This window comes from Streptomyces sp. NPDC127092 (assembly GCF_042722475.1).
Lineage (GTDB): Bacteria > Actinomycetota > Actinomycetes > Streptomycetales > Streptomycetaceae > Streptomyces.
In genome coordinates, this window is record NZ_JBHXFE010000013.1 from 75,725 (window position 1) to 130,091 (window position 54,367).

Annotated in this window: 46 protein-coding genes; 23 read left to right on the plus strand and 23 right to left on the minus strand. The window is 71.4% G+C overall.

Translation table 11 applies throughout. The annotated features are described in order from the left end of the window. Window positions 1-70 precede the first annotated feature (70 nt). The 9 genes from ACFWJO_RS13520 to ACFWJO_RS13560 are packed head-to-tail and all read right to left on the minus strand — an operon-like array spanning window position 71 to window position 9,875. On the minus strand, window positions 71-1,546 hold the full coding sequence (locus ACFWJO_RS13520) for a non-reducing end alpha-L-arabinofuranosidase family hydrolase (RefSeq protein ID WP_386864861.1): 1,476 nt from the start codon (window positions 1,544-1,546) through the stop codon (window positions 71-73). Further along, complete coding sequence (locus ACFWJO_RS13525) at window positions 1,546-2,289, minus strand: cupin domain-containing protein (protein WP_386864862.1); 744 nt, start codon at window positions 2,287-2,289, stop codon at window positions 1,546-1,548. The genes ACFWJO_RS13520 and ACFWJO_RS13525 overlap by 1 nt, the downstream gene beginning before the upstream one ends. Beyond that, window positions 2,286-3,146: a PmoA family protein gene (locus ACFWJO_RS13530; protein WP_386864863.1), complete on the minus strand. Its 861-nt coding sequence runs from the start codon at window positions 3,144-3,146 to the stop codon at window positions 2,286-2,288. The genes ACFWJO_RS13525 and ACFWJO_RS13530 overlap by 4 nt, the downstream gene beginning before the upstream one ends. Then, window positions 3,143-4,189: a Gfo/Idh/MocA family protein gene (locus tag ACFWJO_RS13535; protein WP_386864864.1), complete on the minus strand. Its 1,047-nt coding sequence runs from the start codon at window positions 4,187-4,189 to the stop codon at window positions 3,143-3,145. The genes ACFWJO_RS13530 and ACFWJO_RS13535 overlap by 4 nt, the downstream gene beginning before the upstream one ends. Next, window positions 4,186-5,226 (minus strand): endo-1,4-beta-xylanase, encoded by a 1,041-nt coding sequence (locus tag ACFWJO_RS13540; protein ID WP_386864865.1) that lies wholly within the window; start codon window positions 5,224-5,226, stop codon window positions 4,186-4,188. The genes ACFWJO_RS13535 and ACFWJO_RS13540 overlap by 4 nt, the downstream gene beginning before the upstream one ends. A 26-nt stretch (window positions 5,227-5,252) precedes the next feature. Then, complete coding sequence (locus ACFWJO_RS13545; protein WP_386864866.1) at window positions 5,253-6,689, minus strand: glycoside hydrolase; 1,437 nt, start codon at window positions 6,687-6,689, stop codon at window positions 5,253-5,255. 36 nt (window positions 6,690-6,725) lie between these two features. Next, a complete protein-coding gene (locus tag ACFWJO_RS13550; RefSeq protein WP_386864867.1) occupies window positions 6,726-7,556 on the minus strand; it encodes a carbohydrate ABC transporter permease in 831 nt (276 codons plus the stop codon). Then, entirely contained in the window at window positions 7,553-8,578 is a 1,026-nt protein-coding gene (locus tag ACFWJO_RS13555) for a carbohydrate ABC transporter permease (RefSeq protein WP_386864868.1), read from the minus strand. Before ACFWJO_RS13555 ends, ACFWJO_RS13550 begins: the two co-directional genes overlap by 4 nt. Before the next feature lie 4 nt (window positions 8,579-8,582). Beyond that, window positions 8,583-9,875, minus strand: a complete 1,293-nt coding sequence (locus ACFWJO_RS13560; protein WP_386864869.1) for an extracellular solute-binding protein — start codon at window positions 9,873-9,875, stop codon at window positions 8,583-8,585. 243 nt (window positions 9,876-10,118) lie between these two features. On the opposite strand from ACFWJO_RS13560, the gene ACFWJO_RS13565 reads away from it, so the two are divergent. From ACFWJO_RS13565 to ACFWJO_RS13575, 3 genes are all read left to right on the plus strand, one after another. Further along, window positions 10,119-11,132, plus strand: a complete 1,014-nt coding sequence (locus ACFWJO_RS13565; protein WP_386864870.1) for a LacI family DNA-binding transcriptional regulator — start codon at window positions 10,119-10,121, stop codon at window positions 11,130-11,132. A 381-nt stretch (window positions 11,133-11,513) separates the two neighbouring features. Beyond that, window positions 11,514-12,956, plus strand: a complete 1,443-nt coding sequence (locus ACFWJO_RS13570; RefSeq protein ID WP_386864871.1) for an endo-1,4-beta-xylanase — start codon at window positions 11,514-11,516, stop codon at window positions 12,954-12,956. A 194-nt stretch (window positions 12,957-13,150) separates the two neighbouring features. Beyond that, complete coding sequence (locus tag ACFWJO_RS13575; protein WP_386864872.1) at window positions 13,151-15,529, plus strand: beta-glucosidase; 2,379 nt, start codon at window positions 13,151-13,153, stop codon at window positions 15,527-15,529. Here ACFWJO_RS13575 and ACFWJO_RS13580 read toward each other — a convergent pair. From ACFWJO_RS13580 to ACFWJO_RS13600, 5 genes are all read right to left on the minus strand, one after another. Continuing rightward, entirely contained in the window at window positions 15,526-16,971 is a 1,446-nt protein-coding gene (locus ACFWJO_RS13580) for a GH1 family beta-glucosidase (protein WP_386864873.1), read from the minus strand. The two genes, ACFWJO_RS13575 and ACFWJO_RS13580, sit on opposite strands and share 4 nt — an antisense overlap. 53 nt (window positions 16,972-17,024) lie before the next feature. Further along, window positions 17,025-17,945 carry a carbohydrate ABC transporter permease gene (locus ACFWJO_RS13585; RefSeq protein ID WP_386864874.1) on the minus strand — a complete coding sequence of 307 codons (921 nt, stop codon included), beginning with the start codon at window positions 17,943-17,945 and terminating at the stop codon, window positions 17,025-17,027. Window positions 17,946-17,958: 13 nt separating this feature from the next. Continuing rightward, a complete protein-coding gene (locus tag ACFWJO_RS13590) occupies window positions 17,959-18,963 on the minus strand; it encodes a carbohydrate ABC transporter permease (RefSeq protein WP_386864875.1) in 1,005 nt (334 codons plus the stop codon). A gap of 129 nt (window positions 18,964-19,092) precedes the next feature. Then, a complete protein-coding gene (locus ACFWJO_RS13595; RefSeq protein ID WP_386864876.1) occupies window positions 19,093-20,409 on the minus strand; it encodes an extracellular solute-binding protein in 1,317 nt (438 codons plus the stop codon). A gap of 192 nt (window positions 20,410-20,601) precedes the next feature. Then, a complete protein-coding gene (locus tag ACFWJO_RS13600; protein ID WP_386864877.1) occupies window positions 20,602-21,615 on the minus strand; it encodes a LacI family DNA-binding transcriptional regulator in 1,014 nt (337 codons plus the stop codon). A gap of 300 nt (window positions 21,616-21,915) precedes the next feature. Between ACFWJO_RS13600 and ACFWJO_RS13605 the strand changes: the two genes are divergently transcribed. From ACFWJO_RS13605 to ACFWJO_RS13640, 8 genes are all read left to right on the plus strand, one after another. Continuing rightward, window positions 21,916-22,881, plus strand: coding sequence for a glycoside hydrolase family 6 protein (locus ACFWJO_RS13605; RefSeq protein WP_386864878.1), 966 nt, complete (start codon window positions 21,916-21,918; stop codon window positions 22,879-22,881). A gap of 92 nt (window positions 22,882-22,973) precedes the next feature. Next, window positions 22,974-24,254: a glycoside hydrolase family 6 protein gene (locus ACFWJO_RS13610; RefSeq protein WP_386864879.1), complete on the plus strand. Its 1,281-nt coding sequence runs from the start codon at window positions 22,974-22,976 to the stop codon at window positions 24,252-24,254. A 70-nt stretch (window positions 24,255-24,324) separates the two neighbouring features. Further along, window positions 24,325-25,671 (plus strand): jacalin-like lectin, encoded by a 1,347-nt coding sequence (locus tag ACFWJO_RS13615; protein ID WP_386864880.1) that lies wholly within the window; start codon window positions 24,325-24,327, stop codon window positions 25,669-25,671. A gap of 259 nt (window positions 25,672-25,930) precedes the next feature. Then, window positions 25,931-27,619: a GMC oxidoreductase gene (locus ACFWJO_RS13620; protein ID WP_386864881.1), complete on the plus strand. Its 1,689-nt coding sequence runs from the start codon at window positions 25,931-25,933 to the stop codon at window positions 27,617-27,619. Beyond that, the gene (locus ACFWJO_RS13625) at window positions 27,616-29,163 is read left to right on the plus strand and encodes a patatin-like phospholipase family protein (protein WP_386864882.1); all 1,548 of its coding nucleotides are present in this window, start codon (window positions 27,616-27,618) and stop codon (window positions 29,161-29,163) included. Before ACFWJO_RS13620 ends, ACFWJO_RS13625 begins: the two co-directional genes overlap by 4 nt. A 16-nt stretch (window positions 29,164-29,179) precedes the next feature. Further along, entirely contained in the window at window positions 29,180-31,018 is a 1,839-nt protein-coding gene (locus tag ACFWJO_RS13630; protein WP_386864883.1) for a hypothetical protein, read from the plus strand. A gap of 124 nt (window positions 31,019-31,142) precedes the next feature. Continuing rightward, window positions 31,143-32,270: a mechanosensitive ion channel family protein gene (locus tag ACFWJO_RS13635; RefSeq protein ID WP_386864884.1), complete on the plus strand. Its 1,128-nt coding sequence runs from the start codon at window positions 31,143-31,145 to the stop codon at window positions 32,268-32,270. A 40-nt stretch (window positions 32,271-32,310) separates the two neighbouring features. Beyond that, window positions 32,311-32,733 carry a VOC family protein gene (locus ACFWJO_RS13640; protein ID WP_386864885.1) on the plus strand — a complete coding sequence of 141 codons (423 nt, stop codon included), beginning with the start codon at window positions 32,311-32,313 and terminating at the stop codon, window positions 32,731-32,733. 27 nt (window positions 32,734-32,760) lie between these two features. On the opposite strand, the gene ACFWJO_RS13645 is transcribed toward ACFWJO_RS13640, so the two are convergent. Beyond that, window positions 32,761-33,279, minus strand: a complete 519-nt coding sequence (locus tag ACFWJO_RS13645) for a hypothetical protein (protein ID WP_386864886.1) — start codon at window positions 33,277-33,279, stop codon at window positions 32,761-32,763. 191 nt (window positions 33,280-33,470) lie between these two features. Here ACFWJO_RS13645 and ACFWJO_RS13650 point away from each other — a divergent pair, with 191 nt between their 5' ends. Next, window positions 33,471-34,031: a hemerythrin domain-containing protein gene (locus ACFWJO_RS13650; protein WP_386864887.1), complete on the plus strand. Its 561-nt coding sequence runs from the start codon at window positions 33,471-33,473 to the stop codon at window positions 34,029-34,031. A gap of 109 nt (window positions 34,032-34,140) precedes the next feature. Here the strand turns inward: ACFWJO_RS13650 and ACFWJO_RS13655 are convergent, their stop codons facing one another. Further along, window positions 34,141-35,052, minus strand: coding sequence for a UbiA family prenyltransferase (locus tag ACFWJO_RS13655; protein ID WP_386864888.1), 912 nt, complete (start codon window positions 35,050-35,052; stop codon window positions 34,141-34,143). A gap of 78 nt (window positions 35,053-35,130) precedes the next feature. Between ACFWJO_RS13655 and ACFWJO_RS13660 the strand changes: the two genes are divergently transcribed. The 3 genes from ACFWJO_RS13660 to ACFWJO_RS13670 are packed head-to-tail and all read left to right on the plus strand — an operon-like array spanning window position 35,131 to window position 37,791. Further along, a complete protein-coding gene (locus ACFWJO_RS13660; protein ID WP_386864889.1) occupies window positions 35,131-36,213 on the plus strand; it encodes a type III polyketide synthase in 1,083 nt (360 codons plus the stop codon). A 7-nt stretch (window positions 36,214-36,220) separates the two neighbouring features. Next, complete coding sequence (locus ACFWJO_RS13665) at window positions 36,221-36,763, plus strand: isoprenylcysteine carboxyl methyltransferase family protein (protein ID WP_386864890.1); 543 nt, start codon at window positions 36,221-36,223, stop codon at window positions 36,761-36,763. Next, window positions 36,760-37,791, plus strand: a complete 1,032-nt coding sequence (locus tag ACFWJO_RS13670) for an NAD(P)/FAD-dependent oxidoreductase (RefSeq protein WP_386864891.1) — start codon at window positions 36,760-36,762, stop codon at window positions 37,789-37,791. The genes ACFWJO_RS13665 and ACFWJO_RS13670 overlap by 4 nt, the downstream gene beginning before the upstream one ends. Window positions 37,792-37,799: 8 nt before the next feature. Here the strand turns inward: ACFWJO_RS13670 and ACFWJO_RS13675 are convergent, their stop codons facing one another. Beyond that, a complete protein-coding gene (locus ACFWJO_RS13675) occupies window positions 37,800-38,558 on the minus strand; it encodes a YqjF family protein (RefSeq protein WP_386864892.1) in 759 nt (252 codons plus the stop codon). 85 nt (window positions 38,559-38,643) lie between these two features. On the opposite strand from ACFWJO_RS13675, the gene ACFWJO_RS13680 reads away from it, so the two are divergent. Then, window positions 38,644-39,126: an SRPBCC family protein gene (locus tag ACFWJO_RS13680; RefSeq protein ID WP_386864893.1), complete on the plus strand. Its 483-nt coding sequence runs from the start codon at window positions 38,644-38,646 to the stop codon at window positions 39,124-39,126. 21 nt (window positions 39,127-39,147) lie between these two features. On the opposite strand, the gene ACFWJO_RS13685 is transcribed toward ACFWJO_RS13680, so the two are convergent. Both ACFWJO_RS13685 and ACFWJO_RS13690 read right to left on the minus strand, forming a co-directional pair. Next, window positions 39,148-39,477 carry a TfoX/Sxy family protein gene (locus tag ACFWJO_RS13685; RefSeq protein ID WP_386864894.1) on the minus strand — a complete coding sequence of 110 codons (330 nt, stop codon included), beginning with the start codon at window positions 39,475-39,477 and terminating at the stop codon, window positions 39,148-39,150. 52 nt (window positions 39,478-39,529) lie between these two features. After that, window positions 39,530-40,594: a LacI family DNA-binding transcriptional regulator gene (locus ACFWJO_RS13690; protein ID WP_386864895.1), complete on the minus strand. Its 1,065-nt coding sequence runs from the start codon at window positions 40,592-40,594 to the stop codon at window positions 39,530-39,532. A gap of 207 nt (window positions 40,595-40,801) precedes the next feature. On the opposite strand from ACFWJO_RS13690, the gene ACFWJO_RS13695 reads away from it, so the two are divergent. Further along, entirely contained in the window at window positions 40,802-43,243 is a 2,442-nt protein-coding gene (locus ACFWJO_RS13695) for a polysaccharide lyase 8 family protein (protein WP_386864896.1), read from the plus strand. Window positions 43,244-43,254: 11 nt separating this feature from the next. Here ACFWJO_RS13695 and ACFWJO_RS13700 read toward each other — a convergent pair whose 3' ends face one another. Together ACFWJO_RS13700 and ACFWJO_RS13705 are read right to left on the minus strand one after the other, a co-directional pair. Beyond that, window positions 43,255-44,151 carry an AraC family transcriptional regulator N-terminal domain-containing protein gene (locus ACFWJO_RS13700; protein ID WP_386864897.1) on the minus strand — a complete coding sequence of 299 codons (897 nt, stop codon included), beginning with the start codon at window positions 44,149-44,151 and terminating at the stop codon, window positions 43,255-43,257. Window positions 44,152-44,261: 110 nt separating this feature from the next. Beyond that, window positions 44,262-44,801: a YbhB/YbcL family Raf kinase inhibitor-like protein gene (locus ACFWJO_RS13705; protein WP_386864898.1), complete on the minus strand. Its 540-nt coding sequence runs from the start codon at window positions 44,799-44,801 to the stop codon at window positions 44,262-44,264. A 214-nt stretch (window positions 44,802-45,015) separates the two neighbouring features. Between ACFWJO_RS13705 and ACFWJO_RS13710 the strand changes: the two genes are divergently transcribed. The 4 genes from ACFWJO_RS13710 (at window position 45,016) to ACFWJO_RS13725 (ending at window position 48,434) form a co-directional block, all read left to right on the plus strand. After that, complete coding sequence (locus ACFWJO_RS13710; RefSeq protein ID WP_386864899.1) at window positions 45,016-45,420, plus strand: FKBP-type peptidyl-prolyl cis-trans isomerase; 405 nt, start codon at window positions 45,016-45,018, stop codon at window positions 45,418-45,420. 150 nt (window positions 45,421-45,570) lie between these two features. Then, the gene (locus tag ACFWJO_RS13715; RefSeq protein ID WP_386864900.1) at window positions 45,571-45,960 is read left to right on the plus strand and encodes a VOC family protein; all 390 of its coding nucleotides are present in this window, start codon (window positions 45,571-45,573) and stop codon (window positions 45,958-45,960) included. Window positions 45,961-46,116: 156 nt separating this feature from the next. Continuing rightward, the gene (locus ACFWJO_RS13720; protein WP_386864901.1) at window positions 46,117-46,791 is read left to right on the plus strand and encodes a hypothetical protein; all 675 of its coding nucleotides are present in this window, start codon (window positions 46,117-46,119) and stop codon (window positions 46,789-46,791) included. Between the two features lie 134 nt (window positions 46,792-46,925). Further along, complete coding sequence (locus tag ACFWJO_RS13725; protein WP_386864902.1) at window positions 46,926-48,434, plus strand: DUF4246 domain-containing protein; 1,509 nt, start codon at window positions 46,926-46,928, stop codon at window positions 48,432-48,434. Window positions 48,435-48,500: 66 nt separating this feature from the next. Here ACFWJO_RS13725 and ACFWJO_RS13730 read toward each other — a convergent pair whose 3' ends face one another. Together ACFWJO_RS13730 and ACFWJO_RS13735 are read right to left on the minus strand one after the other, a co-directional pair. Continuing rightward, the gene (locus tag ACFWJO_RS13730) at window positions 48,501-50,411 is read right to left on the minus strand and encodes an FHA domain-containing protein (protein ID WP_386864903.1); all 1,911 of its coding nucleotides are present in this window, start codon (window positions 50,409-50,411) and stop codon (window positions 48,501-48,503) included. A 257-nt stretch (window positions 50,412-50,668) separates the two neighbouring features. Beyond that, entirely contained in the window at window positions 50,669-52,480 is a 1,812-nt protein-coding gene (locus ACFWJO_RS13735) for an FAD-dependent oxidoreductase (protein ID WP_386864939.1), read from the minus strand. Between the two features lie 265 nt (window positions 52,481-52,745). Between ACFWJO_RS13735 and ACFWJO_RS13740 the strand changes: the two genes are divergently transcribed. Both ACFWJO_RS13740 and ACFWJO_RS13745 read left to right on the plus strand, forming a co-directional pair. Beyond that, window positions 52,746-53,141 carry a hypothetical protein gene (locus ACFWJO_RS13740; protein WP_386864904.1) on the plus strand — a complete coding sequence of 132 codons (396 nt, stop codon included), beginning with the start codon at window positions 52,746-52,748 and terminating at the stop codon, window positions 53,139-53,141. Window positions 53,142-53,350: 209 nt separating this feature from the next. Beyond that, on the plus strand, window positions 53,351-54,256 hold the full coding sequence (locus ACFWJO_RS13745; RefSeq protein ID WP_386864905.1) for a DUF4436 family protein: 906 nt from the start codon (window positions 53,351-53,353) through the stop codon (window positions 54,254-54,256). Window positions 54,257-54,367 lie beyond the last annotated feature (111 nt).

Below are 54,367 nucleotides of genomic sequence, written 5' to 3' on the forward strand. Positions count from 1 at the left end.
CGGGTGTATGTTCTTCTACTACCCACGCCCCCCCCACTGCGGCTCCGCAGCGGAGCCGGTCCTTACCTTGTCAGCGCTGCAGCGTCAGCAGGCCCGGCCGGTAGGGCCACAGGCCGTAGTCGCCGCCGGAGTTGGGATCGCGTCCCTGGTAGAGGAAGCGCAGGTTGCACGGGTCGACGGTCATGGTCTGGTCGGCGCTGGTGCGCAGGAGTTCGCCGTGGCTGATGTCGTTGGTCCAGGTGGCGCCGCTGTTGGCCTTGCCGGCGAACGGGTTGGTCTCGGTCGCGGCCTGGGGCGTCCACGAGCCGTTCAGGCTGGTGGCCGTGAACGAGCGGAAGTACCGGCCCTGCGAGCCGATCGCCTCGACGATCATGAGGTAGCGGTCCTGGCCCTGGAGCTTGTAGACCTGCGGGGCCTCGAACAGGTTGTTCGTCGTGTCGCTCATGACCGTCGTGTACGACGAGCCGAAGCTGCCCGGGAAGTTCCCGATCGGCATGCTGGCCCGGTAGATCTTTCCGTTGTCGCCGGCGAAGAACAGGTACATGTTCGTGCCGTCGGCGATGAGCGTCTGGTCGATGGGCCCGGTTCCGGATCCGGAGATGCTCCCGGAGAACAGTTCCTGCTCCGCCGACCAGCCGTTCGGGTTCGTGGGGTCGGTCGACGTGCGGTAGGAGAAGGCGGTCCTGCCCCACTGGTAGGCGAGCACCCAGATGTTCTTCGGCGCGAAGTAGAAGAGCGTGGGCGCGACCGTGGAGGTCGACATCGTGTTCTGGCCGGCCGAGGCCATCTCCGACCAGTTGGTGAACGGGGTGAAGTTCATCGAACCCCAGCCCGCTCCGGTGCCCGCGGCGCCGTGCGTCGTCGCGTAGACGAGCTGCCGGCCGTTGTGGGGGGCGACGGTGAAGTCCTTGAGCGAGGCCCATCCCGCCTTGGGCTGCGCCAGCGCGCCCGTCGACGACCAGCGGTACGTCGAGGGCAGGGCGCACGTGCCGGGGGTGCCGGCGCCGACCTTGACGAGCTGCCACTGCTGGTTGGCGCCGCCCCAGTCGTCGTACTGGACGACGTTCGCGCCGTCGGCGGTGGAGGCGCCCTGCACTTCGAGGGCCTTGCCGCTGTGGCGCGCGACGAGCCTCACGTGGCCGTCCGAGCTGTCGGCCAGCCGCCACTGCTGGTTGGTGCCGTTGACGTCGGTCCACTGGACGATCCCGGCGCCGTTGGCGGTGGACGCGCCGGAGACGTCCAGCACCTTGCCGGAGTGGCGGGACTTGATGCGGTAGTAGCCGCCGCCGGAGTCGACGAACTGCCATTGCTGCTGGTTCTGGTCGTTCCTGGTCCACTGGGTGATGCGGGCGCCGTCGCCGGTCGCCAGGTTGTAGACGTCCAGGGCCTTGCCGCTGTTGCGGTTGACCAGCACGTACCAGGCGTTGGTGTCGACGGTGGCCGCGGCGGCCGGCTGCGCGCCGAAGAAGGTGGCCAGGAGCAGCAGGGGCGCGAGGACGGCGAGCAGGCGTTTCCATGGGATCGGTGAGCGATGACGCAACCGCATCAGGCGTGCTCCTTCGAGGTGTGAGGGTGGGGTGGACCCGAGGGGCCGCGGGGCGGCCGCGTCGGGGAGTCGTGGACGGGATAGGTGTGCAGCCGGCCGCACATGCCGAAGAGCGGGTGCTCCGGGCATTCCCTTCGCGACACTGCGCCGTGGCCGAGGTGGGAGAGGTCTCCGGCCTTCAGCCGTTCCAGTTGCCGGCCGGTTTCGAGGGCGGCGGCCAGGGCGCCGTCCCGCCAGCGGATCCGCCAGTCGTCCAGGAGCCCGCTCTTCAGGCGCCGGGCCGCGGCGTGGAACTCCGCAAGTCCGCCTTCGCGCAAGGCCAGGAATCCCTCGAGCGCCAGGTCGCGGCGGCGGCGTGCCGCGGCGGCATGGTCGCCGGTCAGGGTGGCTGCCGCGTCGTAGGCGTTTGGATCGGCCAGTACGGGAGCGGGGAAGGTGAAGACCGCGTCGCCGGCCTCGGGGAGACCGCTGTTCTGCATGAGGACCAGGAGACGCAGGCCGCCGGCGTTGACGAGGCGGTGGATCGTGCCGGGGGTGAACCAGACGACGTCGCCGGGGTGCAGCGGGGTGTCGGCGAAGCCGGTGGTGGTGAGGGTCTGGACGCTGCCCGTGCCGCTGACGACGACGTACGCCTCGGAGCAGACGAGGTGCATGTGGGGCGTGCCTCCGCACAGCCCGTCGGCGGCCTCCCAGTCGTAGACGGTCAGGCCGGAGATGCCCACGCCGCCGGGAAGCCGGCTCACCACGGGTGTTCCGCGACGTACCGGGACACCCGTGCGGGCGTCCACGCTCCGTCGGCCACGACGATCCGGTAGCGACGCGCCAGGGTGTCGCCGGGGGCCAGCGGCAGTTCCTCGTCGAACGCCAGGGACGGGTTGACGGCGGGGATGGGCTCACCGCGGACGAACCAGTGGCAGGGGGCGTCCGGATCGTCCAGGAACAGGAGCGTGGAGGAGCGGTCGACCTCGTCGTGGCTGCCGACGAAGGCGAGCCATTCGCCCTTCTCGCCCATGCCGGGGCCGATCACGTGCCCGCCGGTGAAGGAGCGCGGGCCGCGCCAGAACAGGCCGGAGTATCCGGCGAGCTCCCTGCCCTGCGTGCCCGGGCTGCCGAAGACCAGGGCGGTGTCGTGGACGTTCGTGAGTGCGGTTCTGAACTCCAGGGTCCAGGAGTCGGCCTCGACGTCACGTGCGATGAGCATGCGGCGCTCGTCGATCCAGTGCTCCCCCGCCATGGTGTGCCAGGCCAGGTCCTCGGTGACCACGGCGCGTCCGTGGCCCGTCCAGGCGGACAGGGTGAGGCTGCGCATGGTGCCGAGGTTCGGCAGGTCGACGTAGCCCTGCCCGCGCAGGTAGGTGCCGCCGCCCCAGAAGTTCTGCCCCGACACCCACGACGCCGTCATCTGGACGCCCTTGTGCCAGCGGTGGTCGTGCGGGCGGTACCCGGTGACCACGTCGCCGGCGAGCGTGCGCACCGGATGCAGGTACGGCTTCGGCGCCTCGAAGGGGTCCATGACCGGCCGGTGCACGTAGCGGAAGAGGTCGACGTCACGGGCGCGGACGGTCAGCGCGTCCTCGTCCTCCAGGAGTTCGAAGGTCACCGGAACACCTCCGGGCGTCCCCCGTGGAGCGAGCCGTAGAACGGGTCGGCCGCGTCGATCTCCCCGCGCCGGACCGGCAGGCCGGTGATCGCGGCCTTGTACAGGGCGGTGACCAGCTCCATGGTGGTCCTGCCGAGATCGGGCCGGGTGCCCGCCTCGTAGCCGTCCAGGAAGGCGGCGAGCTGGGCGGTGTGCGAGCTGGGCAGGTCGTCCGGCGGCTCCCACGTCGCGCGGGGCGACCTGGCGGTGAACGTCCAGTCCGCGTTGGAGTAGCCGTACAGGTGCCGCAGCTCGACGGTGGCGTCGGTGAGGTCGAAGCGCAGATAGCTTTCCTCGCGTGGGGACAGGACGCTGTTGACGACCGTCGCGATGGCTCCGTTCTCGAACCGGACCAGTGCCGCGGACACGTCCTCGGTCTGGACGGGGCGATCGAGGCGGCCGGCCATCGCGCGCACCTCGGCCCAGGGGCCGAGCACGTCGAGCATCAGGTCCATCTGGTGGATGCCGTGGCCCAGCGTCGGGCCACCGCCCTCGCTCCGCCAGGTGCCGCGCCAGGGCACCTCGTAGTAGGCGTCGTCGCGGTACCAGGCCGTGACGCACTGCGCGACCAGCGGTCGTCCCAGCGTGCCGGCCGCGATCCGTTCGCGCAGGTGCCGGGCTCCGGAGCCGTACCGGTGCTGGAACACCGCGCCCGCTGCGGCGGGGCCCTCGGCCTCCTGGATGCGGTCGAGCTCGGCCAGCGACAGGGCCACCGGCTTCTCGCACCACACCCACGCCCCGGCCTCCAGGCAGGCCACGGCCTGTTCGGCGTGCAGGTACGGCGGCGTGCACAGGTGCACGACGTCCGGGGCCTGCTCCTTCAGCATCGTGCGCAGGTCGCTGTGGACCGCGGGGATGCCGTGCTCGGCCGCGAAGGCCTCGGCGCGCGCTGCGTCCACGTCGACGGCGGCCACGATCTCGGCCCGGTGTGCCTGCGCCCGGAGGGCCGGGACGTGGCAGATGCCGGCGATTCCGCCCGTTCCGACGATCGCCGTCCTGATCATCCGCCCAGCACCTCCCTGATCGCGTGGTAGGCGGGCTTGGGCCGCAGGTTCTCGTCGTAGGGCAGCGCGGCGCCCTCGCCGGGGAAGACGGAGGGGATCCACGAGTACTTGTCCGTGTAGTCCCAGATGGTGACGCCGACGCAGCGCGTCACCGCCAGGCAGGCCTTGACGTAGTCGGCGTACCAGGTGGCCTGGGTGGCGAGCTTGTCCGGGGTCGCCGGGAGGTTCATCCGGATGTCGAGCTCGGTGACGGCGACCTCCACGCCGAGGTCGGCGAAGCGCTGCATGTTCTGCCGGACGTCGGCGGGGAAGCCGTACTGGAGCGCCAGATGGCCCTGGATGCCGAAGCCCTCCACCGGGACGCCGTCGGCCTTCAGCTGCTTGATCAGGGTGTGGTAGGCGTCGCTCTTGGGATTGATCCCGTCGACGTTGTAGTCGTTGAGGTACAGCTTGGCGTGCGGGTCGATCTCGTGGGCCCAGCGCAGGGCGTCGGCGATGTAGCCGGGGCCGAGGGTCTTGTAGAAGAGCGTCTCGCGGTAGGTGCCGTCCTCGTTGAAGGCCTCGTTGACGACGTCCCAGTGGATCACCCGGCCCTTGAAGTGCCGGACGACGGTCTGGATGTGGTTCTTGAGGACGGGGCGAAGTTCGTCGGCGGTCCAGCTGCGCTCGGTGAGCCAGGCGGGGAGCTGGTTGTGCCAGATGAGGGTGTGGCCGCGGACCTTCTGGTGGTGGTCCTTGGCGAAGGCCATGACCTCTTCGGCGGCGGTGAAGTCGAAGACGCCGCGCTCGGGTTCGGTGGCGTACCACTTCATGGCGTTGCCGGGGGTGGTCTGTCCGAACTCGCTGCCGAGGAGCTTCAGGTAGGCGGCGTCGGTGAACTCGGGGTTGTCGGTGGCGGAGCCGAAGTACTTGTGGTGCTTCGCGGCCAGTTCGGCGAGCGTCCTGGGGCGTGGCTCGGCGGTGGCGGGCGTGGCGGCGAGGCCGGCCGCGAGGCATGCGGCGGCGGACAGGGCGATGAGACTCCGGGACATGAACATGACGGACTCCTCGGGTGCCGGACGGTTCAGTCGAGGACGATGGTGGTCAGCGCGCGGGGGGCGAGCTTCGCCGTGAGGGTCGTGCCGTGCGTGGAGACGATGTCGGCCGGGGTGATCGAGCGGGTCTGGTCGGTGACGTAGCCCTGGGGGTGCCGGTCGTGGCCGCCGCGGAGGGAGAAGGCGGCGGAGCGCTCGGTGGCGGCGGTGTTGAGGATCTCGATGACGCGGCTGCCGTCGCCGTTGCGGAAGGCCGTCACCTGGAGCGCCGGGTCGGCGTTCGTGACCGGCACGCGTACGGCGCCGGGGCGGATGAACCGGCTGAAGGCGGCCAGTGCCCAGTACCGCTTGGACACGCGGTAGTCGTCCCCGGGGTTGGCGAGCTGGATGAGCCCCCGGGTCGTGCCGAGGGACGCGCCGGTCCAGTAGACGTAGGCGTTGGCGTTGCCGGTGGTCAGGGTGTTCTGGATGTCGGCCGCGACGGTGAGGCCGTCGTAGCCGCTGCCGTCGTCCCAGTTCTCGTTCCAGGTGGTGCCGTCCGGCGACCATTCCGACATCCAGACGTGCTTGTCGGTGGGCTGCCGTACCGAGGTCGGACCGCTGTAGCGGTGGCCGCTGATGGTCCGCACCGCCTTGTCGGCCGCGGGGTCCGCCTCGATGGCCTCGGTGTAGGCGACCTGCCGGTCCCAGCCTGCGGCGTCGCAGCAGACCAGCTGCGTCTTCAGGCCGGACGCGCGGACGGTCGGCCCGAGCACCTTGAGGAGGTCGACGGCCTGCTGCGGGGTGAACCGCATCGAGGCGTAGGTCGCCTTCCAGTCGGGTTCGTTGGTGAATCCGAGGTCGGTGATCCCGATGCCTTCGCGCTGGTAGAACTTCACGTACTGGACGAGGTAGTTCGCGTAGGCCTGCCGCCATGCGGGCAGCAGCTCGCCGCCGTCGTTCTCGCTGCCGTTGGTCTTCATGAAGGCCGGGGCGCTCCAGGCGTCGGCGTAGAACCGTTCGACGCCGTACGCCTTGGCCTCCTTGGCGAGCCACACCTGGCCGCCGTCCCAGCCGTCCCACACGTACGCCGGCGGGGCGTCCGGCCCGCCGGGATCGGCCGGCAGGATCGTCGGCATGTGGTCGTAGACCCGGTCGGTCGACGACCCGATGCCCAGGCGCAGGATCGACAGGCCCGCGCCCTTGTCCTTGCTGAACAGCAGGTCGAGCACCTCGCGCCGCTTGGCCGGGCCGAGGCCGCGCGCGCCGTGCAGCAGGTCGGCCCGCTGGAAGGCCATCGAGAAGCCGAATCCGTCGATGGGCTGGAGTGCGGCGCGGAAGTCGATGACGGACGGCGCTGACGCGACGGCGGAAGGGGCGGTGGGCGCGGGTCGGGCGGGGTCGGCGGCGGGTGGGGCGAGGCCGGCGGCGGCCTGTGACGGTAACGCGGCTGTCAGCGCGAGTATCAGTGCGGTCAGTCGTTTCACAACGTCTCCTCGGGGGTGGAGGTGGCGCGGAACGGGTCAGCCCTTGGTGGCGCCCGCGGTGAGGCCGCCGATCAGCTGCCGCTCGGCGACGGCGTAGAAGGCGAGCGCGGGGACCATGGCGAGCACGATGTAGGCCAGGACGAGTGCGTAGTCGGTCGAGTACTGGCCCTGGAACTGCTGGACGCCGACCGGGATCGTCTGCCATTTCGGGTCGTTGAACACCAGCAGCGGCAGGAAGAAGTTGTTCCAGCTCGCGACGATCGCCAGCACCGAGACGGTGCCGAGCGCCGGGCGCGCCATCGGCAGCAGGATCTTCCAGAAGAAGCGGAACTTGCCGCAGCCGTCCATGACGGCCGCCTCCTCGATCTCCGCCGGGATGGTCCGGAAGAAGCCGCGCAGGATGATGATCGTCATGGGGAGCCCGAAGGCCGCCTGCGGGAGGATCACCCCGAGCGGGTTGTCGAGCAGGCCGAAGGTGCGCAGCATGAGGAACAGCGGCAGGACGGCCACCGCGAACGGGAACATCAGCCCGATCGTGAACAGCGTGTAGAACAACTCCCTGCCCCGGAAGGCGTAGCGGGCCAGCACGAACGCCGCCATCGCGGAGGCCGCCACCGTGCAGAGCGTCGTACCGACGGCGATGCCGGCGCTGTTGGCGATCTGCCGCCAGAAAATCGCGTCGCCGAGGATGCCCGTGTAGTTGGCGGCCCTCCACCGCTCCGGCAGCCCGAACGGGTTGCTCGTCAGCTCGCCGGTGCTCTTGAACCCGGAGATCACCGCGTAGATCAGCGGCACGACGACGAACGCGCCGATCAGCCAGACCACGGCGTGCAGCGATATTCCCCGTGCGGCTCTGCGGGCGTTCATCGGCCACCGCCCGTGGTGACGGCGCCGCTCAGGTCACGGCGGAGCACGTAGCGCTGGTAGAAGAGGGAGAAGACCAGGCTGATCATGAACAGCACCACGCTGATCGCGCTGGCGTAGCCGACCTGGTACCGCTTGAACCCGAACTGGAACATCGAGATCGCCATCGTCTCGGAGGAGTGGTTGGGGCCGCCCGCGGTCATGACCCAGACGAGGTCGAAGAGCTGGATGGACCCGATGATCGAGAGGAAGACACTGATCCGGATCGTCGGGCCGAGCAGCGGCAGCGTCACGTGCCGGAAGCGCTGCCAGGCGCCGGCACCGTCGAGGGACGCGGCCTCGAGGACCTCGGCCGGGATGCCCTGCAGGCCGGCGAGGAAGAGCATCATGTGGAAGCCGAAGTACTTCCAGATCATGACGACGAACAGGGTCGGCATGACCGTCGAGGGATCGGCGAGCCACCTGCCCTGCAGTCCCTCCAGGCCCAGGACGCCGGCGAGGTGGTCGGCCATGCCGTCGCCGGGCAGGAAGATCATCGCGAAGAGGACCGCCGTGACCACCTCGGAGAGGATGTACGGCGCGAAGAACAGCATCCGGTAGACGGCCCGGCCGCGCAGCCGCTGGTTGAGCAGGACCGCGGTGAACAGTGCGAACGGCAGCTGCACCGTGATCGACAGGACGATCAGGTACAGCCCCCGCCCCAGATCTCCGAGGAAGACCTGGTCGTCGAACAGCCTGGTGTAGTTCGCCAGGCCGACGAAGTCGTCCATGGGGCCGACCCCGCCCCACTTGAAGAAGCCGGTGTAGACGGCGACGACGATCGGGGCGAGGACGAAGACGAGGAAGAGGACGAGGGCCGGGACGAGGAACCAGGCGACCGACGCCCAGCTGCCCCATCTCCGCAGGAGCGTCCGGGACCGGACGGGCGGACGCACCGGTGCGGCGTCCTCCGTCCGCTCCCCGATCGGGTCCTCGGCCGGGCCCCCGGCCGGGCCCTCGGCCGGGTCCTTGGTGAGGGTGGACACGGAGCTAGGCACCCTTCGCAGCCTCGGTGATCGACGTGGTGACCTGCTCGGGCGTCTTCTTGCCCGCGATGAGGTCGGCGACGCTGTCGTTGACCTCCTGGCCGACCGCCGGCGGGTAGGCCTGGTCGAGGAACAGCTGGAAGCCCGTCGCATTGGAGAGGCTTTCGGCCACCACCTTCTTGTTGGCGTCGGTGAGCTCGCTCTCCGCGCCCTTGACCACCGGCAGGTAGCCGTTGGAGGCCAGCAGCTTGGACTCGTTCTCCAGAACGAAGAACTTCAGGAAGTCCAGCGCCTCCTTCGGAGCGCCCTTGCGCAGGGCGAAGCCGCCGCCACCGCCGAACACCTCGGTGACCCGGCCGACGCCGCCGTCGACCGTCGGGAACGGGAAGAAGCCCAGGTCCGCTCCGAGGTCGGCGCCCGCGTCCTTCTGCACCGACGGCGCCCACTGCCCCATCAGCTCCATGGCGGCCTTGCCGTTGCCCATGGTCGCCGCCTGGCCGCCGGGGGTGGCGTAGCCGGCGCCGAGGAAGGCCGTCTGGAACGGCTGGAGGTCGACCAGCTCCTTGAGGTGGGTGCCTGCCCGGACGAAGCCGGCGCCGGTGAAGTCCTTGGTGGAGGCGGCCTGTTGCAGGGCGGGCAGACCGGCGACGCGCATCGCGAGGTAGGCCCAGTAGTAGTGGCCCGGCCATTTCTCCTTGCCGGCGAGGGCGATCGGGGTGATGCCCGCCGCCTTGAGCTTCCGGACGTCTTCGAGGAACTCGGCCCAGGTGGCCGGCGGCGCGGTGATCCCGGCCCTGGCGAAGAGCTTCTTGTTGTACCAGAAGCCGACCATGCCGATGTCGTAGGGCACCGCGTAGGTCCGGCCGCCGAACTGGTAGGCCTGCAGCGAGACCGGGGTGAGGTCGGACGACCAGTCCAGCGCGTCGGTGAGGTCCTCGACCAGCCCGGCGTCGACCTGCTGCTGGAGCACGCCGCCACCCCAGGTCTGGAAGATGTCGGGGAGTTTGCCGGAGGAAGTGGTGGCGGTCAGCTTGGACTTGAACGCCTCGTTCTCCAACGAGGTGGTGTCGATGCGGATGTCCGGGTGAGCGGACGTGAACGCGGTGGAGATCTGCGGGAAGAGGGACTTGCCCGGTTCCGTCGTGGCGATGTTCCACCACTCCAGGGCGACCTTGCCGTCGGCCGTCCGCCCGGCGCCGGATCCACCGGATCCGCAGGCCGCGGCCATGGAGACGGACAGTGCGGTCAGGCCCGAAAGCGCCAGGAAGTTTCGTCGGCTCGGGAGGGTGCTGCTCATGGGACCTCCGGGGTGGGGATGCCGGTGATGTGCCCGAAAACATTTCGAAATACTCTCGAATTCTGTGCCGCCATAAGCTAGGAACGCGGGGCCGCCGGGTCAAGAGGTGTTGCTGATTTACCTGAAAATAAGCGGCTGTTGACGGGCTTGACAGGCAGGTTGAGCCGCCCGGAAACTCTTCGAAAGTTTGCGATACCTGTCGCCGGCCGAGGCCTTCGCGTACAGGGGAGCAGAGGAGTGAAGTTGAGCGAGCAGCGTCCGACCCTGGCCCTCATCGCCGCCGAGGCCGGGGTCTCCCAGGCCACCGTGTCCAAGGTGATCAACGGCCGATCCGATGTCGCGCCCTCGACGCGCAAACGGATCGAGGGCCTGTTGCGCTCTCACCACTACCACCCGCCCGGCCGGCAGGGCAGGGCCCGCAGATCGGGTCTCGTCGACCTGATCATCGGCGGTCTGGACAGCGCGTGGGCGGTGGAGATCCTGCGTGGCGTCGAGGCCGAGTGCGCCCTGCGGAGCGTCGGCACCGTCGTGTCCCTCGTCCCGCCGGGCGAGGCCACGCCGTCCAGTTGGGCCGCACTGCCGGTCCTGCACCACAGCGACGGGGTCATCCTCGTGACCGCCTCGGTCACGAAGGCCCAGCGCGCCCAGGTCGAACGGGCCGGGGTGGCCCTGGTCGTCATCGACCCCATCGACCTGCCCGGCAACGGCGTGCCCAGCATCGGTGCGACCAACTGGGCGGGCGGTCTCGCCGCCACCGAGCACCTGCTGGAGCTCGGGCACCGACGGATCGCCACGATCGGCGGACGCAGGGAGATGCTCTGCAGCCAGGCCCGCATCGACGGGTACCGGACCGCCCTGGAACGGGCCGGGATCGAGATCGACCGCGACCTGATCCGGTTCGGTGACTTCCAGCACGAGGGCGGGTTCCGGTGCGCCCAGGAGCTGCTCGCCCTTCCCGACCCGCCGACCGCCGTGTTCGCGGGCAGCGACCAGCAGGCGATGGGCGTCTACGAAGCCGCCCGGCAGCTCGGGCTGAGCATCCCGCAGGACCTCAGCGTGGTCGGCTTCGACGACCTGCCGATGTGCGAATGGCTGTCGCCGCCGCTGACGACGGTGCGTCAGCCGCTGGAGGAGATGGGCCGGGTCGCCGCCCGCACCCTGTTCCAGGTCATGGAGGACCAGCCTCTGGTCACACCGCGAATGGAGCTGTCGACCGAGCTCAAGGTCCGGCTCTCCACGGCCCCGCCCCGCAGCTAGGAGCACCCGGGGCGGGGGCCGCACAGGAGTGGCACCACCCGGGTGGGACGATGCCCGCCGAAAGTTTTTCGATGCCTTTCGGCATCTTTCGATGGCGATCGCGCCCTAGGGCGAGCATTTCTGAGACTCCTTGAGCAAAAACCTCGGGCCCGGAACGTCGAAAGATTTCGAAAGTCTTGACTTGTTTCCCCGAGGTTTCCACACTGAGTCCCGAGTCGGCGGCGCCCCTCCATCCGAGTTCCGGGTGCCGGCCTTGAACCGTGCCACTCGCCCCTGAACGCGGATCGCCCTGCGGACGTCGCCCGTGCGGGACGTCGCCGACGCGGATCCCACTCCGCCGCGCTCAACTCCTTCCGTGATGTCCGTCCTGGAGGTTCAGTCATGCGCTCACCTGCCGTTCCCCCCTCCACCGCCCGCCGCAAGATCAGCGGGCTGTGCGCGGCGCTGATCGTCGGCGTCCTCGGTTCGACCGCCGCCCTGGTGGCGCCACCCGCCTCCCACGCCGCCGAGAGCACGCTCGGCAGCGCGGCGGCGCAGTCCGGGCGCTACTTCGGCACCGCCATCGCATCGGGCAGGCTGGGCGACTCGGCGTACACGACGATCGCGAGCCGCGAGTTCAACTCGGTGACGCCCGAGAACGAGATGAAGATCGACGCCACCGAACCCCAGCAGGGCCGGTTCGACTTCACCGCCGGAGACCGCGTCTACAACTGGGCGGTGCAGAACGGCAAGCAGGTACGCGGACACACGCTGGCCTGGCACTCCCAGCAGCCCGGCTGGATGCAGAGCCTCAGCGGCAGCGCGCTGCGCCAGGCCATGGTCAACCACATCAACGGCGTGATGGCCCACTACAAGGGCAAGATCGCCCAGTGGGACGTGGTGAACGAGGCGTTCGCCGACGGCAGTTCGGGAGCACGGCGCGACTCCAACCTGCAGCGCACCGGCAACGACTGGATCGAGGTCGCGTTCCGCACCGCGCGCGCCGCCGACCCGGCCGCCAAGCTCTGCTACAACGACTACAACGTCGAGAACTGGACCTGGGCCAAGACCCAGGCCATGTACGCCATGGTCCGGGACTTCAAGCAGCGCGGCGTGCCCATCGACTGCGTCGGCTTCCAGTCGCACTTCAACAGCGACAGTCCGTACAACAGCAACTTCCGCACCACGCTGCAGAACTTCGCCGCCCTCGGCGTCGACGTGGCCGTCACCGAGCTCGACATCCAGGGCGCCTCGGCCACGACCTACGCCAACGTGACCAACGACTGTCTGGCCGTACCGCGCTGCCTCGGCATCACCGTCTGGGGCGTCCGCGACACCGACTCCTGGCGGGCGGAGCAGACGCCGCTGCTGTTCAACGGCGACGGCAGCAAGAAGCCCGCCTACTCCTCCGTCCTCAACGCGCTCAACGCCTCCTCCCCCACGCCCACTCCGACCCCCACGCCCGGTTCCGGGCAGATCAAGGGCGTCGCTTCGGGCCGCTGCCTCGACGTGCCCGGCGCCGGCACCGCCGACGGCACCCAGCTCCAGCTGTGGGACTGCCACGGCGGCACCAACCAGCAGTGGACGTACACCGCCGCCGGCGAGCTCAGGGTCTACGGCAGCAAGTGCCTGGACGCCGCCGGCACCGGCAACGGCGCCAAGGTGCAGATCTACGGCTGCTGGGGCGGCGACAACCAGAAGTGGCGCCTCAACTCCGACGGATCCATCGTCGGCGTCCAGTCCGGCCTCTGCCTCGACGCCGTCGGGGCCGGCACCGCCAACGGCACCCTGATCCAGCTCTACTCCTGCTCGAGCGGCAGCAACCAGCGCTGGACCCGCACCTGACACCCTGCGGCTCGCCTCACGCCGCGCCGAACAGCTCGCCGGTCGTCGCCGCCGCGCCCGCCGTGGCAGCGGCGGCGACCCCGACGACCGGCCCGCTCGTCGTGGCGGGCCGCCGTCCTCTCCACGCTCCCCGTCCCGTCCGCCCGTCTTTCGCCCGTCACCCTGGTCCAGGGCCTGACGGGAGTCGGAGGAAAATGACCGACACCGTGGTCACCCAGCCCCGAGCCCCGTACCGCGCCTGGCGCGACCCCTCGCTGAGCGCGGAGGTCCGCGTCGACGCGCTGATGCGCGAGATGACCCTGGAGGAGAAGACCGCCCAGTTGTACGGCGTGTGGGTCGGGGCCTCCGACGAGGGCGGCGAGGTCGCCCCGTACCAGCACGACATGGAGGAGCCGGTCGACCTCGACGACCTGCTGCCCGCCGGTCTCGGGCAGCTCACCCGGCCCTTCGGCAGCGCCCCGGTCGACCCCGCCCTCGGCGCCCTCTCCCTGATGCGGACGCAGGAGCGGATCACGGCCGCGAACCGCTTCGGCATCCCGGCCGTCGCCCACGAGGAGTGCCTCGCGGGCTTCGCGGCCTGGGGCGCCACCGCCTACCCCGTACCCCTCTCGTGGGGCGCCACCTTCGACCCCGCGCTGATACGGGAGATGGCCGCCGCCATCGGCCGGGACCTGCGCGCGGTCGGCGTCCACCAGGGCCTCGCGCCCGTCCTCGACGTCGTCCGTGACGCCCGTTGGGGGCGCGTCGAGGAGACCATCGGCGAGGACCCGTACCTCGTCGGGACCATCGCCACCGCGTACGTCCAGGGCCTCGAGTCCTCCGGGGTCGTCGCCACGCTCAAGCACTTCGCCGGCTACTCCGCCTCCCGGGCCGGGCGCAACCTCGCCCCCGTCGGCGTGGGCGCGAGGGAGCTGGCCGACGTGATCCTGCCGCCCTTCGAGATGGCCGTCCGCGAGAGCGGCGTCCGGTCGGTGATGCACGCCTACACCGACACCGACGGCCTTCCCTCGGCCGCCGACGACCGCCTGCTCACCGGACTCCTCCGGGACACCTGGGGCTTCACCGGCACCGTCGTGGCCGACTACTTCGGCATCGCGTTCCTGAAGACCCTGCACGGCGTCGCCGGCACGTTCGGCGAGGCGGCCGGGGCGGCCCTCGCCGCCGGTGTCGACGTGGAACTGCCCACCGTCAAGACCTTCGGCGCGCCGCTCCTCGACGCGGTCCGGCAGGGACACGTGTCCGAAGAGCTGGTGGACCGGGCGGTCCGGCGGGTCCTGCTGCAGAAGACCCGGCTCGGGCTGCTCGACCCCGACTGGAGCCCGGTCCCCCCGGCGCTGCGCGGCGCCGACCTCACGGCCGACCCGGACCGCCTCCGCGGCACGGTCGGCCTGGATCCGGCCGCCAACCGCGAGCTGGCCGGCCGCATCGCCGAACGGGCCGTCGTCCTGCTCCGCAACGACGGCACCCTGCCGCTCGACCCGCGCGTCCCGCGCCGGATCGCCCTGATCGGCCCCCTCGCCGAGACCCCCACCGCCGTCCTCGGCTGCTACTCCTTCCCCGTCCACGTGGGCAGCCGGCACCCCGGCACGCCCCTCGGCATCGAGCTGCCCACCCTCCGCGAGGCCCTCGCCGCCGAGTTCCCCGGCGCCGAGATCGTGGTGGCCCCCGGCACCGGCGTCGACGACGACGCCACCGAGGGCTTCGCCGTGGCCCTCGAACTCGCCCGCGGCGCGGACGTCGTCGTGGCGGCCCTCGGCGACCGCGCGGGGCTCTTCGGGCGGGGCACCAGCGGCGAGGGCTGCGACGCGGAGTCCCTCGTCCTGCCCGGGGCACAGCAGCGGCTGCTCGACGCGCTCCTCGACACGGGGACACCGGTCGTGACGACGCTGCTGTCGGGCCGGCCGTACGCGCTCGGGCGGGCGGCCGACGAGTCCGCCGCCGTCGTCCAGACCTTCTTCCCCGGCGAGGCCGGAACGGCGGCCATCGCCGCCGTCCTCAGCGGGCGGACCGACCCGAGCGGCCGGCTGCCCGTGAGCGTGCCCCGCCACCCCGGCGCCCAGCCGTCCACCTATCTGGCCTCCCGGCTGGGCCACCGCAGCGAGGTCTCCAGCATCGACCCGACGCCGGCCTTCGGCTTCGGACACGGCCTCACCTACACCACCTTCGCCTGGAGCGACCTGGACGTCGAGACCTCCGAGACCTCCACCGACGGCGAGCTGCGGCTCGCCCTCACCGTGGCGAACACCGGCGGCCGCACCGGCACCGAAGTCGTGCAGCTGTACCTGCACGACCCGGTGGCCTCCGTGGTCCAGCCCGTGCGGCGACTCGTCGGGTACGTACGGGTCGACCTGGCTCCCGGTGAGAGCAGGCGCGTCCACGTGACCGTACCCGCGGACCTGGCGTCGTTCACGGGCAGGGAAGGGACGCGCGTGGTGGAGCCGGGAGCACTGGAGCTGCTGTTCGGTTCCTCCAGCACGGAACCGCGGCTGACCGCGCGGGTCACCCTGACGGGACCGGTGCGCCGGGTGGACCACCACCGGCGGCTGCACGCCACCTGGAGCATCCGGTCCTAGCGTGGCGGGATCCCGTTCGTGCGGATCGCGCGGGAGTACCAGCGGGCGCTGGCCTTCGGGGTGCGCAGCTGGGTGGTGTAGTCGACGTGGACGGCGCCGAAGCGCTTCTCGTATCCGTAGGCCCACTCGAAGTTGTCGAGCAGGGACCAGAGGAAGTAGCCGCGCACGTCGGCGCCGTCGGCGATGGCCCGGTGGACGGCCGCGAGGTGCTGGTGGACGTAGTCGATCCGGTCGTGGTCCCGGATCCGGCCGTCGGCCGTCGGGATGTCGGGGAAGGCGGCGCCGTTCTCGGTGATCGCCAGCGGGAGGCCCGGGTGGGCGCGGGACGTGGCCATGAGGAGGTCGTAGAGACCAGTGGGGTCGATGGTCCAGCCCATGTCGGTGGTGTCGCCGGGCGGGAGGTGGAAGGTGACGTGCTCGGAGCCGGGCCACGGGGAGTGGTCGCTCTCGCCGTGGGCGTGGTTGACCACGGCTGCTCCGGGCATCGGGGCGGAGACGACGGCCGGGGTGTAGTAGTTGATGCCCAGGAGGTCGATGGGGGCGCCTATGGCGGCCTCGTCGCCGGGCTTGACGAGGGTGTCCCAGTCGACGACGTGGGCGGTGTCGGCGAGGAGGTCGTCCGGGTATCCGCCGGAGAGCATCGGGCCGGTGAAGACGCGGTTGGCGACGGCGTCGATGCGGCGGGCCGCGTCGAGGTCGGCCGCGTCGGCGGTGAGCGGTCGGACGTGGTGCAGGTTGAGGGAGACCGCGATCTGGGCGTGGGCGGGAAGGGCCGCGCGCAGGGCGGCGGTGGCGCGGCCGTGGCCGAGATTGAGGTGGTGGGCGGCGCGCAGGGCGAGGGCGGGGTCGGTGCGGCCGGGCGCGTGGACGCCGGAGCCGTAGCCGAGGAAGGCCGAGCACCAGGGTTCGTTGAGGGTGGTCCACAGCGCGATCCGGTCGCCGAGGGCGTCGGCGGCCAGGGCCGCGTACTCGCCGAAGCGCTCGGCGGTCTCGCGCTCGGTCCAGCCTCCCCCGTCTTCCAGCGCCTGGGGCAGGTCCCAGTGGTACAGGGTGGCGACGGGCTGGACGCCGGCGTCGAGGAGTTCGTCGACGAGCCGGCTGTAGAAGTCGAGGCCCTTGGCGTTGACGGGTCCCCGGCCTCCGGGCTGGATGCGGGGCCACGCCAGCGAGAAGCGGTAGGCCTGGAGGCCGAGGTGGGACATCAGGGTGACGTCGGTGCGGTAGCGGTGGTAGTGGTCACAGGCGATGTCGCCGGTGTCGCCGCCGGCGACCTTGCCGGGGGTGTGGGAGAAGGTGTCCCAGATCGAGGGGGTGCGGCCGTCCTCGGCGACGGCTCCCTCGATCTGGTAGGCGGCCGTGGCCGCGCCCCACAGGAAGCCGGGCGGGAAGTGCAGTCGGTCGACGGCCGCGGAAGCGGGGGCGGTGGCGGGGGTTGCGGACATGGCGGGGCCTCCCTTTGACAGAGGGTGTGGGACGAGAGGAGAGGGGGCGGAGGTCAGCCCTTGACGGCGCCCTGGGTGATGCCGCCGACGATGTGACGGCCGAAGAGGACGAAGACGAGGAGGAGGGGCAGGGTGCCCGTCAGCGCGCCGGCCGTGATGACGGACCAGTCGGTCGACCAGCCGGTGCCCAGTCCGGCGAGGGCGACCTGGACGGTCGGGTTGGTGGAGCCGTTCATGACGATGACGGGCCAGAGGAAGTCGTTCCAGGACTGGACGAAGGTGAGCATGCCCAGGACCGCCATCGCCGGGCGGGCGACGGGGAAGACGACGTGCCAGATGACGCGCAGCGAGTTGGCGCCGTCGACGCGGGCGGCCTCCAGGAGTTCCGTGGGCAGTGCCTGCGAGAGGAACTGACGCATGAAGAAGACGCCGAAGGCGGTGACCAGTACGGGCAGGATCAGCGCCCCGAGGTGATTGCTCAGCCCCAGGTTCTTGGTCAGGATGAACAGGGGTACGACGCTGAGCTGCGCGGGCACGGCGAGGGTGGACAGCACCAGGCCGAGCATGACCTTCTTCCCGCGGAACCGGAGCTTGGCGAAGGCGAAGCCCGCGAGGACGGAGAAGGTCACCGTGCTGACGGTGACGGCCCCGGCCACGAGCGTGGAGTTGAGCAGGGCCACGCCCATGCCGCGCCCGCCCGCGTTGTGCCACACGTAGGAGAGGTTCTCGAACAGGTTGCCGCCGGGCAGCATCGGCGGCGGGCTGGAGACGACCGCGTGGCCGTCGGTGGACGCCGCGACCAGCGTCCAGTACAGCGGGAACAAGGAGGCCAGGGCGGCGAGTCCGAGGACGACGCGCGCGAGCGGCCCGGCCTTGTGCTGGCCGCCGGCCCTGCCGGCCCTGACGGCCCGGGCAGGGGTGCGCACGGGCGTCCGCTGGGCGCGGCCGGGAGCGGATGGGGTGGTGGTGGTCATGTCGTACTCCACGTCACTGGGAGGCGCGCAGGCGGCGGGTGATCAGCGCGTTGACGAGCCCGATGAGCAGCAGCAGGCCGAACATGATCCAGGCGACCGCGCTGGCGCGCCCGAGCATGCTGGAGTGGAAGCCCTGGTCGTACATGAGGATGCCGAGCGTCTCGTACTGGTGGTCGGCGCCGCCCTGGTGGCCGCTCTGGCCGCCGAAGAGGTAGGGCTCGCCGAAGAGCTGGGTGGCGCCGATGGTCGAGACGATCACCGTGAAGAGGATCGTGGGGCGCAGGGCGGGGACCGTGACGTGCAGGAACTGCTGCCAGCGGTTCGCGCCGTCCAGCGCGGCGGCCTCGTACAGCTCGCGCGGCACGGCCTGCATGGCCGCGAGGTAGATCAGGGCGTTGTAGCCGGTCCAGCGCCAGGTGACGATCACGGAGATGGCGAACTGTGAGCTCCAGCGGCCGGCCTCCCAGTGCACGGGCCCGGCGCCGAACAGGCCGAGGAACCAGTTGGCCATGCCGCCCTCGGGGCTGAAGATCAGGGCGAAGACGAGGGTGGCGGCGGCGACGGAGGTCGCGTACGGGGCGAGGAGCGCCGTACGCAGGAATCCGCGGGCGCGCAGCCGGTAGTTGAGCAGGTGGGCGAGGCCCAGCGCCATCAGCAGTTGCGGGACGGTGGACAGGACGCCGAGGGTGAAGGTGTTGAGGAGGGCGTTCCAGAAGTAGTGGCTGACCTGGCCGGTGAACAGGTCCGTGTAGTTGCGCAGGCCGACCCATTCGGCGCGGTCGACGTTGTAGAGGCTCACCCGGTGGAAGGAGAGCCATCCCGTGTAGAGCAGCGGGAAGAGCCCGAAGGCGGCGAAGACGAGGAAGAAGGGCGCGACGAGGGCGTACGGCGTGCCCTTGGTGTCCCAGCGGTGGAGGCGGCTGCGCCAGGCCGAGGGTCCGGAGGCGCGGGCCGGAGGTGGCTGGGTGTCCTGCCGGCCTGCGGGGCCGTCGAGGCTGGGTGCGGTCGTGGAGGCCACGGGCGGGTTCCTTCGGTGGTGGTCGCGGCCGGTCGCGCCGGTACGGGGAGGGGGCGGCCGGTTCCCCGGTGACCGGCCGCCCTGTCCCCTGCGGCGGCGGCCGGGCAGAGGCGGGGGAAGCGGGGAGCGTTACTGGATGGTGCTGTCGATCTGGCGGACGGTGGCGCTCCAGGCCTCTTCCGGGCTCTTGCCGTTCTGTTCCATGAGCAGGACGCCGGTGCCGAACGCCCCGGTCAGGTCGCCCGCGCGCGGGCCGTTCTCGGCGGGCTTGATGGCCTGGGCGGCGGCGGAGAAGATCCGGCCGGTGGCGGCGTCGGGCCCGATGTAGGGGTTCTTGTAGTCGACGACGCCGGGCAGGTCGTAGGCGGCCTGGTTGGCGGGGATGTTGCCGACCTTCTGGAAGACCTTCGCCTGCTGCTCGGGCGCGGTGAGCCAGGCGACGAGCTTCTTGGCCTCGTCGACGTGCTTGCCGGAGGCGGGCACGGCCAGGAAGGAGCCGCCCCAGTTGCCGGCGGCCGGGGGCTGGGCGACGTTCCACTTGCCCTTGTTGCCGGGACCCGAGAACTGCTGGATGTTGGCCTGCTGCCAGGAGGGGCAGACGGTGGTGGCGAAGCTGGACTTGGAGAACGCCGTCTGCCAGGGGGTGTCGAACATCTTCAGGCCCTGGCTGGTCCTGCCCTGGACGGCCTTGACGGCCAGGTCCCAGGCGGTCTTCACGCCGGCCGAGTCCTTGTAGGCGAGCTTGCCGTCCTTGTAGTACTGGACGGGGCTGCTGGAGACGACGGCGTTGAACAACCCGGTGGCGCTGTCCATGAAGTAGGTGCCCTTGGGCGCCTTGGCCTGGTACCGCTCGCCCGTCTCGACGAACTTCGCCCAGTCGCCGGCCCACAGCTTGCCGACCGACTCGGGGTCGGAGGGCAGGCCGGCGGCCTTGAACAGGTCCTGGCGGTAGCAGATGGCCATGGGGCCGACGTCGGTGCCGAGTCCGATCGTCCTGCCGTCGGAGGTGGTGGCCTGGTCCCACTTCCAGGGCAGGTAGTTCTTCTTCTCGACGCCAGGGGCGTCGGAGAGGTCGGCGAAGGCGTCGGCGAGGTCCTCGGAGGTGGCCAGGGATATCCGGCCGACTTCGAGGGCCTGGACGTCGTCGAGGCCGCCTCCGGACAGCCGGGTCTGCAGGGCGGTCCAGTAATTGCCCTCGACGGTCGTCGGGTTCTCCTTGATGACGATCCCGGGGTTCTGCTTCATGTACGCGTCGTACAGGCCGGCCTCCTTGTAGCCGAAGGTCCCGAAGGTGCCGACGGTGAGGGTGATCTTCCCGTCGGCGGAGACGGAACCGTCTCCGGAGGACGAGCAGCCGGTGAGGGCGAGCGCGAGGGCCACGGCCGCGGCCGCCGGAGCGAGGACGGCGGAACGGATGCGGGCGGCTGGTGCGGACGAACGGGGCATGGCATCTCCTCGATGCGTCAAGGGGTTCGGGTGGTGCGCCGGGCAGGGCCTCGCCTCGTCGGCGGTCGGCGGTCGGCGCGGGCGGGGGGACATCTCCGCTCTGAAAGCGCTCCCAGAGGCAGGTTTTTGGGAGCGCTCCCAAAGGCAGGGCGACGGAACCTCGCCGCGGAGGTGGGCGGCGAGGGTGGCCCGTCAGGCGCTGGCGCGGGTGACCAGGCGCGTGGGGAGGATGAGCGGGGTGGGGTCCTGTCCGTTGATGAGCGCGACGAGCATGCGCGCCATCTCCCGGCCGAGACCCTCTATGGGTTGGTGCACCGTGGTCAGCGGCGGGTCGGCGATCCGGGCCACGGCCAGGTCGTCGAAGCCGATCACGGCGACGTCGGAGGGGACCGCACGGCCGGCCTTCCGCAGCGTGCGCAGGGCCCCGGCCCCCATGTTGTCGCTGGCGGCGAACACCCCGTCCAGGCCGGGATGGTCCGCCAGGAGCGCGGCCATGGCGGCGGCCCCGCTGGGCTCGGTGAAGTCCCCGGCTTCCGGCGGGTACGGTTCGAGGCCCGCCGCCAGCATGGCGTCCTGGTAGCCGCGGTACCGGGCGCGCCCGACCTCGGTGTCCAGGCGCCCGCAGATCGTGGCCACCCGGGTCCGGCCGGCCGCGATCAGGTACTCGGTCGCCGCGCGCGCTCCGCCGACGTTGTCGACGTCCACGTACCACCGGGGGTCCAGACCCACCGGCCGGCCGCCGAACACGACGGGCAGCTCCGCCTCCTCGGCCATGTGGGCCAGCGGATCGTCCTCGCGCAGCGCCATCAGCATCACGCCGTCGGCGCCCTTGGACCTCAGGAGCTGCTCCACGCGCCTGCGGCCCCGGTCCGAGGCGGCCAGGCAGAGCATGAGGTGCAGATCGGCGTCCTCCAGGGCGGCCGAGGCACCCACGATCACCTGGGCGAAGAACGGGTCCGCGAAGATCGACGGATCCTCCCCCGAGACGACCAGGGCGGCCGCGCCGGTCTGACGGGTCGCCAGCGCGCGGGCGGTCGGATTGGGCACGTAACCGAGCTGGCGGACGGCCCGTTCGACCGCCTCACGCTTGGCGCGACTGACGTGCGGGGCGTTGTTGAGCGCCCGCGAGGCCACCGACCGTGAGACGCCCGCCAGTTCGGCCACCTCGTCGAGTGTCGACTGCCGGCGTGGCACACCTTCGGCCATGATCCGCCTCTCCTGTCGGGACCGGAACGCACGGAAGACTGGGAGCGCTTCCAGTTGCATGACTGTAAAGCCTTCTCGCCGCCATGTGAAGTGTTGGTTAACCAGGCCCACTTGACAGGCCGAACAGGGCGTCACACGATACCGGCCACACCCCGGGGCAGCCGAAGTCCGGGCTGGGATCGCTTCCAGTGGGAGCGCTTCCACGACCCAGGGGTGTCGTACCACCGCACTTCCTCAGTGCGCCGCCCGCTCCGGACGAGAGCATGCGGCGCGTCCCCCGTCAGGAATCGAGGTACCGTCATGCGCCGCCGACTCCGCGCCCTCGCGGCAGCCTTCTTCGCGCTGCCGTTGGCGCTCGCCGTCGCACCATCCGCCCACGCGGCCGACCCGACCACCATGACCAGCGGGTTCTACGTGGACCCGAACTCCAGCGCCAAGCAGTGGGTCGCCGCCAACCCCGGTGACGGCCGGACGCCCGCGATCAACACGTCCCTCGCCAACACCCCCATGGCCCGCTGGTTCGGCGCCTGGAGCGGCACCATCGGCACGGCGACCGGCGCGTACGTCGGGGCGGCGGACCAGTCGGACAAGCTGCCCATCCTGGTCGCGTACAACATCTACCTCCGCGACTCGTGCGGCGGGCACTCCGGAGGCGGAGCCACCTCGCCCTCCGCCTACGCGACCTGGATCGCGCAGTTCGCCGGCGGGGTTGCCAACCGCCCGGCGGTCGTCCTCCTCGAACCCGACTCCCTCGCGGACTACGGCTGCCTGAACCCGACGCAGATCCGCGAACGCCAGGGCATGATCAGCGGCGCCGTCGCCGAGTTCAACCGCCAGGCCCCCAACACCTGGGTGTACCTCGACGCCGGCAACCCCGGCTGGATCAGCGCGGCGACGATGGCCCAGCGCCTCCACGACGCCGGCCTCCGGCAGGCGCACGGCTTCTCCCTCAACATCTCGAACTACTACACCACCGCCCAGAACACCGCCTACGGCAATGCCGTCAACAGCGAACTGGCCGCCCGCTACGGGTACACCAAGCCGTTCGTCGTCGACACCAGCCGCAACGGCAACGGCTCCAACGGCGAGTGGTGCAACGCGGCAGGCCGCCGCATCGGCACGCCCACCCGGCTGGGAGGCGGCGCCGAGATGCTCCTGTGGATCAAGGCCCCGGGCGAGTCCGACGGCAACTGCGGCGTCGGGACCGGTTCCACGGCCGGCCAGTTCCTCCCCGAGGTCGCCTACAAGATGATCTACGGCTACTGACCTCGGACCGCTGTGGCCCGGTGTCCGCCGCCCCGCGACCGGGCCACAGCCACCGGACCCGTCTCACCCCACCCCTTCGACCAGGAGCCCTCATGAAGCCACGCAGCCTACGGCGCCGTGCGACCGCCGCCCTCGCGGCGCTCGCGGCCTGCGCCGCCCTCACCGCGACGCAGGGGCAGGCACAGGCCGCAACCGCCGGGGACACGCTCACCCCGACCACGAAGTTCTACGTGGACCCGGACAGCAAGGCCGCCCGGCAGGCGCTCACCGACCTCAGGAACGGCGACCTCACGAACGCCGTGAACATGGCCAAGCTCGCGAGCTGGCCGCAGGCGGAGTGGTTCACCGAGGGCACGCCCGACGAGGTCAGGGGCAAGGTGAAGCGTCTGGTCCGTGAGGCCCGGGCGGTCGACCGGACCCCCGTCCTGGTCGCCTACAACGTCCCGGGCCGCGACTGCTCGCAGTACTCCAGCGGCGGCGCGGCGTCCTCGGCCGCGTACCGGCAGTGGATCGACGCCTTCGCCGCCGGCATCGGCGACAGCAAGGCCGTCGTCGTGGTGGAGCCCGACGGCCTGGCGCTCCTCCCGAACGACTGCGGGCCGGACGTGGACCCGACGGGCGAACTCACGGCGACCCGCGTCGCCGACCTCGAATACGCCGTCAGGACCATCAAGTCCAGGGCCCGCACCGCGGTCTACCTCGACGCGGGCAACGTCCTGTGGCGGCCCGTCGGCGACATGGCGCGGCGACTGCTCGACGCCGGTGTCCGGTACAGCGACGGCTTCGCCCTCAACGTGTCCAACACCCACCCCACCGACCACAACGCGCGCTACGGCACCTGGATCTCCAAGTGCATGTGGTTCGCCACCGAAGGGCCCGAGTACGCCCGCGGCCACACCGACTGGTGCGCCACCCAGTACTACTCGCCCGCCGCGCCCAACGACGGCGCCCCCGGCAACGCGGTCGACTCCGCCGACCCCGCCACCTGGCGCTGGACCGACGCATGGTTCGACCAGACCGTGGGCACCCCGCCGAACGACGCGCTGCACCACTTCGTCATCGACACCAGCCGCAACGGCCTGGGGGCCTGGACCCCCGAGCCCGGCAAGTACACCGGCGACCCGGAGATCTGGTGCAACGCGCCCGGCCGCGGCCTCGGCCCGCGCCCGACCGCCGACACCGGCGTCCCGCTCGTCGACGCCTACCTGTGGGTCAAGATCCCCGGCGAGTCCGACGGCAGCTGCACCCGCAACACCGGCGGCACGATCGATCCCGAGTACGGCATCGTCGATCCGCCCGCGGGCACCTGGTGGCCCGACCAGGCCCACACCTTGGCCCGCAACGCGGCACCGCGGCTGACCTTCTCTCGCTAAGCTCCCAGGAACCGTACGGGCCGCCCGTCGTCACACCACCACGCAACCTCCTCGCCACCAGGAGACACCCATGCGCAGACTCCTCGCCTGCCTGACGACGGCGGCCGCACTGGCCGGGCTCACCGCGACGGCGCCGTCGGCGACGGCGACGCCGATCGCCGACTCGGGCGCCTTCAGCGTGCTCACCTACAACGTGGCCGGCCTGCCCGAGAGCATCTCCAGCGCCCCGACACCGCGTGAGTCCAGCACGACGGAGATCGGCCGGCGGATCGCTCCCTACGACATCGTCCACGTGCAGGAGGACTTCAACTACCACGCCCGCCTGTACGCCGCCGACACCGCCCACCCGTACCGCACGCCCACGAGCGGCGGGGCGGGCATCGGCAGCGGACTCAACACCCTGTCGAAGACCGCGTACGACGAGGACGACTTCGAGCGGGTGCGCTGGAGGTCGTGCCGGTACGACTCCGGCGACTGCCTGACCCCCAAGGGCTTCACCTTCGCCCGTCACCGCCTCGCCGAAGGCGTCTACGTGGACTTCTACAACCTCCACACCAACGCCGGTACGAGCGCCGGGGACCTGGCGGCACGGGCCGACAACCTCGACCAGCTCACCGCCTTCATCGCGAGCCGCTCGGCGGGCAACGCGGTCGTCGTCATGGGCGACACCAACACCCGCTACACCCGCACCGGTGACACCATCGCCGAGTTCGCCGCCGCCAACGGCCTCACCGACCCCTGGGTCGAGCTGGTCCGCGGCGGCACCCCGCCCGCCAAAGGCAGCGACCCCCTGCTCTGCGACCAGACCGGGCCGACCGTGCCCAACACCTGCGAGGTCGTCGACAAACTCCTCTACCGCGGGAGCCGACTCGTCTCGCTCCACGCCACCTCCTACGCCAACGAGCACGCCGCGTTCCTCACCGGCGACGGACGCATGCTGTCCGACCACGACCCGATCTCCGTCGGCTTCTCCTGGTCGCGCAACCCGGACTTCCGGCTGAGCGAGCAGTTCGGCGGACCGCACGGCGACCACTTCAACGACATCGACCGCGTCCCCGCCGGCGCCCGCGCCACCACCGTCTCGCTGAGCGCCGGATCCCGGGTCGACCGGCTGAGCCTCACCCTCGGCAACGGCACCACGCTCACCCACGGCGGCACCGGAGGCACCGCGGCCTCCCTCACGCTCGGCGGCGAGGAGTATGTCACCGGCGCGTACCTCTGTCGGGGCCAGAAGGACGGCCACACGCGGATCTTCCGCACCAGGTTCACCACGAACCTGGGCCGCAGCCTCGCCGGCGGCACGCCGACTTCCGACTGTGTGAGCCACACGGCTCCCCCGGGCTGGCAGATCACCGGTTTCCACGGTCGCTCGGGCGACGAGATCGACAAGATCGGCTTCATTCACACCCGCCGCTGACTGCAAGCTTCCTTTCCTTCGTGGTCCGCCGCGCACCTCGCGCACGGCGTCGTGCCCCAGCCTGGAAGCCCGGGCGTTCGGCCGGCCATCCGCCGACCGACGGGCGCACCCCCGCCAGGTGGCTGGAGCCGGTCCGAACGCCTCGACATGCGCTTCACCACACGCGGGTGAACCATGGAGAGAGGTCGCGCGTGCGGCAGCCGCAGCGAGGGGGAAGTCGAGGCAGCTGTTCCGGCTCCGATCTCCAGAGGTGGCGAGCGTGGACGTTTTCGATGCCGTCGTCGTCGGCTCGGGTTTCGGCGGATCCGTGACGGCGTATCGCCTGGCCGACGCCGACCTGAGCGTATGCGTCCTCGAACGAGGCAAGCCGTTCCCGCCCGGGTCCTTTCCCCGCAGCCCCCACGACGCGGCCAGGAACTTCTGGGACCCGGATTCCGGGCTGTACGGGATGTACGACATGTGGAGCTTCTCGACGATGGACGCGCTCGTGTCCAGCGGTCTGGGCGGCGGATCGTTGATCTACGCGAACGTGCTGATCCGCAAGCCGGAGAGCTGGTTCGTGCACGAGTCGTTCGACGGCGGCTACGAGGACTGGCCCGTCACCCGTCAGGACCTCGATCAGCACTACGGGAACGTCGAGACCATGCTGGGCGCACGGCGTTACCCCTTCGACGTGGAGCCCTACCGGAGCACGCCCAAGACCCAGGCCATGCGCCAGGCGGCCGAGCGGCTGGGGCTTCCGTGGGAACTCCCGCTGCTGGCGGTCTCCTTCGGGGAACCTGCGGTGCCCGGTGCTCCCCTCGACGGCGGCGAGGACAACCTGCACCACAGCCCGCGCTACGCCTGCAGGCTCGTCGGCGAGTGCGACCTGGGCTGCAACTTCGGCAGCAAGAACAGTCTGGACTTCACCTACCTCAGCGCCGCGCAACGGCTCGGGGCCGACATCCGCACCCGCTGCGAGGTCCGCTCGTTCGAACCGGTCCGCGAGGGCTTCCAGGTCTCGTACGTCGAGCACCGCGCGGCCGGGGACGAGGATCCGTCGGCTCCTCCCGTACGGCGGACGGTGCGGGCCAGGCGGCTCGTGCTGTCCGCCGGTACGCTCGGCACGACCTATCTGCTGTTGCGCAACCGCAGCGCCTTCCCCGCGCTCAGCCCGGCGCTGGGTACCCGCTTCTCCGGGAACGGGGACTTCCTCGGGCTGGTGTTCAAGGCCAAGCAGAGGCGCAGGGACCGGCCGGGGGAAACGGTGCCACGGCTGATGGAGCCGAGCTTCGGACCGGTCATCACGAGTGCGATGCGGGTGGACCGCAAGGGAAGCGGCGCGAGGGACCGGGGGTTCTACATCGAGGACGCCGGGTACCCGGAGTTCCTCAACTGGCTCGTCGAGCACAACGTCCTCACCATGTCCAACCGGGTCGGACGGTTCCTGCTGCGCCGCGGCTGGTCGCAGCTGACCGGGACCGCACGCAGCCGTGTGGGTCGACAGCTCGGTGACGCGATGGGCAAGGGCCTGTTCACCGCGACGTCCCTGCCGCTGCTCGGCATGGGAAGGGACGTCCCCGACGGCCGGATGTTCCTCCGTGACGGACATCTGGACCTCGACTGGAAACCGGCCGCGTCCAACCCGTACTTCGAGCAGATGAACGCGGCCATGGAGCGCGTGTCCCACAGCCTCGGCGGACGCTACGCGGCGAATCCCCTGTGGCTGCTCAACCGCCTCATCACCGTGCATCCCCTGGGCGGCGCCCCCATGGGGCACAGCGTGCGGGACGGCGTGGTGGATCCCTTCGGCCGCGTGTACGGCTACCCGGGACTGTCGGTCGCCGACGGCTCGGTGCTGCCCGGCCCCGTCGGCCCGAACCCCTCGCTGACCATCGCGGCGCTGGCCGACCGCTCGGCGACCCGCATCCTCGAGGACCACCGGCAGAACTCCGAGGGACGCTCATGACGACCGGACAGGACACCACGCCCCGCGGCGGATCCCCGCGCAGATCCCTCCTCCTCGCCGGCGGCGGGCTGAAGGTGGCCTACCAGGCCGGCGTCCTCCAGGTCCTGCTCGACGAGGCGGAGCTGACGTTCGACCACGTCGACGGTGCCAGTGGCGGAGTGTTCAACCTCGCCATGTACTGCCAGGGGATGTCCGGTCGCCAGATCGCGGACAACTGGCGCGGGCTCTCCCCGCTGAAGGGCGTCACCCCGAACTGGCGCGAGCTGCCGAAGGGACCGTACGCCCGTTCCCTGTTCACCCTGGACGGATACCGGCGCCACGTGTTTCCCGCATGGGGACTGGACTGGGAGCGGATCCGGGCCACCGACGTCGAGGCCACCTTCAACCTCTACAACTTCAGCGCCAACGAGCTGGAGCCGGTGACCGCCGACCGCATGGACGAGGACCGGTTCTGCGCCGGGGTGGCGCTGCCCATGTGGTTCCCTCCGGTCGTCATCGACGGGCAGACGTACATCGACCCGGTCTATCTGACCGACGCGAACGTCGAGGAGGCGATCCGGCGGGGCTGCGACGAACTGTGGATCATCTGGACGGTGAGCCGGAGGCACCGCTGGCGCAACGGCTTCGTGGCCAACTACTTCCACGTCATCGAGACGACGGCCAACGGCCGGCTGCAGGACTGGCTGCGCCGGATCGAGGCCAGCAACGCCGCCATCCGCGACGGTCAGGGGGGAGAGTTCGGGCGCCCGATCGAGGTCCGGATGTTGAGCGGCGAGGTCCCGTTGAATTACCTGGTCAACTTCAGCCGGGACCGTTTCGCCCAGGCCGTGGAACTGGGAGTGCGGCATGCGCGCCGCTGGTGCACGGACCAGGGAATCGCCTGCAAGCCCGGTGAACCTCCCGGCCCCCCCGACGACCGGACCGGCCTGCGCTTCACCGAGCGCATGGTCGGCCGTGTCGTCTTCGGGGAGGACGACCCCCGGAAGGCGGACTCGTCGGCGGGCGGAGCCACCGCCGACCTCGCCCTGCACGTGACCGTCGACATCAGGGGAATGGACCGCTTCCTCTTCGGTCCCGAGCACGAGGCCGAGCTGCGCGGGGAGATCCTCTGCCAGGAGCTGGGCGGGCGCCTTCCGGTCGAGCGCGGCACCTTCCAGCTGTTCGTGGAGCACTCCGACCCGCAGCACCTGCGGATGCGCTACCGCCTGTTCTTCAGCGACCGGGCCGGTCACCCGCTCACCCTCAGCGGGTACAAGGACGTCAGCGAGGACTCGCGCCGGGGCGTCTGGAAGGACACGTCCGTCCTCTACACGCGCGTCCTCCGTGGTCACGTCGACGCCGACGAGGAGTCCGGGGCCGAGCCGGTGGCGGCGGGAACCGTGCGCATCCGCCCCGCCGACTTCCTGAAGCAACTCACCACCTTCCGGGTCGAGGCGCCGACGCTGCCCGCCAGGGTGACCACCCTGGGACGGTTCGGGCGGTTCTTCCTCGGCAAGCTGTGGGACGTGTACGCGCAGCACGTCCTGCCCTGGTCCCCGCTCTGACCGAGGAGGAGCCGAAGTGGACTTCCGTGAGCTGCGCAGACACGCGGACGAGCTCCGGTTCACTCCGCAGGAGCCGGTGCGCTGGCTGGCGCCGAAGGAGCTGGCGCGCACGGCGGTCAAGGTCTGCCTGGCCGCCGTCTTCGCCGGCTACTCGGACAAGCGGGAGATCCAGGGCGCGCTGGAGGCCGGTCTCCTGCGGGCGCCTCTGGCGGATCCCGACGCCGAGGAGATCTGGATCGACTTCGTCGCGGACCTCGGCGACGGATTCGAGGCGACGGCGTCGGTGGCGGCCGCCCTGGGGGCGGACCGGCTCGCCGTGGACGGGCCCGGCCCGCTCCCCCGTGGCTCGCTGCTGGTCCTCGGCGGGGACCAGGTGTACCCGGTGGCGTCGGCGACCGCGTACGAGGACCGGATGAAGGGGCCCTACCGCGCGGCGCTCCCGTCGGCGCCGGACGAGCCGCTCATGGTCGCGCTGCCGGGCAACCACGACTGGTACGACGGACTCACCGCGTTCCTGCGGCTGTTCGCCCAGGAGAGCGTGATCGGCGGCTGGCAGACCCGTCAGACCCGGAGCTACTTCGCCGTCGAACTCCCCCAGCGCTGGTGGCTCGTCGGTCTCGACAGCCAGCTCGGCACGTACTTCGACGATCCGCAGCGGCGCTACTTCGAGACGTACTTCTCGCCGCGGCTGCGTCCCGGTGACAGCGTCATCGTCTGCTCGGCCGAGCCCACCTGGGTGAGGAGCGACGAGCGGCCCGACGCCTTCAACTCCCTGCACTGGTTCGACCGCAACATCGTGCGGTCCCGCTTCGACCGGACGACCCGCAAGCACGAGGAGACGGGCGCCTCGATCCGGTTGTGGCTGACCGGCGACAAGCACCACTACGCCCGCTACGCGGAGCGGCTGGCCGGCGACGCGGCCGGGGCCGGCGACGTCCTGCCCCCGGACCCGCGGCGGCGCCAGATGGTGACGTGCGGTCTGGGCGGTGCGTTCCTCGCGTCCACGCACCGGCTCCCGAAGGCCCTGCCCCTGCCGCCGGCCACCTCGCGCATGCAGAAGAAGGACCATCCGCCGACGGCGTTCGCCCTCGCCCAGCACACGTACCCGGACGCGGCGGAGTCCCGCTCGCTCGTCCGCGCGATCGCCAAGCCCTGGTCGCGGTTCTGGCTGCCGCGGCGCAACCCCGGATTCGCCGTCCTGGCCGGGGCGGTGCAGATGGTGCTCGTGCTGGTCGCGAGCGGCGCGTTCGCGCTGGCCGAAGGCCGGCACAACCCCGTCGGTGCCCTGCGGAGCGCCGGCGCCGACGACCTGCTCGGCCTGCTCTGCGCGAGCGCCGCCCTGTTCGTCCTGCCCTTCGTGATCGGCTGGTGGAGGGGGCTGATGCGGGAACGGCGGCCCAGGGCGCCGTCCGGTCCGGTCGTGGCCGTGCTGTTCCAGGCGGCGGTCGCCGCCGCGGCCCTGACCGTCACCGTCGCCATCGCGCGGGCGGTCCCGTCCTCCTGGAACGGTCTCGCGTTGCTGGCGATCCTGCTGGCGGTCGCCGCCGTGACGGGCGCCTTCCTCGGCTCCGAGCTCTTCGCCCTGTGGGTGCTGTGGACGGACCGGGGCCCGGTCGCCGAATGGCAGATGTCCGGGCAGTCCGTCGACGACCACAAGGGCTTCCTCCGGATGCACCTCGCCCGGGACGGCACGCTCACCCTCTACCCGCTGGCACTGGAAGCGACCTGCCGGAACTGGGAGTTCGACGAGGTCGCGGGCGCGGAGGGCGCGTGGAAGCGCCCGGTGCCGAAGCCGGCCCCGACCGTGCGGCTCATCGAGGACCCCGTCGTGATCGCGCGGCACGGCCGGGGATGACCGCGACGAGGCACCGGGCCGGCGCTTCCCACGGCGACCGGTGCCGAAGGCGGCCGAGGTTTTGCGTGCTCGACGGCGGTGAGGCGTAGGGACGAGCCTGTTCGACTCATCGACTGGGGAGCACATGGAGAGCCTCATCCGGCTGGCGATCTCCGTCGGCGGCTCGGCCCTGGCCGCGTTCGCCGTCTGCCGCGCGGCGGACATGCTGGCGCGGTTCGCCGACGCGCGGCATCCGGAAACCCCGCTGTGGGGGCTGCTGCGCCGCTGCCGTACGCCGCTGTACGTCGTGGTGCTGGCCGCCCTGCTCAGATGGGCCTATTCGGTGGCGGCGCCCGGACAGGAGCCGCTCGAAGAGCACGCGGGGGCGGTGAGCCGCGTCCTGCTGTTGTGCCTGATCGGCGGCGGGGCCTGGCTGGCGGTACGGACGGTCTCGGCCGTCGTCGAGTCCTCGTACGCGCGGTACGCCGGACGTTCGCGCGACGCGGCACGGCTCCGCCGCGTCCGTACGCAGGTCACGCTGATCATGCGGGTGGTGTCCGTCGCCGTCGGCGTGCTCGCCGCCGCCGCGGCCCTGGTCACCTTCCCCTCCTTCCGTACGCTCGGCACGTCCCTGCTCGCCTCGGCGGGCATCGTCGGCATCGTGGCCGGCGTGGCGGCCCAGTCGACGCTGAGCAACCTCTTCGCCGGCTTCCAGATCGCGTTCGGTGACATGGTCCGCATCGGTGACACCGTCGTGGTGGACGGCGAATGGGGCGTCGTGGAGGAGGTGACGCTCACCTTCCTCACGGTCCGGACGTGGGACGAGCGTCGCGTCACGCTCCCCGTCTCGTACTTCACGTCACGTCCGTTCGAGAACTGGTCGCGGGGCGGCGCGGAGATGACGGGTTCGGTGTTCGTGCACTGCGACCACACGACGCCGGTCGCGCTCGTACGGGAGCACCTGCGGGAGTTCCTCGGCACGTGCGACACCTGGGACGGGCGGGGCTGGGACCTCGCCGTCACCGACACCTCGCCGACCGGCATCACCGTGCGGGCGATCGTGACCGCCAAGGACGCCGACGACCTGTGGACGACCCGTTGCGCGGTACGGGAGGAACTCGTCGGCTGGCTCGCGCGGGAGCACCCGGGCGCCCTCCCCAAGGTGGTCACCGCTCCCGCGGCCGATGCCGTCGACCAGCCGTGGCTTACCGCCCGGGCACCGCGGCAGCGGCGTCCCCGCCGGCCCTCCCGGAACTCCACCCGGGGCTGCTGAGCCCTGGCTTGGACGCGGCGGCGCGGGGCACACGGGAGACATGACTGTTCCCAAGACCAGCGTGCTGGTACTCGACTCCACCGATCCGGATCCCCTGGCGCGGTTCTACGCGGCCCTGCTGGGCGGGACCGTCGAGCCCGCCGGGGGCGACCACGACCTGCTGCTCGTCTCCGGCCATTCCGGTGTGGTGCTGGGGATCCGACGTGACCTGGGGCACGCGCCGCCGAGCTGGCCCCGGCCCGAGGACTCGCAGCAGGCCCACCTGCAGATCTTCGTGGCGCCGACCGCCCTCGACGAGGCCGAACGCGAGGCGGTGTCGCTCGGCGCACGGCCCGTGGCGGCGGAGCGCGACGGGACCAGGACCGACCGCCGCACGGACCTTCGCCGCTACATGGACCCGGCCGGCCACTCCTTCGTCCTCACCACGGTGTCCCCCGCCCGGGACACGGCTCCCGCCGCGTGACGCCCGGTCCTCCGTGCCTTCCGGCGGTCACGTCGGCAGGGCGGCCTGGAGGCGGTCGCGGAGTGCCGCGCCGTGGAGGTCGGCTATCGGCGCCAGGACGTCGGGGTGGCGCAGCAGGGCCGCCGACCGGTGGTCTTCCTCGGTCGGATCGGTCAGGCGCCGGAAGGCGACGGGTGCGGTGTCGCCGCCCGCCGCGACGACCGCTTCGGCCGCGAGGGTGGCCAGGGCCGGGGAGGCCAGCAGGCAGGCCGCCCAGCTGGTGACGACCTCGTCGACCCAGGAGCGCCACGCTTCGGTGTCGTCCGCCACGGCGGCGTCCGCCCCGGTGATCCAGTCGAGACGGGACGCGCCTCCCGGACCCGAGAACGCCACGAGCTCGGCGTCCAGTTCCGTGGGGTAGCGCAGCAGCGCCGCCACCGTCACGGCCTGGCGGGCCTGGGCCTCGGCGAGGCCGCGCTGCAGCGCGCCGCGGGCAGGCGGGTAGGCCTGGACGAGCCACTGCGTCGTCGCCGCCACGATGGGGGCGAGAAAGTCGTCTGCGGGCACGGCTGACCGTCCGTACGGAGAAGAGGCGAGGAAATCCCCAGCACGATAAACCGGCACCTTGCGGACCCGAAATGACGCAGGTCACGCGGGACGGAACGGCGACACGCTGACGCTCCGGGAATTGCGACCCTTTTCGCCTTCCCTCGCGCTTCATTGGAAGCCCACACCGGACAACGGAAAAGGAGAGAGACATGGGACACGGTGGCGATGTCATCGCCGAGCTCACCGCCGACCACGAGGAAGTGGAGCAGCTGTTCGCCAAGATCCAGGGACTTCCTTCCGGGGATCCGCGCAGGAAGAACCTCGCAGATCAGGTCACCATGGAGCTGGTGCGGCACTCGGTCGCGGAGGAGTCCTACCTCTACCCGGCCGTCCGGGAGCACATGCCCAACGGCGACGCCCTGGCCGACAAGGAACTGCAGGACCACGCCGAAGCCGAACGCACCATGAAGGAGCTGGAGAGCTGCGCCGCCGATGATCCGCAGTTCGACGAGCTGATGATGCGGCTCATGAACGAAATCCGTTCCCATGTCGCCGACGAGGAGAACAACCTTTTCCCGCGGTTTCGCGAGGCGTGTCCCGCCGACATGATGAACGAACTGGGCGACAAGGTCCGCAAGGCGAAGAAGATGGCGCCGACCCGGCCCCACCCCTCCGCTCCCGACACTCCCCCGGCCAACAAGATCCTCGCCCCCGGCATGGGTCTCGTCGACCGGATGCGGGACGCCATGACCGGTCGCGGCAAGGACTGAGGCGCCCACGCCCGGCCCGCCCCGGCCCGGCGGGCGGCCGTCCGCCGGGCCGTCGCCCTCGTCCACGGGCCGTCCGCGGGCCGTCCTCGCCGGCGGCCCGCGGCCCCGTTCACGGCCAGGCCTGGCCGGCGGGCGAACCGCTTCCGGCGACCACCAGGAGCGCGGCGTCGAGGCCGGCCATGGCCATGACGGCGACAAAGGGCAGCCGTCCCCGCAGCAGAGCGGGCGGTCCGGCGACCGCCACGGCGCAGAGTACGAGGGTCACGCCGGTCAGGACCGCTCCGGCCGCGGACACCGGGCCCGTCGGGCCGGCCGTCAGCAGCAGACACGAGGCGAGCGCGAGGACCGCGGCCGACGCCATGGACCCGCGCCGGCCCAGGCGCTGCGGGAGCCCTCGTACCCCGCCCGCGAGGTCCTCCTCGATGTCCGGCAGGACGTTGGCGAAGTGGGCACCCGTCCCCAGGAGCGCCGCCGCGGCGGTCAGCCACAGGGGCGGCCACGGGCGGCCCGGGAGGGTCAGCGTCAGGAACGCGGGCAGCAGCCCGAAGGCGACGGCGTACGGCAGCCAGGAGAGCACCGTCCGTTTGAGCCACAGGTTGTACGTCCATCCGGCGGCGACGCAGCCAAGGTGCACCGCGCCCGCCAGGAGTCCGCAGCCGAGGGACAGCGGGACGCAGAGAAGCAGGGCCGTGCAGGCCGCCGCGCCCACCGTGACCGGCCGTGCGGCCCCCGTGGCCAGCGGCTTGTCCCGCCGTCCCGCGGCGCGGTCGCGCCGGAGGTCCAGCCGGTCGTTGCACCAGCCGATCGACAGCTGACCCGCGGCGACGGCGGCCACCGCCGTGGCCGCGGCGGCGAGGTCCAGGCCGAAGGCCGCGGCCAGCAGCGCCGCGAGGACCGTCACGGTCGTCGCGGGCCCGGGGTGACTGGCCTTCAGCAGGCCCAGGGCGGCCGAGCGTTCCGGCGGGCCGGTGACGGGCGGAGCGGCGAGGCGGGGGGATCCTTCGTCCGTGGTGGGGCGCACCGCACCACGCTAGGCGACGGCGCGCCCATGACCACCGGGTTGAGGGTGTCGGCGCCTCATCGTCCCTATGTTGGACCAATGACCCGCGTCCTCGCGGTGAGCACGGCCTTCCCGCCGCACCGCTACATGCAGCACGAGATCACCGAAGACCTCGTCTCCGGCCTGCCGCCCGGTCCGGACAGGGAGCTCGTGCGCCGGCTGCACGCGGCGGCCGGTGTGGAGAGCCGTCATCTCGCCCTGCCCCTCGACCGTTACCGTGATCTCGGCACGTTCGGCGACACCAACCGTCTCTTCGTCGAGCTGGCCGTCGCGCTCGGCGCCGAGGCCGTCGGGCAGGCGCTCCACGAGGCCGACGTACGGCCGGAGGAGGTCGACCTGGTCGTCTCGACGACGGTGACCGGCATCGCGACGCCCTCCCTGGAGGCCCGGCTCGCCGCACGGATCGGTCTGCGGCCGGACGTCAGGCGCACGCCCCTGTTCGGGCTCGGCTGCTCCGCGGGCGCCGCCGGCCTGGCCCGCGTCCACGACTTCCTCGACGGCCGGCCGGACGGTACCGCCCTGCTTCTCTCCACCGAACTGTGCTCGCTCACCTTGCAGCGCGCCGACATGTCGACGGCGAACCTGGTGGCCGGCGGTCTGTTCGGGGACGGTGCCGCCGCACTGGTGGCCGTCGGCGGTGACCGCTCGCCCGCGTCCCCGCCCACGGTGTCACGGCCGCCCGGAGCCTCCGTGCCGAGTGTCGTGGCGGTGCGCAGCCGCCTGTATCCCGGGACCGGGCATCTGCTGGGGTGGGACGTCGGTGACTGGGGCTTTCGCATGGTGCTCGGTCCGGAGCTCCCCGAACTCGTCAGGCTCCACGTGGCCGAGGAGGTCGAGTCCTTCCTCGCCGCGCACGACCTGAAACCCGGGGACGTGGGGGCGTGGATCTGCCATCCCGGCGGCCCGAAGATCCTCGACGCGCTCGCCGACGGGCTCGGCCTGCCGGACGCGGCCTTCGCGGCGAGCCGCCGCGCCCTGGCCGGCTACGGCAACCTGTCCTCGGCGTCGGTGCTGCACATCCTGAAGGAGACGCAGACCGGCCGGCCGCCGTCCGGAACGACGGGCCTGGTGATCGCTTTCGGGCCCGGCTTCTCGTCCGAGCTCGTCCTCCTGGCGTGGTGAGGCCGTCGTGACGCCGACGCCGTACACCGCGCTGGTCCTGCTGGTCGTCGCGGAACGCTTCGCGGAACTCGCCGTGGCGCGGCGCAACGGGGCCTGGAGCCGGGCCAGGGGCGCGCGCGAGCACGGCGCCGGGCACTACCCGGTCATGGTGGTCCTGCACGCCGCGTTCCTCCTCGGCTGCCTCGTCGAGCCCTGGGCGGCCGACCGGCCCTTCCTGCCGTGGCTCGGCTGGCCCGCGCTCGTTCTCACGCTGGCCGCCCAGACCCTGCGGTGGTGGTGCATCGGCACGCTCGGGCCCCGCTGGCACACCCGGGTGCTGATCGTCCCCGACCTCCCGCTCGTGGCCTCCGGTCCCTACCGCCTCCTGCGGCACCCCAATTACGTCGCGGTCGTCGTCGAGGGCGCGGCCCTGCCGCTGGTGCACACCGCCTGGCTGACCGCCCTGGGCTTCTCGCTCCTGAACGCGGCGCTGCTCACCGTGCGCATCCGCTGCGAGAACACCGCGTTGGCGCCGTCACGCGCCCTCTCCTCCACCGGAGCCGCGCCGTGATCGACCTGCTCGTCGTCGGGGGCGGCCCGGCGGGTCTGGCCACCGCGATCCACGGGGCGCGACGGGGCTTGGAGGTGGTGGTCGCGGAGCCGCGGCCGGCGCCGATCGACAAGGCCTGCGGCGAGGGGCTGATGCCCTCGGCGGTGCACGCCCTGGAAGCCCTCGGCGTGCCCGTGCCCGGCCGGGACCTCCGGGGCATCCGCTACGTGGACGCCGCCGGTGACCGCAGCGCCGAGGCCCGGTTCCGCACGGGGCCGGGTCGCGGCGTGCGCCGGACGGTGCTGCACGAGGCCCTCGCCGCCCGGGCCGCGGGGCTCGGCGTTCCGGTCGTCCCGCGCCACATCCGCGAGGTGACCCAGTCCGACGCGTGGGTGACCGCCGACGGGATCACCGCCCGCTATCTCGTGGCGGCCGACGGACTGCACTCGCCCACGCGGCGCGCCCTCGGTCTGGCCGTGCGGCCGGCCGTCGGCCGCCGGCACACGCCCCGGTACGGACTGCGGCGTCACTACGCCGTCGAGCCGTGGACCGACCTGGTCGAGGTGCACTGGTCCGCCGCTTGCGAGGCGTACGTCACTCCGCTGGGGCCGCGGCAGGTCGGCATCGCCGTCCTCACCTCGTGCCGGCTGCCCTTCGACGAACAGCTGACCCGCTTCCCCGCGCTGGCCGCCCGTCTGCGCGGGGCCGAGCGGACGCCGGTCAGGGGCGCCGGGCCGCTGCGCCAGCAGGCCCGCACCCGGAGGGCCGGCCGGGTCCTGTTCGTGGGTGATGCCGCCGGGTACGTCGACGCGCTGACCGGCGAGGGCCTCACGCTCGCCCTGACGGCGGCGGACGCCCTCGTACGCTGCCTTCGCGAGGGGCGGCCGGAGGCGTACGAGCGGGAATGGTGCCGCCTGTCCCGCAGCTACCGCCTCCTGACGAGGTCCCTGCTCTGGATCCGGAACCAGCCGCCCCTGGCGCCCCTGATCATGCCGGCGGCCGCCCGGTTCCCCGGCGTGTTCCGGAGCACCGTGAACCTGCTCGCCTGAGCCCGCCGTCAGAGCACCGGGCGGGACGGACCCAGGCGGACGGGGCCGACGCCCGGCGACACGTGCACCAGAGGCGAGGGTTCGGGGTCGGGAAGGCCGGCGCTCCGGGTGAGGGTCTGTTCGAGCTCTCCGACCGTCCCGTGCCTGAGCGGCCAGGGCTCGTGGTGCACCGGTGTGAGCCACAGGAGGCCCGCAGCGCGCGAGAGGGCGACCCACCGGGACGTGAGCCAGTCGTCGAGGGGCGACATCTCCTCGACCGGGGCGCCCGCGCGGATCCGCATCCGGTATCCGACGCCTTCCGCGCCCCGGCGCCGCCCGCCGTAGAACGTGTCGGCGCCGCGCTCACGCACCGTCAGATCCGCCCACCGGTAGCGCACACCGATCGCCCGCCCGGCCAGGAGGTAGGGCGCGGTGACGTCGAGGGAGAAGAACCACAGCCCGCTGGGTCCGCCGGGCAGCCGTACGTACGTCCGCAGGTTGGTCTCGGGAAAGGCGGCGGGAGGCAGCGCCACGGCTCCCAGGCCGCGGACGGACGACATCGTGAACGGCGTCAGGCTGACCCAGGCCCGGTCCTCGAACCGGTCCACGAGCAGCCCCCTGGGCAGCAGGCGCTGAACGACCTCGGCGTCGTACCTCCAGTGCACCATGGCGAGCCGTTCCCACCGCATGCTCAGCAGCGGGAAGGCGACGGGCTCGGGGCCCCGTCGGGGTGGCGTCCGTGTGAGCACCTTCTCGTCCAGTTTCGGCTTGCTGCCCTGGGGGCTCATTTTAGTCTGGACTCGAACAGGCCCCGTTCTCTTCGCGTGGGGCATGTGAACCACCGGGCTTCATCCGCACCACCGGGAACACGCCATGACGGAAGCGGACCGGACTCCCCTGCGGGTCGACGTCGTGACCGAGACCGTGATCGACGTCCCGTGCGAACGGGTCGCGGCCTACGCGGCCGACCCGTCGAACGCGCCGACGTGGTACGAGAACATCGCGTCCGTCGAGTGGCTGACCCCGCCTCCCGTCGCGATCGGCTCGCGGATGGCGTTCGTCGCCCGCTTCCTCGGCCGGCGGCTGGCCTACACGTACGAGATCACGGCGTACGAGCCGGGGCGCCTGCTGGTGATGCGGACCGCCGAGGGGCCCTTCCCGATGGAGACCACGTACACGTGGGAGCCGTACGGGCAGGCCGGGGACCACACCCGCATGACCCTGCGCAACCGGGGCGCGCCCCGTGGCTTCGCCGCCCTCGCCGCGCCCGCGGTCGCGGCCGCCATGCGGCGCGCCCAGCGCAAGGACCTCGCGCGGCTCAAGGCCCTGCTGGAGGGCTCGGCGGCTCGGGAGTGAGACTCACCGGCCTCGCGGGGGCTACTTCGGCGGCAGGGTTCCGACGAAGGCCGCCGACGTCGTCACCCAGTGCCGCAGGACGGAGTCCTCGGCGAGCGCGGGGCCCGAGACCGTCACCCAGCCGCGCATCGGCCGGCCGGTGAAGTCCATGGGCCGGGCCTCGGGCCGGGCGAGCTCCTGCTCGGCCCGGTCCGGTCCCACCCGCGCGATGAGCTCGTCGCCGACCACGCCGACGGTCATGTTGCCGCCCATCAGGAAGGCCAGTCCGCCGAACATCCGCTTCTCGGTGATGCCCGGCCGTTCGCCGAGCTGCTCCCGGATCCGCTGGGCCAGGCCCTCGTCGTACGTCATGCGCCCACTGTCCCGCAGCGGGCCGTGATCCGCCCGGTGCCGCGGCCGCCTGTCACGCGCCGCTGGAGGAGCGCACCCGGAGGCGGGGCAGGACGAACAGCCGATGGCGGGCGGCGTCCGGACGGTCGAGCCGACGGACCAGCAGTTCCACCGCCGATGCGCCGACCTCGTGCTTTGCCGGGGCGATCGCGCTCAGCGGGATGTCGGCGAGCCCCGCCACCTCGTCGTCGTACGCCACGACGGCGACGTCGTCGGGAACCCGCACCGACCGCGCGCGCAGCCGCCTGAGCAGCGCGAGCGCCTCCTCGTCGGGGTGTGCGACGACTCCGTCGACGCGGCCCTCCGTCGCGGCGTCGAGGAGCTCCTCCATCGGACCGTCGTACTCCCGGCTCCCCGGGCCCGCGCCGCCGATGTCGAGGACGGACGGGGACAGGGGGGCGTCGAGTCCGGCCGCGCGCACGCCGGCTTCGAAGCCTTCGACGATCCACGGTGCGGTCGGGCTCGTGCCGCGCACGATCAGCACGAGGCGACGGCGTCCGGCCTCGGCGAGGTGCCGGACGGCCAGACGTGCCCCGTGCACGTGATCGGACACGACGTGGTCGATCCCGGCTTCCTCGTCCGCCTCGGGGCGGCGCTCCACGATCACCACGGGAACGGGCAGTTGCTCGTACCAGGCGCGTGGGCCCGTCGGAACCACCAGCAGCCCGTCCACCCCGTCGCCGATCATGCGCTCGGCCTGTGCCCGTTCCTCGTCCGCGTCGTAGCCGGAGATGTCGAGCACCAGCCGGACGTTCCGGGCGTCGGCGGCCTCGCGGGCGCCCTTGATCACCTCGGGGTAGTAGTAGTCGGCCGACGGCACGATCAGGCCGACGACCCGCTCCCGGCCGCGGGCCGGTGCGGCGGGCCCGGTCTCGACCGGGGCGGTCTCCGCCCAGGCCTCGGGCAGCATGGCTCCGCCGTGGACGCGGGCGACCAGCCCGCGCTCGGCGAGGGTCTCCACGTCCCGGCGGACGGTGACCGGGGACACGCCCAGCTCCGCCGCGAAGTCGCTGACGCGCAGCGAGCCCACTTCCCGCAGCCTGCGCAGGATCGCCTGGTGCCTGTTCTCCGCGTGCACTGCCCACTCCCGCCCTGTGGCCGCTGTTCCGGCACAGTGTAGCGAGTTCGTGATCGATCCTGATCGTTTCTCTTCTTTTAGCCGAGAGCTGTTTGATTCTGTCCAAACCGTTGCTGTCTTGTTTTTATGCGTGCTAGAAAACCCACGCCTACGAGCCAGCGACAGCGCCGAGGCAACGACGCGCTCCTCCCGTAAAGGACGTCTCCCATGTCTTCCTCGTGGCCTCGCCGCACCTTCCTCCACGCCGCGGGCGGCGGCGCGCTCGCCCTCGGAGTCAGCGGGGCGCTCGCGCCCCCGTCCGCCGCCGCCGAAGTCCCCGGCTCCGGCGGAGCGTTCACCGCGGCAACCGATGCCGAGTTCGACGCGCTGCGCGGCAAGTGGCGCGACCTCGTTCTCGGCAAGGGCTTCAGCCCGACGGCGGAGCCGTACCGGACCATCCTGAGCGGACTCGGCACCACCGCCGCCGGCTACCGGGCGACCATGGCCCCGGCGAGCGGTTCCCTCTGGCCCGGACGCTCCTGGGCCGACCCCGAGCCCGACCTCGACGCGGAGTCCTACGCGTTCTCGGCCGCCATGAACGACAGCTACAACCGGCTGCGCACCATGGCGGAGGCGTACTCCCAGCCGGGCACCGGCCTGACCGGGGACACCGGGCTGCGTGACGCCGTCCTCGCCGGGCTCGACCACCTCCACTCCGAGGTCTACAACGCGGACACCATCCGCTACGGCAACTGGTACAACTGGCAGATCGGCGCTCCGCAGGCGCTGATGGACACCTGTGTGCTGATGTACGACCACCTGTCGGCGGACCGGATCGCCGACTACTGCCGCGCGGTGGACGCGTTCGTCCCGGACTCGGTCTTCGCCTCCTACACGGGCACCAGCACCGGCGCCAACCGGGTCGACCTCTGCCGCGGCGTCATCCTGCGCGGGATCGTCGGCAAGGACCCGGCCAAGATCACGCTGGCCTCGCAGGCCCTCGCCCCGGTCTTCCCGTACGTCACCTCCGGCGACGGCTTCTACGCCGACGGATCCTTCATCCAGCACCGCAACGTCCCCTACATCGGCGGCTACGGCTCGGTGCTCCACGACGGCGTGGGCCGGCTGCTCTCGCTGCTCCGCGGTTCCCGCTGGGAGGTGACCGGCACCGACACCCAGCTGTTCCTCGACACCGTCGAGAAGGCCGTCGCCCCGTTCATCTACAACGGCCTGATGATGGACAACGTCAGCAGCAGGGGCATCAGCCGCGTCGGCACCAGTGACCACCAGCGCGCCCACGGTCTGATGGCGACCATCCTGCTGCTCGGCCAGGGAGCGAGCCCCGAGGAGAACGCCCGCTGGCGCGCGATGGTCAAGGGCTGGCTGCAGCGCGACTACCACTACCCCGCGCTGCGGAACCGCGGCCTGAGCCTGCTGAGGGCGTCGCTCCTGCAGGCGCTGCAGGACGACACCTCCGTCACGGCCGCACCCGAGCCCGTCGAGCACCGGCTGTTCCCCGCCATGGCCCGGGCCACCCACCGCCGTCGCGGCTGGGCGGCCTCGATCTCGATGGCCTCGAACCGCATCGCCCACTACGAGTTCGGCAACGGCGAACACGCCCGCGGCTACCACACCGGCGCCGGCTGGCTCTCCTGGTGGGGCAGCGACTTCGGCCTGGAGCAGTACTCGGACGCCTACTGGCCCACCGTCGACCCCTACCGCCTGCCCGGCATCACCGCGTCGCGCAAGCCGCTCGCCGACGGCGAGGGCGGCAACTGGGGCCAGCCCATGCCGGACGCGGCCTGGGTCGGCGGCACCACCGACGGCGAATACGCGGCCGTCGGCCAGCACCTCAAGGGCCTGTCCAGCACCATGAGCGCCAAGAAGTCCTGGTTCTGCCTCGACGACTCCGTCGTCTGCCTCGGCGCGGGCATCACCGCCAAGGACGGTCACGCCGTCGAGACGACCGTCGACAACCGCGCCCTCGGCGCCACGGGCGCTCCGGCCCTCACCGTCGACGGCAGGGCGCAACCGACGGCGCAGGGGTGGGCCGCCGACTTCGACGACGTCCACTGGGCCCACATCGCCGGGCACGCGGGTTACGTCTTCCCCGGCGGCACCAGGCTCGGCGCGGTGCGCGAGGAGCGCACCGGCTCATGGCGGGACATCAACACCGGCGGCACGACCGACCCGGTCACCCGCCGCTACCTGACCCTCTTCACCGACCACGGCGTCGACCCGGCCGACGGCGACTACGCCTACGTCCTGCTGCCCGGGGCCGGCGCCAGGACCACCGCCCAGCGCGCCGCCGACAAGGGCTGGCTGCGCGTCCTCGCCAACACCGGCGACCAGCAGGGCGTGCGCGTTCCGCGACTGGGTCTCACCGCGGTGAACTTCTGGACAGCGGGCAGCGTCGGCACGATCACCGCCGGTGCCCCCGCCTCCGTCCTGATACGGGAGCACCTCAACGGCACGGCGACCGTCGTCGTCTCGGACCCCGCGCGTCAGGCCGCCTCCCTGGAGGTCGTGTGGAACCGGCCGGTGGAGAAGGTGCTCTCCAGGCCCGCCACGGTCACCGCGGCGAGCACCGGCTCGTCGCTGAGGCTCACCTTCGGCGACCTCACCGGCCAGGCCGGCGCACCCCAGAAGGTCACCGTCCGCCTCGGCTGACGCCGGACTGCTCACGGCACGGCGGCGGCCACGGGACCGACGCGCTCGCGCATGCGTGCCGCGTCGACGCTCGGTGGCACACCGAACTGGCGCTTGTACTCCCGGCTGAACTGCGAGGCGCTGTCGTATCCCACGCGGCAGCCGACGCCGGTCACGTCCTGCGGGCGGTTGGCCAGCAGCAGCCGTGCCGTCTGCAGGCGGATCTGCTTCTGGAACTGGATCGGGCTCATCGCCGTCACCGACTGAAAGTTCCGGTGGAACGCGGAGACGCTCATCCTGGAGGACCGGGCCAGGTCCTCGACCCGGAAGGACTCCGCGTAGTTGTCCCGGATCCAGTCGACCGCCCGGGTGATGTGGCTCAGGCTGCTGTCGGCGAGGCCCAGTTGGCGGACCGCTTCGCCCTGCTCCCCCGTCATCAGCCGCCACAGGATCTCCCGCTTGACCAAGGGGACCAGCACCCGGCGGTCACGCGGCCGGTCCAGCAGACGCAGCAGGCGGACGATCGCGTCGATCAGCTCCGCCGGCGCCTCGCTGACCGTGATCCCCGGTCGGGGCGCCCCCGTCGAGCGCGGCAGGTCACCCGGCCCGGCCTGCAGCATGAGCTCCGCGATGACGGCCGGCTCCAGCGTCATCCCGAACCCGAGTTCCGGCCCGCCCGGTGCGACGCGTCCGGTCACCGGCAGATCGGCCGAGGTGACCAGATACTGACCGACCCCGTACTCGTACACCCGGTCCCCGATCGCGAGCCGCTTGCCTCCCTGGGCGATGACCGCGAGCATCACGCCGGACATCGCGTACTCCGGCTCGGCGCCCGGTTCGGCCCGGCAGATCCGGACGCCGTCGATGGCCGTGGTCAGGTCAGGCCGCGCATGCCGTTCCAGCAGGTCGCGAAGCTCGTCGAGGGACATGCCGCCATCTCACCACGGAGCCGTACGTTCATCCCGCCGATGAGAGGATCAGGCACGGCGGCGCGAGAATCGAGCACGTCCGCGCCGCTAGGCCCGTCAAGCGTGGGCGCCTACTCCCCCGTCTCCTCGTACGTGGCGATCAGCCGACCGCGGGCGATCGCGTGGAACCGGAGATGGAAACCGACGAGAGCGGGCGACGCGTCCGCGTCGGGCCCCAACCGCTCCTGGTCCACGGCGTACACCGTGAACACATAACGGTGCGGACCGTCCCCCGCCGGCGGCGCCGCCCCGCCGAAGTCCCTGCTGCCGTAGTCGTTGCGCGCCTGCACGGCGCCCGCCGGCAGCCCCGCGAAGTCCCCGGTCCCGGCCCCGGCCGGCAGCTCGGTGACATCCGCCGGGATGTCGAAGACCGTCCAGTGCCAGAACCCGCTGCCGGTCGGCGCGTCGGGGTCGTAGCAGGTGACCGCGTAGCCACGGGTACCTTCCGGGCCGGCCGACCAGGTCAGGTGCGGCGAGGAGTTGCCCTTCGCGTACACGTGCGCGTCCGGCAGGGTCCCGCCGTCCACCAGATCCTCGCTGCCGACCGAGAGCTCGGGCACCGGCGGGTGGAAGTCGTGCGGCAGCGGAGGTCGATTCGTCGGGTCGGTCATTCTCGTGTCCTTGCGTGTCTCGATGACATCGCCCGGTCGGGCGTGCTCCGCATCGGACCACGTGCCGGACGGCGCAGGCGGGCCGGCCGGAGGATCGTGCAAGGAGTCGCGATCTTTGTGCGCGATGCCGGTAGCGTGGCCGTCTGCCGCATGGAGGGTCCATGTGTCCGGCCGGTCCGTGCGCGGACTTCCGGTGGAGAACGACGAGGCTGCCATGAGTGAACCGACGAAGCCCAGGGTCGACGTTCCGGAGGGTGACGCCCCCACCGAGCTGACCGTCCGCGACCTGGTCGTCGGGGACGGGCCCGAGGCGAAGCCGGGCATGGTGCTCAGGGTTCACTACGTCGGCGTGACCTTCGAGTCCGGGAAGGAGTTCGACGCTTCCTGGGACCGCGGCGAGCCGTTCAAGTTCGCGCTGGGCGGCGGCAGGGTCATCAAGGGCTGGGACCGGGGGCTGCGGGGGATGAGGGTCGGCGGCCGGCGCGAGATCATCGTTCCGCCGCGTCTGGGGTACGGCAAGCAGTCGCCGTCGCCGTTGATCCCGGCGGGCTCGACCCTCGTCTTCGTGGTCGACCTGCTGGACTCGTACTCCGGCACCACCGGCTGGAGCAAGGGATAGGGAAGCCGGCCTCCTGCCGCCTCCACGGAGTCCGGAGAATTCCGCTGGATCCCCGGCAGCGACAGTGACTAACATCGGCCGGGACATCGCGTGTCGGTCACCGGCCGGGTGAGGCATGGAGGTGTCAGGAGATGCCTTCGGAGGCATTCCTTGTCAGTTGAGCTGAACCACACGATCGTCCACGCCCGGGACAACCGGGAATCCGCCCGGTTCTTCGCGGACCTGCTGGGGCTCGAGATCACCGCCGAGTGGGGCCCGTTCATCGCGGTCGCCCTGAGCAACGGCGTCACGCTGGACTTCGCCACGATCCCCGCGGACCGCATCACCATGCAGCACTACGCCTTCCTGGTCTCCGAGGAGGAGTTCGACGCGGCGTACGCGCGGATCACGGAGCGCGGCATCGAGCACTACGCCGATCCGCACCGGCAGCACCCGGGCACGATCAACCACAACGACGGCGGTCGCGGGGTGTACTTCATGGACCCGGCGGGCCACGCGATGGAGCTGATCACCGTGCCGTACGGCGGCCGGCCCTCGTAGGCAGGCACGCACACCGAGGGCCGCACCCCAACCGGGAGTGCGGCCCTCGGGCCGTGACACGGCGGCTGCGGCGAAGGTGTGGCCGGGACTGAACGGCCGCTGGGCACCTCCGGGGGACGGGGGGAACGAACGCGGGCCCGGCTCGTTGGTCACGCCATGAAGCACATCACCATGCGGCGCAGGCTGCAGATCCTGTCCGCCGTGGCCGCGCTGATGACGGGTCTCACGGGAACGGGAAGCGCGCAGGCGAGCCCTTCGGGGGCGGACTGTCCCACCGCGGAGATCTTCGCCACGAACAACACCGACGTCATCACGGACCAGGCCGATCCACGGCTGCGGACCCGGCTCGAGCGGTTCGGCCGCGACGTGCGGGCGATCATCCGCGCCCACGGCGCCAGGCCGGAGGCGTCGACCCTGCTCGACGGTGTCTTCTGGTCCGGCGAGCTGAAGCAGGCCACGTACGAGCGCTCACGCGAGTTCGACGTCGAAGAGGTCGGCCCGGACGGCCTCCGCCACATCGCGGGCGTCATCGCCAAGACGTACCACCAGGAGTCGGTGCTCACCTTCCGCTGCCTGCCGCGGACCTCTCCGGACACCGACGCGGTCGAGATCCGGGTTCCCGGCGTCACGCCGAGCCGTCTGCGCGACGCGCTGCTGGCGGACCCCGAGGCCCGGGAGGAACTCGTGGGCGGCTCCGTCACCCTCGACGGGAAGCTGATCCTCGTCGCCCCGCTCGCCGAGCTGCCCGTGGCCCGGAGGCTCACGGCGGCGCTCGGCGTGGACTGGAACGAGGCACGGGTCGACTACGGCGACAGGGAGTTCGTGAGCTGAACCGGCCGGCGCGGTCGTCGCCGGACTCCCCGCCGTCGATTCTCGGGCCGGGGCCGGCCCCGCGCCAGGCTGCTGTGTCAGTCCGCTGAAGTATCCTTCCCGCCGCCGCACACCGACTGGGAGGACCAAGAAAAGTGACTGGCCTGTCCGCTTTCCCGCTGCCGTTCCAGGCTTCCCGATCACTGTCCTACGCAACGCCCCGGACACTGCGGGAACTTGAGATCATGCAGTGCAGCGCTCACATACGGGCGAAGCCGGGGTGGTTCGACAAGATGAACGACGCCGACATCGTCGCCCGGTGGACGCGGGAGGCGCTCGACCAGGGCCTCTCCGAAGCCCAGGTGCGTTACGTGCTCGACGAACTCGCGCACTACGCCGCGCTGCGGGACGGACGCACCGGTGTCGAGGTGTCCGCCGTCGACGGGGTGTGGCAGTCGGACACGCTGGTCGACGACAAGCTCAGGTCCCGGCTGAGCGAGGCGGTCCGCGTTCTGGAACAGGTCCCCGAGGAAGAGAAGGACTGGCATCCCGGATCCGACGGACAGGTGCTGGACCTGGTCCATCCCTCACTGTTCTGCCTCGTGAGGGAGGCGAGCGGCGGGCCCGAGCACGCCTGGCGGAACCCGACGGACCGCTACTCGAAGCACGAGTTCTCGGAGAAGTTCCAGTGGCTGCCGACGGACGTCGACGTCAGTGACGCCGGCGACGTCACCTTCCTTTCGTACGTCAACAACGTCCACCCCGAGACGCACCACGAACTTGCCGCGGTTCTGCCGGACCTGTTCGCGCGCTTCCGCCCGCTGCTGGAGAACGTGCTCACCGATCTGCGCAATCCGCGCCCCCTGCGGATCGAGGCCGATCCGTTCGGGTGGTACGACTCGGAGCCGGAGCGTCCGGACAGGTCCGCCTACAGCGATGACGAGGCCTACGCCGAGGCCGACCGCGCATGGAGCCAGGAACTCGACGACTGGTGGGAGAACCGCCGTCCGGTCGTCCCGGACGCCCCGGCGTTCACCCCGCCCGAGGTGCCGGAGGCCTCCGCCCGGGTCGACCTGCGCGGCCGCCGGCTCCAGGTCATCGTCAAGCTCGCCACCATTCACCTCACCCCGGAAAAGCCCGAGTACTCCGGCGGTTCCTGGCACGTCGAGGGAATGCTGAACGAGCGGATCGTCTCGACCGGCATCTATTACTGGGACAGCGAGAACATCACCGAGAGCCGGCTGAGTTTCCGCACGGCACTCGACGACCCGTACTACGAACAGAACGACGACAACGGTGTGCGTGAGGTCTACGGTCTGGAGGACGAGGACGCGCTGAACCAGGTACTGGGATCGGCGTCGACCCCGGCGGGCCGCTGCCTGGCGTTCCCGAACATCCTCCAGCACCGCGTCGGGTCGTTCCGCCTCGAGGACCCGACCCGCCCGGGACACCGCAAGATCCTCGCGTTCTTCCTGGTCGATCCGTCGGAGACGATCGTCTCGACCTCCGACGTGCCGCCGCAGCAGCCGTGGGCGGAGACCTCGACCATGACGCTCGAACAGGCCAGGGAGTACCGCGAACAGCTGATGCGGGAGCGCAAGTTCTTCGTCGACGAACACAACGAGCAGCTCTATGAGCGGGAGTTCTCGCTCTGCGAGCACTGAGCTCGCCGGCCGGGGGGCCGGTCCGGTCGGCGTCCGGGATCGCGCGCCGTCCGGACCGGCCTCCCCTCACGTCGCGGCGGGGGCCCTCGTGGGGTCGTTCCTGGGATCCGTCGTGGCCGGTGGGTCCTGGCGGTAGAAGATGTCGATGTCCACCTCTTCGCCGCCGACGATCAGCGTGTCCCACGCCCCGCTCTCCCACAGGGTGCGCAGGGTGGAGGAGCCGAGCATCTCCAGGTGGTTCCGGAGGGTCGCGTCGTCGGGCATGCCGGGGACGCGCGGGGCCAGGCGGTCCCGGATTCCCCGCAGTCGGTCCATGAACGCGTCGATGTCCGCCTTCCTGTCCAGCTCCTTCCCTTCCGACTCCTCGATGCTCTGGGCGATCTTCTCCTTGATCGCCCGGCTGACGCCGTTCTCGTCGGTGGTGATCATCGTGTTCCAGGCCCGGCTCTTGTGCCGGTACTGGAGCATCGACATGGCCGCCTCGTGGCGTGCGAAGTCGGCGTCGCGGAACGGCCTGCCGGTCCACGCGCCGTTGAGCGACCGGGCCAGCGAAATGGCGGATCCGAGGCCGCTGTTGAGACCGCGTCCGGGCCAGAAGTGGATGGCGTTGGCCGCGTCGCCGAGCAGGAACCCGTACGTCCCCGGGGAGGTCGACGTGGCCGGGCGCAGCCGCGTGGTGAACCGGGGCCGCTGCACCATGTCGAGCCGGAAGGCCGTGACGGCGCTGAGGTCCCTCTCGGCGACGCCGAACAGCGTCAGCCCCTCCAGTACCCGCTTCCACAGGGCCGAACCCCTGACCATGGCGGGCAGGAAGAGGGTGCTGTGCGTGGGGCACTGGAAGTCGCCGTGGTCGTCCCGCCCCATGACGCAGGGGCGTGAGGCGATGCATTCCTCGAAGACGTGCCGGACCGGGTCGATGCCGACGACCTCGGCGGCCTCGGCGTCGGTGAGCCGCATGTTCAGGAAGCCTTGACCGCGAAGGGCGTTGAGGAGGAAGCGGTTCTGGGCCACGGTCAGCAGGACCGTCATGGGGTCCGTCAGGGTCGACCTGACCCGCAGGCCGAGGACGACGTCCTGAATGTGCCGACCCTGGAGCGAGTAGATGGACTTGTCGGCGTTGCCGAACTTGTCGATGAAGTGCTCGCGCGTCCGGGAGCGGCCGCCCTCACAGATGGCGAGGACGTGGTCGCGGACGTCTCCCTTCTCGTACTCGACCGGGTCGAACGTCTCGGGAACGAGCCGGATCCGCTCCGGCTTCTCGTTGGCCAGTTCGAGGAGGGTGTCCTCGATGTACGCGATCCGGAGGTTCCTCGGCTTGTGGCCGCGGAGCGAGTCGGGGCCGACCGGCCACATCTCGGTGTACGCGTCGCCGCGGAAGAGCCGTGCCTGCACCTCGTCGGGAAGGTTCAGGTACTGGCGGCTCTGCACGGTGACGACCTGCTGCCGCCTGACGTTGCCCTGGCCCTCGCTCTTCCAGACGACCCTCGCCCCGTCCTGGACCCACCGGCCGTCGTAGACGGTGATGTTCACGCGCGGCCCCATGAGGTGTTCGAGGAGCAGGGCGAAACTCAGTCCGACGGGACCACCGCCCGACACCGTCACGTTCAGCACGGACCCCTCTGCCAGGGTCGCCGCGGAGGGGGTGAGCGGCGCCAGCACGGAGAGGTCGAGGATGGTCTCCATGGTGTCGACCGCTTCGAAGCGGAACGTCTCGGTGCCGATCTCGATGAGATCTCCGGGCCGCAGTTCGTGTGAGGTCACGCGCGTCCCGTTGACGCGCGTTCCATTACTGCTGCCGCTGTCGTACAGCACGAATCCGTGGCCTTCGCGGCGCACTTCGGCGTGAAAGCGTGAGACGTTTCCCACGGTTATCACCACGCTGTTGTCGCCGTTACGGCCCAGGGTTAGCGGTGTTGCGCCGATCGGGAACTGCTGTCCTGCCAGTGAGCCTTTGTGGCCGACGAGCCGAGGAGGCATGGGTCACCCAATTCCATGAGTCACGGATCCGATGACGACATGCGAAACCGGTCACCAGGCAACTGCCCCCTTGTCTCACGCACTGCGAGTCGACCGGCACGCAGGGCAATCCTATTGCCGCCGCGAGGCCGCTGAGAAGGCGTCCGGACTGACCGATCATCACTCGGTGGCCATTCCGTGAAGATGTAACAGCGGAGGTCCGACTGGGGCTGACGCGTTCACGTGCGGCAGTTGTGGATCGTGTTCCGGTTCCGCGTTCAGCCCACGTCGAGCGCGTTGGGCAGGCCGAGCCGGTGGCGCAGCCGGTCGTGGCGCTTGAGCCCCTCCATCTCCGGGGCCCTGAAGAGCTTCCGCACCGTGCAGCGCGCGGCGGTCGAGCCCGTCCGGTCGAGCAGGGCGTTGACGGCCTGGCGGGCTGAGGCGTTGGCACCCTCCATGGTCGCCAGGTCGATGTCGACGGCCACGTAGTCGCCGGCCAGGAACAGGTTGGGGATCCTGGTGGCGGCCTGCGGCCGGTTGTGGAAGGTGCCCACGGGGTGGACGAGCAGCTGGTCCTCGTTCGTCGGGTTCGGGGTGCCGAGGCCGTCGACGCCCGGGTCGAGGAACCAGGAGTGGAGCGCGCTGTCCTTCAGCACCGTACGGCCGGAGTCGTTGAACGCGGCCTTCAGCTGCGCCCACACCTCACGGGCGACCTCCGTGCGCGTGCACTGCTTGGCCGTCCTGCCGTAGAGGATGCCGGGCCGGTCCCACTCCGAGATGTCCACGGAGAGGCAGTCGACGGCGGCCCCGTCGCCGTAGTCGGCGGAGAAGTCACGGGAAGGCCAGTGGCGCGCCTGCTGGATCGCCGTCAGCGACCAGGGCGAGTCGATGCAGTTGGCGTGTCCGGCGAGCAGCGGCGCGCGCTCCGTCAGATAGAACTGGATGCCCGTCATCCAGTCGGTCTCCAGCTTGTCGCACCGCGCCAGCTGCGGGTCCGCCGCCCGCAACGCCGCGCCCCAGGTCCGCCGGGCGTGTTCCACCGGGATCGCGGAGACGTAGTGGTCGGCGGTCACCGAGCGGCGCACGCCCTGCGGGTCCTCGACGACGGCTGCCCCGATCCGGTCGGCCGCGGAGTCGTAGGCCAGTTCCCGCAGCGTCCAGCCGATGCGGAACTCCACGCCGAGACCGGTGAGATGGACCGCCCAGGGATCGATCCAGGCCTCGTTGGTGGGCAGGTTGAGGATCCGGTCGAGGGGCCCGTCGGCGCCGCGCCCCAGAGCGTTGAAGGCGAAGGCCTCCAGGAGGGTGGCGACCGTTCGGGTGCTGGCCTCCTCGGCCTTCGTCGCGACGATGTTGCGGGTCAGTCCGACGGCCAGGATGCGCTGGTAGTCGTAGCTCATCCGCGCGGCCCCCAGGAAGTCCCACCAGGGCGTCCGCTCCCATTGCTCGTTGCGCCGCTCGTCGCAGCTGGTCAGGAAGACGAGGAAGCGGTTGACGAAGTACGCGGTCTCGTGGAGCGGGATCGAGTGGACGGTGTCGAGCAGGGCGGTCAGGGCGCGGCGGATCTCGTCGAGGGTGAGCTCGGCGGGCCGGTGGCCCGGCCAGGGAAGCGGGATGCGCAGGTCCTCGCGGCCGGTGCGGGCGAAGGACATCTCGGCCGGGGCGACGAGGTTGTCCCAGACGCCGTTGGCGTTCCCGGGGAAGGGAATGCGCCGCAGGGTGTCGGGGAGGTTGTGGTAGATGCCGGGGATGAAGCGGAAGCCGTGTTCGGCGGGGAGCGGGCGCCGGCTGCCGCGCGCGCTGCCGGGTACGTCCATGGAGCGGGCCTTGCCGCCCAGTGCCCGGCGCTCGTAGACGGTGACGCGGAAGCCGCGCTCGGCCAGTTCGTGTGCCGCTGTCAGGCCGGCCACGCCGCCGCCGAGTACGGCGACGGTCTGCCCCGCGGAGGGCTCGGCGGCCGTCCGCGCGGACGTCTCGGCGGCCGTGTCGGCGGCGACGGCCGGTGGCGCGCCGAGGGCGACTCCCCCGACGGCGGCCGCTCCGGTCACGGCGGCCGCGCCTGCCACGAAGGTGCGTCGCGAGTTGCCCATGCGGTTCATACCCCACCCCTTTACCGGCGGTAACCCGACGTCCGGCGCAGGAGCATAGGGCTGTCCCCCGTACCTCGGAAGGCACGCGCGGGCCCCGGTCACACTTGGCGCGATCCCGCCCCTCCCTCCCCGGACACCGCAGGAGGCGGCCGGACCCGCCGCTGGCGCCCCTCGCACCGCGCGAGCACACCGGATCCGGATAATGGCCCGCGGCAGGGGTGCCGCGCGCGGGTGCGGCCCGACCCGACGGAGAGACGAAGGATCCATGGCGCTCGAAGACGGCCGGCGGGTGAGGCTGGCGGCGGAACTCAGGCTGACCGGGTCGGTGGAGCCGGTCGGAGGACCGGCGGACACGGCAGGTGTCGTCGCCGGCTTCCTGTCGCTGGCGGCGGGAACCGAGGGCACGGTCGAGCGGGCGGAGGAACACGAGCGCGAAGAGGGCCCGGACGTCCGCGAGTACGTACGACTGAAGTCACTCCTCGACGACTTCGGCTCCCAGATGCCTCCGGGGAGCAGGAAGCAGCTCGAAGAACAGATCGGCACCCTGGAGCCCGCGTGGATCGCCTACCGGCAGGCCCGGCCGCGGGTGACGGTCCGCGTCCGCTTCGACAACGGATTCGTGCTCGACGGAGCGGACGCGGCCCTCTTCACCTCCTGCTGAGCTCTCCGGCGGCGGGTCCCGCCGGGGCGTCACGGCGGGGAGGAAGAGCGGCAGCCGCACGCGGCGGTGGGGTCCGTACCCGATCGGGGCGGCGCGGCCGGGGGCTTCGCCTCCGTGGCGGCGGGGCGCCGGAGACCTAAAGTACCGTCCTGTGATCGAAGAGTGACCCCCCGTCCGGCCGCTGCCCTTCTCGCCCCGCCGGAGTCACCATGACCCCGCCCACGCACTCGCCCCGGCCCCGTCGCCCCCGTCGTTTCGGGGCGTCACTGCTGCCGGTCCTGGTTCCTCTCGCGGTCCTGATCGTGGTGGCGGTGGCCGTGGGCTCGTGGCTGCAGTTCACCGAGCGGCAGGCGAACGACGCGGTCCACGCGGTCGGGTCCCGGGCCGCCGACCGGGTGGAGGTGGAGGCCGTCGTCCAGAGCGTCGACGCCGCGGCCAGGGAGCTCGTCCTGCGGGTCCGTGTCGTCCCGCTCGGGGCTCTCGGCGAGGAGGGAGGGACCGCCCCGGTGGCCGATCTCCGCCTCCAGACCTCCGTGGCGACCCTCGGCGACCTGGCGTTCCCCGCGCACGAGCGGATCGCGCCCGAGGACGTGCAGGTCGCGCTCACCGGTGGATCGATCGGCGACTACCCGTTCGACACCTACGAGACCGACCTCGAGTTCTGGGCGGTGCTGGGGGGCAGGGAGGTGCCGGTGCGGATGCTCTTCTCGAACAACGCCACGCTCTTCTCCGTCTCCGCGACACCCCTGGCTTCCGGTGAGGAGGCCGCGATGGGACTGGAGCTGTCGCGATCCGCCAGCCTCCTCGTCTTCGCGGGCTTCATGATGGTCGTGATGTGGGCGCTGGCGGCGTCCGTACTCATCGGAGCCTGGTACCTGACGACCCATGGCGAGGGCATCGTCTGGCCCGCCCTCGCCTGGATGGCCGCCACGCTGTTCGCCCTGGCGGCGTTCCGCAACACCGCTCCCGGCACGCCCCCGATCGGCTGTGTGCTGGACTGGTTCGCCTTCCTGTGGGCCGAGACCGTCATCGCCCTGTGCCTGATCACCGTCGTCGTCACCGGCGTCCGCAGCGCTCTCCGCATCGCGCTCCGCGCGGAGGACACCGCCACCTGACCCCTCAGCCGTCCCGGGCCCGCGCGGCCGGACGCAAGGGCGCGGCCCCCTGCCCCCCCGGGGGGGGAAAAGAACGGGGGGGGGCACTGAGGGGGGGGGGGGCCTCCGCCC

What these genes read in the sequence shown, in the direction of transcription:
- ACFWJO_RS13520 (WP_386864861.1), bottom strand. Translation starts at nt 1,546, where the DNA reads ATGCGGTTGCGTCATCGCTCACCGATCCCATGGAAACGCCTGCTCGCC.
- ACFWJO_RS13535 (WP_386864864.1), bottom strand. Translation starts at nt 4,189, where the DNA reads ATGATCAGGACGGCGATCGTCGGAACGGGCGGAATCGCCGGCATCTGC.
- ACFWJO_RS13540 (WP_386864865.1), bottom strand. Translation starts at nt 5,226, where the DNA reads ATGTTCATGTCCCGGAGTCTCATCGCCCTGTCCGCCGCCGCATGCCTC.
- ACFWJO_RS13550 (WP_386864867.1), bottom strand. Translation starts at nt 7,556, where the DNA reads ATGAACGCCCGCAGAGCCGCACGGGGAATATCGCTGCACGCCGTGGTC.
- ACFWJO_RS13560 (WP_386864869.1), bottom strand. Translation starts at nt 9,875, where the DNA reads ATGAGCAGCACCCTCCCGAGCCGACGAAACTTCCTGGCGCTTTCGGGC.
- ACFWJO_RS13570 (WP_386864871.1), top strand. Translation starts at nt 11,514, where the DNA reads ATGCGCTCACCTGCCGTTCCCCCCTCCACCGCCCGCCGCAAGATCAGC.
- ACFWJO_RS13575 (WP_386864872.1), top strand. Translation starts at nt 13,151, where the DNA reads ATGACCGACACCGTGGTCACCCAGCCCCGAGCCCCGTACCGCGCCTGG.
- ACFWJO_RS13580 (WP_386864873.1), bottom strand. Translation starts at nt 16,971, where the DNA reads ATGTCCGCAACCCCCGCCACCGCCCCCGCTTCCGCGGCCGTCGACCGA.
- ACFWJO_RS13585 (WP_386864874.1), bottom strand. Translation starts at nt 17,945, where the DNA reads ATGACCACCACCACCCCATCCGCTCCCGGCCGCGCCCAGCGGACGCCC.
- ACFWJO_RS13595 (WP_386864876.1), bottom strand. Translation starts at nt 20,409, where the DNA reads ATGCCCCGTTCGTCCGCACCAGCCGCCCGCATCCGTTCCGCCGTCCTC.
- ACFWJO_RS13600 (WP_386864877.1), bottom strand. Translation starts at nt 21,615, where the DNA reads ATGGCCGAAGGTGTGCCACGCCGGCAGTCGACACTCGACGAGGTGGCC.
- ACFWJO_RS13605 (WP_386864878.1), top strand. Translation starts at nt 21,916, where the DNA reads ATGCGCCGCCGACTCCGCGCCCTCGCGGCAGCCTTCTTCGCGCTGCCG.
- ACFWJO_RS13610 (WP_386864879.1), top strand. Translation starts at nt 22,974, where the DNA reads ATGAAGCCACGCAGCCTACGGCGCCGTGCGACCGCCGCCCTCGCGGCG.
- ACFWJO_RS13615 (WP_386864880.1), top strand. Translation starts at nt 24,325, where the DNA reads ATGCGCAGACTCCTCGCCTGCCTGACGACGGCGGCCGCACTGGCCGGG.
- ACFWJO_RS13625 (WP_386864882.1), top strand. Translation starts at nt 27,616, where the DNA reads ATGACGACCGGACAGGACACCACGCCCCGCGGCGGATCCCCGCGCAGA.
- ACFWJO_RS13635 (WP_386864884.1), top strand. Translation starts at nt 31,143, where the DNA reads ATGGAGAGCCTCATCCGGCTGGCGATCTCCGTCGGCGGCTCGGCCCTG.
- ACFWJO_RS13640 (WP_386864885.1), top strand. Translation starts at nt 32,311, where the DNA reads ATGACTGTTCCCAAGACCAGCGTGCTGGTACTCGACTCCACCGATCCG.
- ACFWJO_RS13650 (WP_386864887.1), top strand. Translation starts at nt 33,471, where the DNA reads ATGGGACACGGTGGCGATGTCATCGCCGAGCTCACCGCCGACCACGAG.
- ACFWJO_RS13660 (WP_386864889.1), top strand. Translation starts at nt 35,131, where the DNA reads ATGACCCGCGTCCTCGCGGTGAGCACGGCCTTCCCGCCGCACCGCTAC.
- ACFWJO_RS13675 (WP_386864892.1), bottom strand. Translation starts at nt 38,558, where the DNA reads ATGAGCCCCCAGGGCAGCAAGCCGAAACTGGACGAGAAGGTGCTCACA.
- ACFWJO_RS13680 (WP_386864893.1), top strand. Translation starts at nt 38,644, where the DNA reads ATGACGGAAGCGGACCGGACTCCCCTGCGGGTCGACGTCGTGACCGAG.
- ACFWJO_RS13685 (WP_386864894.1), bottom strand. Translation starts at nt 39,477, where the DNA reads ATGACGTACGACGAGGGCCTGGCCCAGCGGATCCGGGAGCAGCTCGGC.
- ACFWJO_RS13695 (WP_386864896.1), top strand. Translation starts at nt 40,802, where the DNA reads ATGTCTTCCTCGTGGCCTCGCCGCACCTTCCTCCACGCCGCGGGCGGC.
- ACFWJO_RS13700 (WP_386864897.1), bottom strand. Translation starts at nt 44,151, where the DNA reads ATGTCCCTCGACGAGCTTCGCGACCTGCTGGAACGGCATGCGCGGCCT.
- ACFWJO_RS13705 (WP_386864898.1), bottom strand. Translation starts at nt 44,801, where the DNA reads ATGACCGACCCGACGAATCGACCTCCGCTGCCGCACGACTTCCACCCG.
- ACFWJO_RS13710 (WP_386864899.1), top strand. Translation starts at nt 45,016, where the DNA reads ATGAGTGAACCGACGAAGCCCAGGGTCGACGTTCCGGAGGGTGACGCC.
- ACFWJO_RS13720 (WP_386864901.1), top strand. Translation starts at nt 46,117, where the DNA reads ATGAAGCACATCACCATGCGGCGCAGGCTGCAGATCCTGTCCGCCGTG.
- ACFWJO_RS13730 (WP_386864903.1), bottom strand. Translation starts at nt 50,411, where the DNA reads ATGCCTCCTCGGCTCGTCGGCCACAAAGGCTCACTGGCAGGACAGCAG.
- ACFWJO_RS13735 (WP_386864939.1), bottom strand. Translation starts at nt 52,480, where the DNA reads ATGGGCAACTCGCGACGCACCTTCGTGGCAGGCGCGGCCGCCGTGACC.
- ACFWJO_RS13740 (WP_386864904.1), top strand. Translation starts at nt 52,746, where the DNA reads ATGGCGCTCGAAGACGGCCGGCGGGTGAGGCTGGCGGCGGAACTCAGG.
- ACFWJO_RS13745 (WP_386864905.1), top strand. Translation starts at nt 53,351, where the DNA reads ATGACCCCGCCCACGCACTCGCCCCGGCCCCGTCGCCCCCGTCGTTTC.